General features: G+C 61.8%; 47 protein-coding genes and 1 tRNA gene (2 of these 48 running past the window's edge). 31 read left to right on the top strand and 17 right to left on the bottom strand.

The genetic code is table 11. The annotated features are described in order from the left end of the window. From pip to ACEK02_RS04965, 4 genes are all read left to right on the top strand, one after another. Positions 1-713: the 3' portion of a prolyl aminopeptidase gene (gene pip / locus ACEK02_RS04980; RefSeq protein WP_371420684.1), read on the top strand. The gene continues 274 nt to the left of window position 1, outside the view; 713 of the gene's 987 nt are visible here — the last part of the coding sequence; its start codon lies off the left edge, out of view; the stop codon is at positions 711-713. Positions 714-723: 10 nt separating this feature from the next. Beyond that, on the top strand, positions 724-1,392 hold the full coding sequence (locus tag ACEK02_RS04975; protein WP_371420683.1) for a hypothetical protein: 669 nt from the start codon (positions 724-726) through the stop codon (positions 1,390-1,392). A 315-nt stretch (positions 1,393-1,707) separates the two neighbouring features. Further along, a complete protein-coding gene (locus ACEK02_RS04970; protein ID WP_371420682.1) occupies positions 1,708-2,361 on the top strand; it encodes a hypothetical protein in 654 nt (217 codons plus the stop codon). 30 nt (positions 2,362-2,391) lie between these two features. Further along, positions 2,392-2,844, top strand: a complete 453-nt coding sequence (locus ACEK02_RS04965; RefSeq protein WP_371420681.1) for a hypothetical protein — start codon at positions 2,392-2,394, stop codon at positions 2,842-2,844. A 40-nt stretch (positions 2,845-2,884) separates the two neighbouring features. Here ACEK02_RS04965 and ACEK02_RS04960 read toward each other — a convergent pair whose 3' ends face one another. Continuing rightward, positions 2,885-3,157, bottom strand: a complete 273-nt coding sequence (locus ACEK02_RS04960) for a hypothetical protein (protein WP_371420680.1) — start codon at positions 3,155-3,157, stop codon at positions 2,885-2,887. Positions 3,158-3,361: 204 nt separating this feature from the next. On the opposite strand from ACEK02_RS04960, the gene ACEK02_RS04955 reads away from it, so the two are divergent. The 6 genes from ACEK02_RS04955 to ACEK02_RS04930 all read left to right on the top strand — a co-directional run bounded on the left by ACEK02_RS04955 (position 3,362) and on the right by ACEK02_RS04930 (position 10,940). Then, positions 3,362-6,214 (top strand): bifunctional transaldolase/phosoglucose isomerase, encoded by a 2,853-nt coding sequence (locus ACEK02_RS04955; protein ID WP_371420679.1) that lies wholly within the window; start codon positions 3,362-3,364, stop codon positions 6,212-6,214. 64 nt (positions 6,215-6,278) lie between these two features. Next, positions 6,279-7,307, top strand: a complete 1,029-nt coding sequence (gene gnd / locus ACEK02_RS04950) for a phosphogluconate dehydrogenase (NAD(+)-dependent, decarboxylating) (protein WP_371420678.1) — start codon at positions 6,279-6,281, stop codon at positions 7,305-7,307. A 5-nt stretch (positions 7,308-7,312) separates the two neighbouring features. Continuing rightward, a complete protein-coding gene (zwf, locus tag ACEK02_RS04945) occupies positions 7,313-8,836 on the top strand; it encodes a glucose-6-phosphate dehydrogenase (RefSeq protein ID WP_371420677.1) in 1,524 nt (507 codons plus the stop codon). Between the two features lie 4 nt (positions 8,837-8,840). Then, on the top strand, positions 8,841-9,581 hold the full coding sequence (gene pgl / locus ACEK02_RS04940; RefSeq protein WP_371420676.1) for a 6-phosphogluconolactonase: 741 nt from the start codon (positions 8,841-8,843) through the stop codon (positions 9,579-9,581). Next, the gene (locus ACEK02_RS04935) at positions 9,574-10,116 is read left to right on the top strand and encodes a gluconokinase (RefSeq protein WP_371420675.1); all 543 of its coding nucleotides are present in this window, start codon (positions 9,574-9,576) and stop codon (positions 10,114-10,116) included. The genes pgl and ACEK02_RS04935 overlap by 8 nt, the downstream gene beginning before the upstream one ends. 11 nt (positions 10,117-10,127) lie before the next feature. Further along, complete coding sequence (locus tag ACEK02_RS04930; protein ID WP_371420674.1) at positions 10,128-10,940, top strand: HAD family hydrolase; 813 nt, start codon at positions 10,128-10,130, stop codon at positions 10,938-10,940. 175 nt (positions 10,941-11,115) lie between these two features. Here the strand turns inward: ACEK02_RS04930 and ACEK02_RS04925 are convergent, their stop codons facing one another. Beyond that, on the bottom strand, positions 11,116-12,918 hold the full coding sequence (locus tag ACEK02_RS04925; protein WP_371420673.1) for a glycoside hydrolase family 15 protein: 1,803 nt from the start codon (positions 12,916-12,918) through the stop codon (positions 11,116-11,118). Positions 12,919-12,937: 19 nt separating this feature from the next. After that, entirely contained in the window at positions 12,938-14,890 is a 1,953-nt protein-coding gene (gene malQ, locus ACEK02_RS04920) for a 4-alpha-glucanotransferase (protein WP_371420672.1), read from the bottom strand. A gap of 203 nt (positions 14,891-15,093) precedes the next feature. On the opposite strand from malQ, the gene ACEK02_RS04915 reads away from it, so the two are divergent. The 6 genes from ACEK02_RS04915 to treY are packed head-to-tail and all read left to right on the top strand — an operon-like array spanning position 15,094 to position 29,140. Then, positions 15,094-17,046 carry an alpha-1,4-glucan--maltose-1-phosphate maltosyltransferase gene (locus ACEK02_RS04915; RefSeq protein ID WP_371420671.1) on the top strand — a complete coding sequence of 651 codons (1,953 nt, stop codon included), beginning with the start codon at positions 15,094-15,096 and terminating at the stop codon, positions 17,044-17,046. Positions 17,047-17,056: 10 nt separating this feature from the next. Beyond that, positions 17,057-20,356: a maltose alpha-D-glucosyltransferase gene (treS, locus tag ACEK02_RS04910; RefSeq protein WP_371420670.1), complete on the top strand. Its 3,300-nt coding sequence runs from the start codon at positions 17,057-17,059 to the stop codon at positions 20,354-20,356. Positions 20,357-20,361: 5 nt separating this feature from the next. After that, positions 20,362-22,503, top strand: coding sequence for a 1,4-alpha-glucan branching protein GlgB (gene glgB, locus ACEK02_RS04905; protein WP_371420698.1), 2,142 nt, complete (start codon positions 20,362-20,364; stop codon positions 22,501-22,503). A 3-nt stretch (positions 22,504-22,506) separates the two neighbouring features. Beyond that, complete coding sequence (gene glgX, locus ACEK02_RS04900) at positions 22,507-24,585, top strand: glycogen debranching protein GlgX (RefSeq protein WP_371420669.1); 2,079 nt, start codon at positions 22,507-22,509, stop codon at positions 24,583-24,585. Next, positions 24,582-26,348: a malto-oligosyltrehalose trehalohydrolase gene (treZ, locus tag ACEK02_RS04895; protein ID WP_371420668.1), complete on the top strand. Its 1,767-nt coding sequence runs from the start codon at positions 24,582-24,584 to the stop codon at positions 26,346-26,348. Before glgX ends, treZ begins: the two co-directional genes overlap by 4 nt. Further along, on the top strand, positions 26,348-29,140 hold the full coding sequence (gene treY, locus ACEK02_RS04890; RefSeq protein WP_371420667.1) for a malto-oligosyltrehalose synthase: 2,793 nt from the start codon (positions 26,348-26,350) through the stop codon (positions 29,138-29,140). Before treZ ends, treY begins: the two co-directional genes overlap by 1 nt. A 232-nt stretch (positions 29,141-29,372) precedes the next feature. On the opposite strand, the gene ACEK02_RS04885 is transcribed toward treY, so the two are convergent. Further along, positions 29,373-29,684 carry a polyhydroxyalkanoic acid system family protein gene (locus ACEK02_RS04885; protein ID WP_371420666.1) on the bottom strand — a complete coding sequence of 104 codons (312 nt, stop codon included), beginning with the start codon at positions 29,682-29,684 and terminating at the stop codon, positions 29,373-29,375. Between the two features lie 154 nt (positions 29,685-29,838). On the opposite strand from ACEK02_RS04885, the gene ACEK02_RS04880 reads away from it, so the two are divergent. Continuing rightward, positions 29,839-30,003 carry a DUF3309 family protein gene (locus tag ACEK02_RS04880; RefSeq protein ID WP_081422059.1) on the top strand — a complete coding sequence of 55 codons (165 nt, stop codon included), beginning with the start codon at positions 29,839-29,841 and terminating at the stop codon, positions 30,001-30,003. 144 nt (positions 30,004-30,147) lie between these two features. On the opposite strand, the gene ligD is transcribed toward ACEK02_RS04880, so the two are convergent. After that, a complete protein-coding gene (gene ligD / locus ACEK02_RS04875; RefSeq protein ID WP_371420665.1) occupies positions 30,148-32,850 on the bottom strand; it encodes a DNA ligase D in 2,703 nt (900 codons plus the stop codon). A gap of 143 nt (positions 32,851-32,993) precedes the next feature. On the opposite strand from ligD, the gene ACEK02_RS04870 reads away from it, so the two are divergent. Together ACEK02_RS04870 and ACEK02_RS04865 are read left to right on the top strand one after the other, a co-directional pair. Further along, on the top strand, positions 32,994-33,878 hold the full coding sequence (locus tag ACEK02_RS04870) for a Ku protein (protein WP_371420664.1): 885 nt from the start codon (positions 32,994-32,996) through the stop codon (positions 33,876-33,878). Positions 33,879-33,882: 4 nt separating this feature from the next. Further along, positions 33,883-34,137, top strand: coding sequence for a hypothetical protein (locus ACEK02_RS04865; RefSeq protein ID WP_371420663.1), 255 nt, complete (start codon positions 33,883-33,885; stop codon positions 34,135-34,137). A gap of 30 nt (positions 34,138-34,167) precedes the next feature. On the opposite strand, the gene ACEK02_RS04860 is transcribed toward ACEK02_RS04865, so the two are convergent. Next, a complete protein-coding gene (locus ACEK02_RS04860) occupies positions 34,168-34,458 on the bottom strand; it encodes a DUF6496 domain-containing protein (RefSeq protein ID WP_371420662.1) in 291 nt (96 codons plus the stop codon). A gap of 184 nt (positions 34,459-34,642) precedes the next feature. On the opposite strand from ACEK02_RS04860, the gene ACEK02_RS04855 reads away from it, so the two are divergent. Continuing rightward, positions 34,643-34,912 (top strand): hypothetical protein, encoded by a 270-nt coding sequence (locus tag ACEK02_RS04855; RefSeq protein WP_371420661.1) that lies wholly within the window; start codon positions 34,643-34,645, stop codon positions 34,910-34,912. Between the two features lie 10 nt (positions 34,913-34,922). Beyond that, on the top strand, positions 34,923-35,897 hold the full coding sequence (gene dapA / locus ACEK02_RS04850) for a 4-hydroxy-tetrahydrodipicolinate synthase (protein ID WP_371420660.1): 975 nt from the start codon (positions 34,923-34,925) through the stop codon (positions 35,895-35,897). Here dapA and ACEK02_RS04845 read toward each other — a convergent pair. From ACEK02_RS04845 to ACEK02_RS04825, 5 genes are all read right to left on the bottom strand, one after another. Next, positions 35,894-36,082 (bottom strand): hypothetical protein, encoded by a 189-nt coding sequence (locus ACEK02_RS04845; protein WP_371420659.1) that lies wholly within the window; start codon positions 36,080-36,082, stop codon positions 35,894-35,896. The two genes, dapA and ACEK02_RS04845, sit on opposite strands and share 4 nt — an antisense overlap. Next, positions 36,079-36,375, bottom strand: coding sequence for a hypothetical protein (locus ACEK02_RS04840; RefSeq protein WP_371420658.1), 297 nt, complete (start codon positions 36,373-36,375; stop codon positions 36,079-36,081). Before ACEK02_RS04840 ends, ACEK02_RS04845 begins: the two co-directional genes overlap by 4 nt. Positions 36,376-36,649: 274 nt before the next feature. After that, complete coding sequence (locus ACEK02_RS04835; protein ID WP_371420657.1) at positions 36,650-36,913, bottom strand: hypothetical protein; 264 nt, start codon at positions 36,911-36,913, stop codon at positions 36,650-36,652. Positions 36,914-36,999: 86 nt separating this feature from the next. After that, positions 37,000-38,655, bottom strand: a complete 1,656-nt coding sequence (locus ACEK02_RS04830) for an OFA family MFS transporter (protein ID WP_371420656.1) — start codon at positions 38,653-38,655, stop codon at positions 37,000-37,002. 197 nt (positions 38,656-38,852) lie between these two features. Further along, complete coding sequence (locus tag ACEK02_RS04825) at positions 38,853-39,101, bottom strand: sulfurtransferase TusA family protein (RefSeq protein WP_371420655.1); 249 nt, start codon at positions 39,099-39,101, stop codon at positions 38,853-38,855. A gap of 70 nt (positions 39,102-39,171) precedes the next feature. On the opposite strand from ACEK02_RS04825, the gene mobA reads away from it, so the two are divergent. Further along, positions 39,172-39,801 carry a molybdenum cofactor guanylyltransferase MobA gene (gene mobA, locus ACEK02_RS04820; RefSeq protein WP_371420654.1) on the top strand — a complete coding sequence of 210 codons (630 nt, stop codon included), beginning with the start codon at positions 39,172-39,174 and terminating at the stop codon, positions 39,799-39,801. Positions 39,802-39,873: 72 nt separating this feature from the next. Here the strand turns inward: mobA and ACEK02_RS04815 are convergent, their stop codons facing one another. Then, the gene (locus ACEK02_RS04815) at positions 39,874-42,534 is read right to left on the bottom strand and encodes an autotransporter domain-containing protein (RefSeq protein ID WP_371420653.1); all 2,661 of its coding nucleotides are present in this window, start codon (positions 42,532-42,534) and stop codon (positions 39,874-39,876) included. 197 nt (positions 42,535-42,731) lie between these two features. Beyond that, complete coding sequence (locus tag ACEK02_RS04810) at positions 42,732-43,748, bottom strand: helix-turn-helix transcriptional regulator (RefSeq protein ID WP_371420652.1); 1,017 nt, start codon at positions 43,746-43,748, stop codon at positions 42,732-42,734. 375 nt (positions 43,749-44,123) lie between these two features. Here ACEK02_RS04810 and ACEK02_RS04805 point away from each other — a divergent pair, with 375 nt between their 5' ends. Beyond that, entirely contained in the window at positions 44,124-45,332 is a 1,209-nt protein-coding gene (locus ACEK02_RS04805) for an ABC transporter substrate-binding protein (protein ID WP_371420697.1), read from the top strand. Between the two features lie 57 nt (positions 45,333-45,389). On the opposite strand, the gene ACEK02_RS04800 is transcribed toward ACEK02_RS04805, so the two are convergent. After that, positions 45,390-46,370 carry a TAXI family TRAP transporter solute-binding subunit gene (locus ACEK02_RS04800; protein WP_371420651.1) on the bottom strand — a complete coding sequence of 327 codons (981 nt, stop codon included), beginning with the start codon at positions 46,368-46,370 and terminating at the stop codon, positions 45,390-45,392. A 149-nt stretch (positions 46,371-46,519) separates the two neighbouring features. Here ACEK02_RS04800 and ACEK02_RS04795 point away from each other — a divergent pair, with 149 nt between their 5' ends. The 3 genes from ACEK02_RS04795 (at position 46,520) to ACEK02_RS04785 (ending at position 48,554) form a co-directional block, all read left to right on the top strand. Beyond that, a complete protein-coding gene (locus ACEK02_RS04795) occupies positions 46,520-47,497 on the top strand; it encodes a Bug family tripartite tricarboxylate transporter substrate binding protein (protein WP_371420650.1) in 978 nt (325 codons plus the stop codon). A gap of 362 nt (positions 47,498-47,859) precedes the next feature. After that, positions 47,860-47,935, top strand: a tRNA-Ile gene (locus ACEK02_RS04790). Positions 47,936-48,092: 157 nt separating this feature from the next. Next, positions 48,093-48,554: a hypothetical protein gene (locus ACEK02_RS04785; RefSeq protein ID WP_371420649.1), complete on the top strand. Its 462-nt coding sequence runs from the start codon at positions 48,093-48,095 to the stop codon at positions 48,552-48,554. Between the two features lie 221 nt (positions 48,555-48,775). Here the strand turns inward: ACEK02_RS04785 and ACEK02_RS04780 are convergent, their stop codons facing one another. Then, entirely contained in the window at positions 48,776-49,633 is an 858-nt protein-coding gene (locus tag ACEK02_RS04780) for a hypothetical protein (RefSeq protein WP_371420648.1), read from the bottom strand. 29 nt (positions 49,634-49,662) lie between these two features. Next, on the bottom strand, positions 49,663-50,124 hold the full coding sequence (locus ACEK02_RS04775; protein WP_371420647.1) for a hypothetical protein: 462 nt from the start codon (positions 50,122-50,124) through the stop codon (positions 49,663-49,665). Positions 50,125-50,370: 246 nt separating this feature from the next. Here ACEK02_RS04775 and ACEK02_RS04770 point away from each other — a divergent pair, with 246 nt between their 5' ends. From ACEK02_RS04770 to ACEK02_RS04755, 4 genes are all read left to right on the top strand, one after another. After that, a complete protein-coding gene (locus tag ACEK02_RS04770) occupies positions 50,371-51,174 on the top strand; it encodes a hypothetical protein (protein ID WP_371420646.1) in 804 nt (267 codons plus the stop codon). Between the two features lie 14 nt (positions 51,175-51,188). Continuing rightward, positions 51,189-52,355 carry an N-acetylmuramidase domain-containing protein gene (locus tag ACEK02_RS04765; protein WP_371420645.1) on the top strand — a complete coding sequence of 389 codons (1,167 nt, stop codon included), beginning with the start codon at positions 51,189-51,191 and terminating at the stop codon, positions 52,353-52,355. A gap of 670 nt (positions 52,356-53,025) precedes the next feature. After that, positions 53,026-53,433 carry a DUF4864 domain-containing protein gene (locus ACEK02_RS04760; protein ID WP_371420644.1) on the top strand — a complete coding sequence of 136 codons (408 nt, stop codon included), beginning with the start codon at positions 53,026-53,028 and terminating at the stop codon, positions 53,431-53,433. Positions 53,434-53,588: 155 nt separating this feature from the next. Next, entirely contained in the window at positions 53,589-53,981 is a 393-nt protein-coding gene (locus tag ACEK02_RS04755) for a hypothetical protein (RefSeq protein ID WP_371420643.1), read from the top strand. Here the strand turns inward: ACEK02_RS04755 and ACEK02_RS04750 are convergent. Beyond that, positions 53,978-55,198 (bottom strand): MFS transporter, encoded by a 1,221-nt coding sequence (locus ACEK02_RS04750; RefSeq protein WP_371420696.1) that lies wholly within the window; start codon positions 55,196-55,198, stop codon positions 53,978-53,980. The two genes, ACEK02_RS04755 and ACEK02_RS04750, sit on opposite strands and share 4 nt — an antisense overlap. A 241-nt stretch (positions 55,199-55,439) precedes the next feature. Here ACEK02_RS04750 and flhA point away from each other — a divergent pair, with 241 nt between their 5' ends. Further along, positions 55,440-57,671: the 5' portion of a flagellar biosynthesis protein FlhA gene (flhA, locus tag ACEK02_RS04745; protein ID WP_371420642.1), read on the top strand. The gene runs 6 nt beyond the window's last position; 2,232 of the gene's 2,238 nt are visible here — the first part of the coding sequence; it begins with the start codon at positions 55,440-55,442; its stop codon lies beyond the right edge, outside the window.

Genomic DNA, 57,671 nt, shown 5'->3' with positions numbered 1-57,671 from the left:
ATACGCTGCCGCATCTGATCGCGGATATGGAAACGATCCGCACCAAATTCGGCTTCGACAAATGGCTCGTGGTCGGCGGCTCCTGGGGTGCGACGCTGGCCCTCGCCTATGCGCAGGCGCATCCCGAACGCGTAACAGGGATCGTGCTGCGCGCGACGTTCCTCGGCACGCGGGAAGAATTGCACGATGTCTTCAATGTCATGCTGCCGCGGCATTATCCCGGCCTTCATGGAGATTTTCTGAGCGTCCTCTCCGAAGCCGAGCGCGCCGATCCGCTGCCGAATTTCTATCGCCGCATTCTCGATGCCGATCCGGCCGTGCATGTCCCGGCGATCCGCGCCTGGGGCGGCACCGAAGCCATCCTGTCGGAAATCGCGCCGAAGCGCACGCGGCTCGACCATGCGGAACTCGGCAACACAACGCGACCGATGCCGGCAACGCCGGCGATGGAAGCGCATTACTTCCAGCATGATTGCTTCATGCGGCCGCATCAGCTCATGGAAGACGCCGGCAAACTCACCGGCATTCCCGGGGTCATCATTCAGGGCCGTTACGACTTCCTGTGCCCGCCCGCGACATCGCACGCCCTGGCCGAACGCTGGACGGATGCGCAAGTGCGCATCGTTGAAAGCGCCGGACACAGCCTGTATGACCCCGGCATGCGCGATGCGGTGATGAAGGCCGCCGCCGACGTCGCGTCGAAACTGAAATAGGACTTCTGGAATGCCGATCAAAGGCACGGGAATGCTGATGACGTCGATGGATATCGACGCGAGCCACGAGCGGGAATTCAACGCGTGGTACGACCGCGAGCATCTCGCCGAGCGCGTCGCCATCAAAGGCTTCGTCGAAGCACGCCGCTATGTCGCCGTCGATGCCAGGCCGAAATATCTCGGGCTGTATTCGACCGCGACATTCGACGTGCTGGACAGCGACGCCTATCGCACGGCACTGGCCAATCAAACAAAATGGTCGCGGACCAATATCGGCCGTTTCCAGAACATGCTGCGCTCGGTCGCGCGGATCACTGTCAGCCGCGGTCAGGGCCGCGGCGCGGCGCTCGGGCTGGTGCGCATCCGGCCCCCCGTCGAAGGCGCTGACAAACTGCGCAGCGCCATCGAAGCACAGCTCGATCCCGGCGATATCAACGGCATCATCTCGATGCATCTGATGGAGAGCGATCCCCGCCTGTCGAAACCGCTCACCGACGATCCCGCCGCGCCCAATCCGGCAGCGCGCGACTGGTATGTCATGATCGACGGCACCGATGTGGATGCGGTGGCCGCGACCATGAAGGGGCGTTTCACTGCGGCCATCACAGCGTCTTCGGCGGAGCTGATCTCCGAGGGGACCTACCGGCTGATGTGGGATCTGGCAAAAAGCGATCTTTGAATTCATGAACCCACGTTGCCTTCTTAACCTCTCCCCGCATGCGGGGAGAGGTCGAGCGGCGAAGCGCAGCGAGCCGGTCGGGTGAGGGGCATGGCACGTAGACGCCACGCATTCCTCATTTCGGATCGGAGTCTCCATCGACCCGCGCCTGCATGATATTCTGAAAGACCGGTGCCCTGCCCCTCGCCTCACCCTCTCCCCGCAAGTGCGGGGCGAGGGAGTGCATCGACCGTGCCCAGCGTCGATTGAACGCATCCCGCGCCTCACGCGACCAAGGTGAAATGGCCCGTTCGGGCCTCACCTCTTGAGACGTCCATGACCCGCATCCTGTCCATCCCCGCTTTTGCCGCTGCGCTTCTGGTTTCGGCCGTCGCCGGCGGCACCGCCCGTGCAGAGGACGAGCCAAGGAAGGCGTCGGTTGCACAGGCCGAGGCTTTCGACGCCACGCTGGTTGGCAGCACGGCCGGCAAGGCGAAGACCTTTGCCTGTTTTATCAGGCGCTACGACGCCGAGCATCTCGCTGCCCACCCGAAGCAGACGGTCAGTGCCATGAAGCTCCTGGTCACGGTGGACACGCCGTCGAAAGAGCAGACCTACAATCACGAATTCAGGCTCGGCGTGAAATTTCGCCACCGCAAAGGCGACTTCCAATCCGCCGGATCTTGCAGTCATGCGATCGTCGAAGATGCCGGCGATGAAGTCCGGCTCTCCTGCCCCATCGATTGCGAAGGCGGCGGCATCGAGATCGGCATCGCGGCAGGCCGCAAGCCGCAGGACAAGGCTGCGGCGATGGTTCGGCTGGAAGCCGTGCGTATCTGGGATAACGACAGCAAGGCCGAAGAGGAAACTGCCGACTATCTCAAGGCCGGCGACGACGACAAGGCGTTTCGCCTCGAGCGCACGAGCCTGAAGGATTGCGGATCCCTGGTCAGCGATGACGACGAACGCATTGCGATGCTCGGCAAGTAAGCTGCGGACGCAACAGGACAGGAGCCAGCCATGAATCGACGCAGCCTGTTGTGGACCGCCCTGTCGTCGATCGGCGCGGGATTATTGGCATCGCGAGCGAATGCCGTGACGGCCGACGAGAAGCCGCCCGCCAGGCTCAAGGTCGTCTACCATCTCGCCGATGCCGACAGGGTGAATTTCGCCCTCGGCAATATCCAGAACCACTTCGATGGCGTCGGTGGCCCCGACAACGTCACCATCGCGCTGGTGGTGCTCGGCCCGGCGCTACGCGCTTTTACCCTGACCCAGGCCAATCCTGATATGACCAGCCGGGTGGCCAGGTTCTCGAAGGCCGGCCTGCAGATGGCCGCCTGCGCCAACACCATGAAGGCGCAGGACATGACGCTTGCCGGTCTGCAGCCGGGCTTCACCATTGCCGACAGAGGCGGCGTGGTCAAAATCGCAGAGCTGCAGTCGAAAGGGTATCTCTATATTCGACCGTAGGCCGGACGAAGCGCAGCGCGATCCGGGCAGGAAAGCATGATCAGAAACCGGGGCGAAGGACCGACAACAGGTATTCCAGCGCATCGGATTGGGTCGGAAAGTGGCGGATGCCGGACTCAAGGCCCCGCTCGCTGTAAAACACGACCCATTGCGTCTCGCGCGTCTCCAGCACGTGACACTCGTCGCGTCGATGATCCAGATCGAATGATCGCGGATCGATCTTCCGCGTTCGGATGGCCTCCAAAAACTCATCTCTTGTCATTGGTTGCTCTTCGGACATGCGCTCCGGCAATGCCTCGCCAGCGGCTACCACCCATAAATCCGACGCACAAAATTTACACAATCGTCATTTCACGCACCGTTCCGGCCAAACACGGAATTGCGATCCGGCACCCGCAGCCAAAATGGAACCGTTCGGCTTGCCACGCGTAGGGGTTTGGGGCGATCATTGGAACCGGGCCGCGGCACGTTCACGCGGCGATCGGCCTTTTGATAATTGTGAACAGAACAAGGCATCATGAATCCCGTCAAAGCACTCGAATCCCATGGTCAGGCCGTCTGGCTGGACTTCCTCGCCCGCGGCTTCGTCGCCAAGGGCGACCTCAAGAAGCTGATCGACACCGACGCCGTGAAGGGCGTGACGTCGAACCCGGCGATCTTCGAGAAGGCGATCGGAAGTTCGGACGAATATGATGCCCCGATTGCCGAGGCCCTGAAGTCCGGCGACAAGTCGCCTGCCGACCTGTTCGAGCACATTGCCGTCGAGGACATCCAGCATGCCGCCGATGTGCTGAAGCCGGTTTACGACAAGATGAAGGGTGACGACGGCTTCGTCAGCCTGGAAGTCTCGCCCTATCTCGCCAATGACACCAAGGGCACCGTGAACGAGGCCCAGCGTCTTTGGAAGAGCGTCAAGCGCCCGAACCTGATGGTGAAGGTGCCGGCGACGCCGGAAGGCCTGCCGGCCATCGAACAACTGATCGGCGAAGGCATCAGCATCAATGTCACCCTGCTGTTCGCGCAGAAGACCTATGTCGAGGTGGCCGACGCCTATCTCAAGGGTCTCGAAAAATATGTTGCCGGCGGCGGCGATCCCTCCCATGTGGCGAGCGTTGCCTCGTTCTTCGTCAGCCGCATCGATGCGCAGGTGGACAAGCAGCTCGACGACAAGATCGCCAAGGCCAACGATCCCTCCGAAAAGGCGCGGCTCAAGGACCTGAAGGGCAAGGTGGCTATCGCCAATGCCAAACTCGCCTATCAGGAATATCTCAAACTGTTCGCCGGCCCGCGCTGGGAGAAGCTCAAGGCCAAAGGCGCCAAGCCGCAGCGCCTGCTCTGGGCCTCCACCGGCGTGAAGAGCAAGGACTATCGCGACACGCTCTATGTAGAGGAGCTGATCGGCAAGAACACCGTCAACACCGTGCCGCCCGCCACATTGGACGCCTTCCGCGACCACGGCGAAGTGCGCGACAGTCTCGAAGAGAATGTCGAGGATGCGAAGAAGGTGCTGGCCGATCTCGCCAGGACCGGCATTTCGCTGGATGCGATCACGACCCATCTCGTCGAGGACGGCGTCAAGCTGTTCGCCGATGCCGCCGACAAGCTCTATGGCGCGGTGGCGCACAAGCGCGCGACATCGCTCGGCGGCAGCATCGGTACGCAGCAGCTGGCGCTCGGCGACGGCATCACGAAGAAGGTCGCAACCTCGACCGAAGAGTGGCGCAGTCAGGCGAAGATCCGCCGGCTCTGGCACAAGGACAAATCGGTCTGGACCGGCGCCGACGAAGACAAGTGGCTGGGCTGGTTGAACAGCGCCTTCGACGAGAAGGCGAAGCTCGCCGACTACAACGACTTCGCCACATGGGTGAAGGCACAGGGCTTCACCGATGCGGTGGTGCTCGGCATGGGCGGCTCCAGCCTCGGGCCTGAAGTGCTGGCGCAGACTTTCGCCAGGGTCGCGGGCTTCCCGAAACTGCATGTGCTGGATTCCACCGATCCTGCGCAGGTACGTGCCATGGGCGCGGCGGTGACCATCGCCAAGACGCTGTTCATCGTCTCCAGCAAGTCCGGTGGCACCACCGAGCCGAATGTGATGAAGAACTACTTCTTCGACGAGGTGACCAAGGCGGTCGGCGCCGACAAGGCCGGCGGCCATTTCGTCGCCGTGACCGATCCCGGCTCGTCGCTGGAGAAGGTCGCCAAGACACAGAAATTCGCGCGCATCTTCCACGGCGACCCGACCATCGGCGGACGCTATTCGGTGCTGTCGCCGTTCGGCCTCGTGCCGGCGGCCGCTGCAGGCGTCGATCTCGCCAAGCTGCTCGATCTCACGCTGTCGATGGTGCGCTCCTGCGGTCCCGACGTGCCGCCCGCCGAGAATCCCGGCGTGCAGCTCGGCCTTGCCATGGGCAATGCCGGCCTCGATGGCCGCGACAAGGTGACGATTCTCTCGTCGAAGAAGATCGCCGATTTCGGCGCATGGGCCGAACAGCTCATCGCTGAATCCACCGGCAAGGACGGCAAGGGCCTGATCCCCATCGACGGCGAGACGCTGGGTGAGCCCTCCGTCTACGGCACCGATCGTTTCTTCATCGACCTGCGCACCTCCGGCGAGGACGACAAGGCCCATGACGACAAACTCGCGGCGCTGGAGAAAGCGGGTCATCCCGTCGCGCGCATCGTGATGGCGTCGATCGATCATCTCGGCCAGGAATTCTTCCGGTTCGAGATGGCCACGGCTGTCGCGGGCTCGGTGCTCGGTATCAACCCCTTCAACCAGCCGGACGTGGAAGCTGCCAAGATCAAGACGCGGGAGCTGACGGAGTCCTTTGAAAAGACCGGCGCGCTGCCGCCGGAGACGCCGGTGGTGTCATCGAAGGAAGCCGATCTCTATACCGACGACAGCAATGCCGAACTGCTGAAGAAGGCCGGCGCCGATGGCGATCTGACATCGTGGCTGAAAGCGCATTTCCGCCGCGTGACCCCCGGCGACTATGTGGCCCTGCTGGCCTATGTCGAGCGCGATCCCGCGCATATCGACACGCTGCAGCAGATGCGGATGGCCGTGCGCGACAGGAAGAAGGTCGCGACCACAGCCGAATTCGGCCCGCGCTTCCTGCATTCAACCGGCCAGGCCTATAAAGGCGGACCCGATACCGGCGTCTTCCTGCAGATCACGGCGGACGATGCCAAGGATCTCGCCATCCCTGATTACCGGGCGTCATTCGGTGTCATCAAGGCTGCACAGGCGCGTGGTGACTTCGGCGTACTCACGGATCGCAATCGCCGCGCTTTGCGCGTCCATCTCAAGGGCGACCTCAAGGCCGGTCTCGCGATGCTCGACAAGGCGATGACTGCCGCATTGAACTAGACGACGACTCGCATGGCCCGGACATTGCTTCGGGTCATGCGTAATCAATAAAGGACATCGCACAATGCAGCTTGGCATGATCGGCCTTGGCCGAATGGGTGGAAATATTGTCCGCCGCCTGATGAAGAACGGTCACACCGCCGTCGTCTATGACAAGGACGCCAAGGCCGTCAGCAGCCTCGCCTCCGAAGGCGCCACCGGCGGATCCTCCCTGGAAGACTTCGTCAAGAAGCTCGACAGGCCCCGCGCGGTCTGGGTGATGCTGCCCGCCGGCAAGATCACCGAAACCACCATCGACGCGCTGACCAGACTGCTGGAGCCCGGCGATACCGTCATCGATGGCGGCAACACCTTCTGGCAGGACGACGTCCGCCGCGGCCGGGCGCTGAAGGAAAAGGGCCTGTATTACGTTGATGTCGGCACGTCCGGCGGCGTCTGGGGCCTTGAGCGCGGCTATTGCATGATGATCGGCGGCGACAAGGAAGTGGTCGACCGGCTCGATCCGATCTTCAAGACGCTGGCGCCGGGGATCGGCGACATCCCGCGCACACCGGGCCGCGACAACAGCGATCCCCGCGTCGAGAATGGCTATATCCATGCCGGCCCGGTCGGCGCCGGCCATTTCGTCAAGATGGTCCATAACGGCATCGAATACGGATTGATGCAGGCCTATGCTGAAGGCTTCGACATCATGAAGAACGCCAATATCGAGGCGCTGCCCGAGGCGCATCGCTTCGATCTCAATCTGCCCGATATCGCCGAAGTCTGGCGCCGCGGCAGCGTGATCCCGTCATGGCTGCTCGACCTCACCTCCTCGGCACTCGCCAGGAACGAGACCCTCGATACTTACTCCGGCTTCGTGGAGGATTCCGGCGAGGGCCGCTGGACGGTGAATGCCGCCATCGACGAGGCCGTGCCCGCCGAGGTTCTGACTGCTGCGCTGTTTGCGCGGTTTCGCTCCCGCAAGGAGCACACATTTGCAGAGAAGATTCTATCCGCGATGCGCGCCGGTTTCGGCGGCCACAAAGAGCCCGATCAGCATCCGGATCCAAAACGGCAGGACGCGCCTGATATCATCAAACCAAAGGCGTAGCCCGCATGACCGACACACCAGCTCAAAGCCTTGCCAAATCCAAGAAGCCGGATCCTTGCGCATTCGTGATCTTCGGCGTCACCGGCGATCTCGCGCACCGGCTGGTCATCGCGGCGCTGTATAACCTGCAGGCGGCCGATCTGCTGCCGGAGAAATTCTGCGTCGTCGGCATCGCCCGCAAGGACATGACCGGCGCCGAGCTGCGCGAGGACCTGATGAAGGGCCTCAAGCAATATGCGACGCGCCCCGTCGACGACGCCATCGCGCAGAAGCTGCTCAATTGCGTCACCTGCATCGAGGCCGATCCGGGCGAGCCGGAATCCTTCGATCGCATGCGGGACCAGCTCGACAAACTGGAGGAAGCGCGCGGCACCGGGGGCAATCGCCTGTTCTATCTCGCAACGCCGCCTTCGGCCTTCGCGCCGATCGCGCGCCAGCTCGGCCGCACCGGCATGTTGAAGGAAAATGGCTGTTGGCGTCGCCTCGTGGTCGAGAAGCCGTTCGGCACCGACCTTGAATCAGCAAAGAAGCTGAACAAGGAACTGCTCAGCCTGATGAACGAGCAGCAGATCTACCGGATCGATCACTATCTCGGCAAGGAGACGGTGCAGAACATCCTGGTGCTGCGCTTTGCCAATGGCATGTTCGAGCCGATCTGGAATCGCAACCATATCGATCACGTGCAGATCACCGTGGACGAGAAGATTGGCGTCGGTCATCGCGGCTCGTTCTACGATGCGACCGGCGCGCTGCGCGACATGGTGCCGAACCATCTGTTCCAGCTGCTGTCGCTGGTCGCCATGGAGCCGCCCGCGCGTTTCGAGGCCAACGCGGTACGCTCCGAGAAGGCTGAAGTTCTCGCTGCCGTCACCACCCAGACCGAAGAGGAAGCGCTGAAGAATTCGGTGCGCGCGCAATATGTCGCCGGCCATGTCGGCGATACCGATATCGGCGACTATCTGAAGACCAAAGACGTCAAGGAAGGCAGTACCACCGAAACCTATGCAGCGATGAAGCTGTCGATCGACAACTGGCGGTGGGCCGGCGTTCCCTTTTATCTGCGCACCGGCAAGGCGCTCGGCATCAAGCGCACCGAAGTGGCGATCAAGTTCAAGCAGGCGCCATTCGCGATGTTCCGCGATATGTCGGTGGAAAGCCTCGCGGAGAATTTCCTCGTCATCGCCGTGGAGCCGAACGAAGGCATCTCGCTGAAGTTCAACACCAAGGTGCCCGGCCCTGCCGTGAAGATCGACGGCGTCGAAATGAAGTTCCGCTACAAGGACTACTTCCAGGCCGCGCCGGCGACGGGCTATGAGACGCTGATCTATGACTGCATGATCGGCGACAACATCCTGTTCCAGCGCGCCGACAGCGTGGAGGCCGGCTGGCGAGCCGTGCAGCCATTCCTCGATGCCTGGAAAAAGGCCGGCAAGGATGGGCTGAAGACCTACAAGGCCGGCAGCGAAGGACCCGACGAAGCCAACGACCTGCTCAAGCGCGACGGTCGTAGCTGGCGCGTGCTGAGCTGACGCCATGGCAGCGCCCAATCGTCATATCGTCGTGGTCGAAGATGCGCTGGCGCTCGCAGAAGCCGCGGCCGAGCGACTGATCGAGCGCATCGAGGCCAATCCCGGCCGCATCGCCATCTGCATGACCGGCGGCTCGAGCCCCAAGCGGCTCTATGAGCTGCTCGCCACCGAGCCTTACCGAAGCGAGATCCCCTGGGATCGCGTGCACTGGTTCATCGGCGACGACCGCTTCGTGCCGTCAAGCGATCCGCTCAACAATATGAGCATGGCGCGAACTGCGTTTCTGGATGCATGCGCGCCGCTTGCGAATGTGCACCCGATCAAGACCGATACGGCGAGCCCGGATGAGGCTGCTGCGCTTTATGCACGCGAGCTGCAGTCTTTCTATGGTGCCGACACATTTGATACCGCAAGGCCGCTATTCGATCTGGTGCTGCTCGGCGTCGGCCCCGACGGCCATGTGGCCTCGCTGTTTCCCGGCTATCCCGCCATCGAAGTCAAGGATCGCTGGGTGGTCGGGGTGCCCGAAGCCCATGTGAAGCCGTTCGTGCCGCGCGTCAGCCTGACGCTGCCGGCACTGGCCTCATGCCGCGAGATGCTGTTCCTGATGAGCGGCGAGGACAAGCGCGCGATCCTGACGCGCATACTGAAAGCCGAGGACCTGCCGGCCAACCGTGCGCGGTCGGACGGCGAAACCGTGTGGCTGTGCGACAAGGCCGCCCTGCCGGACGACACGCGTGGCTGACACCGCCCCCAACAATGTGGCACCCAAGACCCTGACACCCAAGGCTCTGGTCGTGATGGGCGTGTCGAGCTCGGGCAAGAGTTCGATCGGAAAGGCCCTGGCCGATCGTCTCGGTTGGCGTTTCGCTGATGGCGATGATTTTCATCCGCCGGCGAATGTCGAGAAGCAGCGCGCGGGTCAGCCCCTCACCGACGAGGACCGCTGGCCCTGGCTGCAGAGCATCGCCGACGAGATCGACCACGTCACTGCCGATGGCGGCAGACTGGTCGTCGCCTGTTCCGCGCTCAAGCGCGTCTATCGCGATCTGCTGCTACACGGCCGGCATGATATTCGCATCGTCTATCTCGACGGCGCCAGGGAGCTGATTGCCAAGCGCATGGCGGCGCGGAAGAACCATTTCATGCCGCCGTCGCTGCTCGACAGCCAGTTCAGGACGCTGGAGATTCCCGGTCCCGATGAACGTCCGATCACGGTGTCCATCGACGACAACATCGATGGCATCGTGGACGTCATCACAAAGCAACTACCGGCCTGAAGGATCAGACCATGACCAAGATCGCTCTCGTGGTGTCCGATGTCGATGGCACGCTCGTCACGCACGATAAACGCCTTACCGACACGGCCAAGGCGGCCGTGAAGAAACTCGAAGACGCCGGCATCGGCTTCACCATCACGTCGAGCCGCCCGCCCGTCGGCATGCGCTTCCTGGTGAAACCACTGGGGATCACGCTGCCCATCGGCCCGTTCAACGGCAGCTCCATGGTGGACGGCGACCTCAAGCCGATCGTGCAGCACCTGATCCCGGAAGCCGCCACCAAACGCGCCATCGAAATACTGGAAGACTACGGCGTCGATATCTGGATTTTCACCAATGACGAATGGGTGATCAAGCGCGACGACGGCAAATATGTGCCGCATGAGCGCGACACCATCCAGCATGAGGCCGTGACGGTGGATGACTTCTCGCCCTATCTCGCCAGGGCCTGCAAGATCGTCGGCGCGAGCGCCGACTTCCCGCTGCTGGAACGCTGCGAGGGCGCGATGCAGAAGGCGCTGGGCGATACGGCTGTCGCCGTGCGCTCGCAGAACTATTATCTCGATATCACGCCACCCAACCAGAACAAGGGCACCTTCGTGCAGGCCATGGCGCAGCGCCTCGGCATCTCCCTTGAGGCCATCGCCACCATCGGCGACATGCGCAACGACCTGCCGATGTTCAAGGTGTCAGGCATGTCGGTCGCGATGGGCAATGCGAGCGACGATGTGAAATCGCAGGCGACGGATGTGACGACGTCCAACGAGGAGGAAGGGTTTGCGGGCGCGGTGGAGATGATCTTGAAGCGGAATGCGGGCGGATAAGGCGAAGGTTGCACCTCTCCCTCGCCCCGCTTGCGGGGAGAGGGTGGCGCGGACGAAGTCCGCGTCGGGTGAGAGGCGGCCAGAGCGTCTCTCTGAATCCCCCTCACCCGGATCACTCGCTGACGCTCGCGATCCGACCTCTCCCCGCAAGCGGGGCGAGGTAAGAAAAGAGCCTCTATTTCGACCGCTCCATCGCCGGCCTGCCCTGCGGACGCTTCGCGCCATCGATATTCTGCGCCGCCGCGATCAGCGCGATATGTGTCAGTGCCTGCGGGAAGTTGCCCGTCTGGCGTTTCACCAGCGGGTCGTATTCTTCCGCCAGCAGCCCGACATCGTTGGCAACGGACACCACGCGTTCGAACAGCTCTTCCGCCTTGGCGAGCTCGCCCATCATGATATAGGCCTCGGCCAGCCACAGGCTGCAGGCAAGGAAGGCGCCTTCGATCGGCTGGATCTCGTCAGTGACTTCGCGCGGATCGTGGCGCAGCACAAAGCCGTCGCGCATCATGTGTTTCTCGATGGCCGCAATGGTGCCTTTAACCCGCGGATCGGTCGCCGGCAGAAAGCCCACCAGCGGCAATAGAAGAACGCTGGCATCGAGCACATCCGAGCCATAGGATTCGACGAAGGTGTTTTCGCGGGGGTCATAGCCCTTCTCGCAGACATCGTGATGGATTTCGTCGCGCAGCTTGCGCCATGCCTCGACCGGCCCCTTAAGTCCGAATTTCTCGGCGCTCTTGATGGCGCGATCGAACGCTACCCAGCACATGATCTTGGAGAACACATAGTGCTTGCCGTTGCCACGGCGCTCCCAGATGCCGTGATCCGGCCGCTGCCACACCGCTGTGAGGTGCTCGAGGATTTCGCGTTCGACCGCCCAGGGTTCGCCCTCAAGCTCGAGTTTGGCGACGCGGGTCTGGTAGAATGAATCGATCAGCTCGCCATAGACGTCGAGCTGCAGCTGCGCATGGGCGGCATTGCCGATGCGCACGGGCAGCGCACCGCCATAGCCCGGCAGCCAGTCGGCCTCCCATTCCAGCAGGCGACGCTGACCCATGATGCCATACATGATCTGCATTTCGGCGGGCGAGCCGGCAACGGCGCGCAGCAGCCAGTTGTGCCAGTCGCGCGCTTCTTCGGTGTAGCCGCTGTTCATCAGCACCAGCAATGTGAAGGTCGCGTCGCGCACCCAGCAGAAGCGATAGTCCCAATTCCGGGCGCCGCCGAGCTTTTCCGGCAGCGACGTGGTGGGCGCCGCGACGATGCCGCCGGATGGCGCATAGGTCAGGGCCTTCAGCGTGATCAGCGAGCGCATCACGAGATCGCGGTGCTTGCCTTTATAGGTGCAGCGCCCGCTCCACTCCGACCAGAACTCGATTGTATCTCTCAGGGCATGGTCGGGATTGATCGGCGCCGGCAGTTTGAGATGCGAAGGACCATAGGTGAACACGAAGGGGATGCTGTCGCCGGGTTTGACCTCGAACTCGGCAACCGTGGTCATGTTCTCGCCACGGGTCTCCACGGGCGAACGCAGCACGGTCATGTCGGGCCCGCAGATCGCGAGCAGCGCGCCGTCTTCTGCACGTCTGACCCATGGAATGTTGTTGCCGAAGCCGAAGCGGATGATCAATTCCATCCGCATCTTCACGGTGCCCTGCTCGCCGCGAACAATGCGCACGATGTCGGACGCGGCACCGCGTGGCGGCATGAAGTCGATCAGTGTGACCGCACCGTCGGCCGTCTCCAGACGCGTTTCCAGGATCAGCGTATCGCCCTGATAGCGGCGCTCACATCTGGTAATCTCGGCGGCGGGCTTGATCAGCCAGCGGCCATGTTCCTTGGTGCCGAGGATAGCTGCAAAACACGCATCGGAATCGAAGGCCGGCCAGCATAACCAGTCGATGGAGCCATCGCGGTTGACGAGGGCGGCGGTCTCACAATCGCCGATCAGGGCGTAATCTTCGATGTTGCTGAACAATGACTTTCTGCCCGATCAATCAATGAGGAAGTAACTGGCTCCGGTCGGCTGTGGCGTGCTTCAGCGCCGCGAGATCGATGGCCTCGGTCATCTTGTCGACCGCGACCGGAAGCCGCTGTCGCCAGTTGGGATGCTCGTTGATGGTGCCGGGAATATTCGGCTGATCGATCACACCCAACAGGTCTTCCAACGCGATGGCCAGCAAACGGGTCCGCGTACGCGCGAGAAAGTGAGCAACGGCGTAGAAATCCTCGGTCTCGATGCCCTGATGTCGCAGGGCCTCGCCGAGCATCTGCAGCGCATAGCGGCGGGCATCGTCGCTTTCGCCGGGATCGATGCCGAGCGCGCGCTTGAGCTGCAGGTCGTGCATGCTGCGCCAGCCGGCATAGGTCGGCAGATCGTGGGTGTTGAACGTCACCAGTGCATTCGGCGCGTAATAATCGACGCCCCTGAACGCATAGCGTTCGTCGCGCTCGAACATCATGACCAGATATGACCAGATGCCCCAGGATGCGAGATGATCGCGGAAGCCGTCCGGCACGGTACCGAGATCCTCGCCGATCACCACGCAGCGATTGGCCACGCTTTCCTGCGCTGTCACGGCCAGCAGTGCTTCCAGCGGCATCTTCACATAGGCGCCGTTGTCGGCGTCATAACCATGCGGCACGACATAAAGGCGGTTGAGGCCGAGCACGTGATCAAGCCTGACAGCGCCGGCATAGCGCATCGAGGCGCGCAGCATGTCCTTGAACGGTGCGAAGCCCTGCACCTCGAGTCCCGCGGCATTGAAGCCGGCGAGCCCCCAGTTCTGTCCGGCGGGCTGCAGCGCATCGGGCGGCGCGCCGACGGAGAGATGACGTGAGATCGCGATCTGTTCGTTCCAGGCATCGAAGCCGCCAGCCTGCACACCGACGGCGACGTCGAGATAGAGGCCGACGGGCATGCCGAGCCTGGTGGTCAGATCGAAACAGGCCTTGAGCTGCAGGTCGGCATTCCACTGCACATATTCGATATAGGCGACGTCCTTGCCGTCCGGTCCGGCGCGAAAGGCGGCGCAGGTCGCATCATCCGGGAGCAGCCATTCCGGCGGCCAGTCCCACCATGCGGTCTGCTGCTGATGCCGAAGCACCTCGAAACAGGCGAAGCGCGTCAGCAGCGGCGCACGCTCGGCGCGGAAGGCGGCGAAGGCCTTCTGACGTTCTGAATCTGGGTCCGCATCAAACGCCTCGAAGGCCGCACGCATCGCCTTCGACTTGGCAGCCGCGATGTCCGCGTAGTCGACGAATTGGCTCGCACGCAGCTTGGCCAGCATATCGCCGCTGTCATTGGCCGCGTATTCGGGCAGCGCCTCCACGTCGATATAAAGCGGATTGAGAAACAGCCGGCTGTTCGGGGAATACGGGCTGCATTCGGCCGGCCGGTCGTCGAACAGCGCATGCAGCGGATTGAGCCCGACGCCGCCGGCGCCGATACTGGCGGCCAGTCTGATTACGTTCTGCAGATCGGTGAAGTCGCCGATGCCCCAGTTGCGCTCGGTGCGCACACCATAGAGCTGCACGGCGAGAATCCAGGAGCGTTCAAATTCACCGGGAAATGCCCTGGATGGTGCCACGATGAACGGCACTTCGTCAGGGAATTTCCTGGCGTCGATCAGCCTGAGCCTGTGCACGCCGACCGGCAAATCGTGCGGCCAGATAATCTCGCGCCCCTCCGTCGTTCCCTCGGCGATAACCTTAACCCCGTCGAGGATTTTCCAGATCAGGGGGAACGTGGCAGCCTCGTTGAGGACCGTGCGGGCGCCCTCTCCGGCCCGGACCACGACCGGACTTTCCACAAACCTGTGCGGCGTGCGCACCGGCATGGCGTCCAGAATGATCTTCAGCGCCGCTTCGCTGGTCGTATGCCATTGGCCCTGACCGTCGTGAAAGCCGGTCTGGATTCCGAGTTCGGCAGCTTTGGTGAAAAGGTCCATTCGGCACGCCGTTTGCAGAGCAACAATCGAGAGTTGCTGGGAAATTCATGAATTTGCGGAAGAGGATAGCCGTTCTCAACGCGTCGATCTAAGCTCGGTTCCCGAGGGAACCAAACGCCTGTCACGGGGCTTTGTATATGATCGCACCGTCTCTTTTCCATTCATTCGAACAGGGGACGACACCTCATGTTGATGGCATCACCGTGAACAGAACTTCCCAAGTCGTGGACACCGCTGGTATTGGTGGGGCTTTCCATATCGAAAATATCTATCCGATCATCGATGCCGGCCGTTTCCCGGTCAAACGCATCGTGGGCGAACCTGTGGCCGTCTATGCGGACCTGTACCGCGATGGTCACGAGATCATTGCCGCGGCCGTTGTCTGGCGCCGCGAGCAGGACCGCGAGTGGAATCGGGTCCCCATGACGCTGGAGGCCAATGACCGCTGGGGCGGCACCTTCACACCCGATGGCATCGGCCGCTATGTCTATGCCATCGAGGCCTGGACCGACGAATTCGCCACCTGGCGCCACGGCTTCGAACTGAAGCTGCAGGCGGGCCAGGATGTCACGCTGGATGCGCTGGAAGGCGCCGGCCTGATGACCAAGGCGCAGAACGGCGGGCCCGAGGCTTCGGCGCTGATCGTCAAGCAATGCGAGAATTTTCTGCAGACCGGCGACAATGAGCCGCTGCTGTCGCCGGAACTGCGCGCCGCCATGAGCGAAGCCCAGTTGCGCCCGGACCTGACGCGCTCACCCCTACTGCCGCTGATGATCGACCGTGAGCGCGCCCGCAACGGCGCATGGTACGAGATGGTACCGCGCAGCCAGAGCACGGTGCCCGGCCAGCACGGCACGTTCCGCGATTGTATCGCCCGCCTGCCTGACGTGCAGGCCATGGGCTTCGACGTGCTGTATTTCACGCCCATCCACCCCATCGGCAAGACCAACCGCAAGGGCAAGAACAATTCGCTGACCTCCGAACCCGGCGATGTCGGCAGCCCCTATGCTATCGGCGGCGAGGAAGGCGGCCATGACGCGATCCATCCTGAACTCGGCACCATGGAGGATTTCCACGCGCTGATCGCTGCGTGCAAGGAGCACGGTTTGGAAGTGGCGATCGACGTGGCCGTGCAATGCTCGCCGGATCACCCCTGGGTCAAGGAGCATCCCGACTGGTTCAAGCGCCGGCCCGACGGCTCGATGAAATATGCCGAGAACCCGCCAAAGAAATACCAGGACATCCATAATCCCGACTTCGACTGTGAAGATGCGGGATCGCTGTGGAATGCGCTGCGCGACATGCTGCTGTTCTGGTGCGATCAGGGCGTGAGGATCTTTCGCATCGACAATCCGCACACCAAGCCGCTGCGATTCTGGGAATGGGTGATCCACGAGGTGCAGATCAGGCATCCGGACGCGCTGTTTCTGGCGGAGGCCTTCACACGGCCGAAGCTGATGAAGGGCCTGGCCAAGCTCGGCTTCTCGCAGTCCTACACTTACTTTACGTGGCGCACCGCAAAGTGGGAGATCGAGCAATATCTCAACGAACTGTGCGGCTATCCCGAGCGCGAGTTCTATCGCCCCAACTTCTTCGTCAACACGCCGGACATCCTGCCCTATCACCTGCAATCCGGCGAAGCCTGGATGTTCAAGGCCCGCGTGGCGCTGGCGGCCGCGCTGTCCTCGACCTATGGCATCTATAACGGCTTCGAACTGCTCGAACACGAGGCCATTCCGGGCAAGGAGGAATATCTGAACTCGGAGAAATACGAGATCAGGACCCGCGACTGGAATGCGCCGGGTAATATCAAGCCCTATATCACTGCACTGAACCATGCGCGCCGCGCCAACCCGGCGCTGCAGCAGACCTCGAACCTGCGTTTCATGCGGGTGGAGAACGACAATATCATCGGCTTCGTCAAGGAGTCGGTGGATGGCACCAACACCGTTGCCGGCGCCATCGCCCTGTCGCGCGACCCTTACGAATTCTGGCTGCCGATCGACACGCAAGTCACAGTCGATGGTGAAAGGCGCAACGTCGCCGCCGTCGAAAACATCATTACCGGCGAGCGCCATGGCGTCGAATGGGGCGGCATCCGCCTGCGTCTCGATCCCCAGCGCGACCCTGCCATCTTCTTCCGTTGCCTCGCCTGAAAGCGTTGACATGAACGTAATGACCGACATCGACGCCAAAGCGAAACAGCGTGCTGAAGAGATCGACAAGCTCTGGTACAAAGACGCGATCATCTACCAGCTGCACGTGAAGACCTTTGCCGACAGCAACAATGACGGCATCGGCGATTTCGCGGGCCTGACCGAAAAGCTGGATTACCTGCAGGATCTCGGCGTCACCACCCTGTGGCTGATGCCGTTCTATCCGTCGCCCGGGCGCGACGACGGCTACGACATCGCCGATTACGGCACCATCCATCCCGACTTCGGCACGATGAAGGACTTCAAGCGCTTCATCCACGAAGCCAAGCGGCGCGGCCTGCGCGTCATCACTGAGCTCGTCATCAATCACACCTCGGACCAGCATGACTGGTTCAAGCGCGCACGCCGCAGCCCGGCAGGCTCATCCGCGCGCGACTGGTATGTCTGGAGCGATACCGACCAGAAATATCAGGGCACCCGGATCATCTTCACCGACACCGAGAAGTCCAACTGGACCTGGGATCCAGAAGCCAAGGCTTATTACTGGCATCGCTTCTTCTCGCATCAGCCGGATTTGAATTTCGACAATCCGCGCGTCGTCTCCGCCGTGGTGCAGGTGATGAAACGCTGGCTCGATGCCGGCGTCGATGGCTTCCGCCTGGACGCGATCCCCTATCTCGTCGAGCGCGACGGCACCAATAACGAGAACCTGCCGGAGACCCACAAGGTCATCAAGCATCTGCGCGCCGAGCTCGACGCCTATGCGCCCGGCAAATTGTTGCTGGCCGAGGCCAATCAATGGCCGGAGGACGTGCAGGAGTATTTCGGCAACAGTGACGAATGCCAGATGGCCTATCACTTCCCGCTGATGCCGCGCATCTATATGGCGCTGGCGCAAGAAGACCGTTTCCCGATCACCGACATCATGCGGCAGACGCCGGATATCCCACCTGACTGCCAGTGGGCCATGTTTCTGCGCAATCACGATGAACTGACGCTGGAAATGGTCACCGACGTCGAGCGCGACTATCTGTGGTCGACCTATGCCAACGATCCACGTGCGCGCATCAATGTCGGCATTCGCCGCCGCCTGGCGCCCTTGATGGACAACGACCGCCGCAAGATCGAGCTACTGGATTCGCTGTTGCTGTCGTTCCCCGGCACGCCGATCATCTATTACGGCGACGAGATCGGCATGGGCGACAATATCTATCTCGGCGACCGCAACGGCGTGCGCACCCCGATGCAATGGGCGCCCGACCGCAATGGCGGCTTCTCGCGCGCCGATCCCGCGCGGCTCTATGCACCGCCGATCATGGACCCGATCTACGGCTACGAGTCCGTGAACGTGGAAGCACAGTCACGCAGCCTGTCGTCGCTGCTGTCGGCGACCAAACGCCTCATTGCCGTCAGGAAATCGACGCTCGCTTTCGGCCGCGGCACCATGACCTTCATCCGCCCCGACAACCGCTCCGTTCTCGCTTATGTGCGCCAATTCGGCGACGAAGCGATCCTCTGCGTCGCCAACCTGTCGCGCGCCGCGCAGGCCACCGAACTCGATCTGTCGCCGTGGAAGGAACGCGTGCCGCTCGAAATGCTCGGCCGCACCAAATTCCCGCCGATCGGCGAACTGCCTTACATGATCACGCTGGCGCCTTACGGCTTCTACTGGTTCCAGCTACAGCTCCGCGATGTCTCCGAACATTCGCAGCCGCCGGTGGTGCCGGAATTCGAAACGCTGGTGGTGCCGCTCGGCTCGACCTGGATGACTCTCGCCCGTACGCGTGGTGTGTTCGAGCGCGACGTGCTGCCCTCCTTCCTGGCGCGCAGCCGCTGGTATCCGGAGCGACAGCCCAAGGCGATCCAGCCCTTGCTCACCGGCGCGATCCCGTTCTGCGAGATCGGCGACAACCGTCCATGGCTGGTGTTCTTCGAAACGAGCCAGCGCAACGTCACGACGCGCTATCTGCTGCCCATGCAGATCGAATGGACGCGCTTCGACCGCGAGCGCTACAATCCGAAAGCCTTTGCCGCCGTCCGTCAGGGCGCGCGCGAAGGTACACTGCTCGACGTCGCCACCGACCACATCTTCATCTCGCTGCTGCTGCACAATCTGCGTATTTCTCTGACGGTTGAGGAAGAAGGCAAGCGCCTAGAATTCCGGCCGACGGCGAAGCTTGCCAAAAAACCCGCTGCTTCTCTCGAGAATATCCGGGCGGTGGAAACCGAGCAGTCCAACAGCACCGCTCTGGTCGATAAAGACTATGTCGTGAAGATCTATCGCAAGCTGCAGGCCGGCATCAATCCGGAGATCGAGGTCAGCCGTTTCCTGACTGACATCGCGGGCTTCACCAACACGCCGGCTTTGCTCGGCAGTGTCGAGCTGGTCGAGGGCGATCAGCGCACAGCCGTCGCCATCGTGCATGCCTTCGTGCAGAATCAGGGCGATGCCTGGACAGTGACATCGGCCTATCTCGACCGTTTCGCCGATGAGCAGCGCCTGCTGGCCGTCGATGACCACGCCCCGCACAGCGAAGAGCAGGTTCCTTACCTGCTCTATATGTCGCAAACCGGACGCCGCGTCGCCGAGATGCAGATGGCGCTGGCCAGCCACGACGACATCCCGGATTTCAAACCGGAGCGAACATCGCCCGATGATATCAAGCTGTGGATCAATGAAATCGTCTCGCGCGCCGAGCCGGTGTTCAGCGCGCTGGCACAGCGTCGTAACAACGTGCGTGACACCGATCGCGCCCTGATCGATCAGGTTCTGGCGCTGCGCAACGGCCTGCGCGAACGGCTGGCTGCGCTACTGCCCGAGGGGACCGACGGACTGAAGATCCGTCATCACGGCGACTTCCATCTCGGCCAGATGCTGATCGTCAAGGACGACATTTTCATCATCGACTTCGAAGGTGAACCACGCCGGTCGATCGACGAACGCCGCCGCAAGGCGCCGGCCGCGCGCGACATCGCCGGGCTCATCCGCTCGATCGATTATTCGGCCACTGCGGCGCTCGAACGGGCGCTCAGGGTTACGCCCGATGACACCGGCAAGCTTGCCGCCGCGCTGGATGCCTGGCGGGAACGCGCCACATCGTCCTTCGTCGATGCCTATCGCGAGACCATGACCGACAAGCGGTTGTGGCCCGCCGATCAGAATGCTGCGGCAAGCATGCTGAATTTCTTTCTCATCGAGAAGGCGCTCTACGAAATCGAATACGAACTCGCGCATCGGCCAGACTGGCTGCGGGTGCCCCTGGCCGGCATCCTCCGCATCCTGCACCAGCACTCTGAGGAGGTCGTGTGACCAATATGACCAATCTACCCGCGGAGGCTTACGCGATCGTCGAAGGTCGCCATTCGGATCCGTTTCACTATCTCGGCCCTCACAAGGAGGACGACCGGATCATTGTGCGCGCCTTCCTGCCTGAAGCCGTGAATGTCGATGCCATTGACGATCATGGTGCCACCACGGCGCTGGAGCGTGTCCATGATGCCGGCCTGTTTATCGGCGCACTGGCCAATGGCTCGACCAAATATCAATTGCGGGCGCGCTATGGCGACAAGTCCGTCGATCTCGACGATCCCTATCGCTTTCCGCCGATCCTGAGCGAGTTCGATCTCTACCTGCTCGGCGAAGGCACGCACCAGCGGCTCTATGACAAGCTCGGCGCCCACCCCATGGTGCTCGAAGGCGTCAGCGGCGTCGGCTTTGTCGTGCTCGCACCGAATGCGAAGCGCGTCAGCGTGGTCGGCGACTTCAATTTCTGGGACGCGCGGCGCCACCCGATGCGCGTGCGCGGTCCAGGCTACTGGGAATTGTTCGTGCCCGGTGCCGTCCCCGGAGATCACTACAAGTTCGACATCATCGGTCCACATGGCCAGCTGACGCAGAAGTCCGATCCGATGGCGTTCGCGGCGGAACTGCGCCCCTCGACGGCCTCGATCGTGCTCGATGAAACCAGGATTCCGCATCCGCGTCCTGCACCGGCCGATATCAACGCGCTCAACAAGCCGATGTCGATCTATGAGGTCCATCTCGGCTCATGGCGCCGCAAGGGCGACAATGAATGGCTGACTTACCGTGACCTCGCGGAGACGCTGCCGCGTTACGCCCGCGATCTCGGCTTCACCCATGTGGAATTCCTGCCCGTCAACGAGCATCCGTTCGACGGCTCCTGGGGCTATCAGCCGACCGGCATGTTTGCGCCGACCAGCCGCTTCGGCACGCCGGCAGAATTCGCATTGCTGATCGACGCCTGCCACGCCGAAGGGCTCGGCGTGCTGCTCGACTGGGTGCCCGGCCACTTCCCTGATGACCCGCATGGACTCGGCAACTTCGATGGCACGGCGCTCTACGAACATGCCAACCCGCTGCAGGGCCGGCACATGGACTGGGGCACGCTGATCTATAATTACGGCCGCACGGAAGTCGTAAACTTCCTGGTGTCGAACGCGCTGTTCTGGCTGGAGCGCTACAACATCGATGGTCTGCGCGTCGATGCTGTCGCCTCGATGCTGTATCTCGATTACAGCCGCGAGGCCGGAGCCTGGATTCCAAACAAATATGGCGGCCGCGAGAACATCGAAGCCATCAGCTTCCTGCGCCGCTTCAATACCGAAGTGTTCGCCAAATTTCCGCACGCCACCACGGCTGCGGAGGAATCCACCGCCTGGCCGCAGGTGTCACGCCCGGTCGAATTCGGCGGCCTCGGTTTCGGCTACAAGTGGAATATGGGCTGGATGCACGACACGCTGAACTATATCAGCAAGGATCCCATCTATCGCAAATACCAGCACGGCGACATCCTGTTCGGCCTGCAATATGCGTTCTCGGAAAATTTCGTGCTGCCGCTGTCCCATGACGAGGTGGTGCACGGCAAGCGCTCGATCCTCGGCCGCATGCCCGGCGACGACTGGCAGCGCTTCGCCAATCTGCGCGCCTATTATTCCTTCATGTTCGGACATCCCGGCAAGAAGCTGATGTTCATGGGCTGCGAGTTCGCCCAGGAGCGCGAATGGAATCACGATCATTCTCTGGACTGGCACCTGCTGGAGCAGGACAGGCATGCCGGCATCCATTCGCTGATCCGCGATCTCAACGAGCTGTATCGCAACCAGCCGGCACTGCATGAGCTCGACTGCGATCCCGCAGGATTCGAGTGGATGATCACCGACGACGCCGGCAACAACGTCTTCGCCTGGCTGCGCAAGGGCGCCAATCCGCGCACGCAATGTCTCGTGGTGGTGAACTTTTCGCCGAACGTCTATCACAATTATCGCGTCCGTGTGCCGTTTACCGGCACTTGGCGCGAGGTGCTGAATTCCGACGCCGCGCATTACGGCGGCAGCAATGTCGGCAATTCAGGCAGAGTGATTGCAACCGGGCTCGTGCCCGAACTCAGTCTGACCATTCCACCGCTGGCCGCTATCTTTCTCGTACCGGAACTCTAGAGCATGAGATTATCAGCCGGCACGCCCTCCCGCCTCGGCGCAAGCTGGGACGGACGGGGGACAAACTTTGCCTTGTTCTCCGCGAACGCCAGTAAGGTCGAACTGTGCCTGTTCGACAGCCAGGGACGCCGCGAGCTCGAGCGCGTCGAACTGCCGGAATATAACGAGCACGTCTTTCACGGCTATCTCAACGACGTCTCGCCGGGCCAGCTCTATGGTTATCGCGTGCACGGCCCCTATGAGCCGGAGCACGGACACCGCTTCAACGCGCATAAGCTGCTGCTCGACCCCTATGCCAAGAAACTGGCAGGGCGTCTCGTCTGGAGCGACGCGCATTTCGGCTATCGCACCGGCTCATCCCGCGAGGACCTGTCCTTCGACCGCCGCGACAATGCGCGCGGCATGCCGAAGGCTGTGGTGGTCGACGAGACCTTCAACTGGGGGCGCAAGGAAGCGCGCCCGAGCGTGCCCTGGGAAGATACGATCATCTATGAGGCCCATGTGAAGGGCCTGACGCAGACCCGCAAGGATGTACCGCCAGGGCTACGCGGCACCTATCGCGGCCTCTCGTCGCCGTCGATGATCGATCATCTCAAACGGCTCGGCGTCACCACCATCGAGCTGCTGCCCGTGCACAGCTTTGTCGATGACCGCCGGCTGGTGGAAATGAAGCTGGTGAATTACTGGGGCTACAACACCCTCTCCTTCTTCGCCCCGGAAGCGCGCTACGGCGCCGACAATCCGCTCGATGCGTTCCGCACCACGGTGGCGCGTCTGCACGATGCCGGCATCGAGGTGATGCTCGACGTGGTCTATAACCACACCGCCGAGGGCAACCATCTCGGTCCCACGTTGTCCTATCGCGGCATCGACAACGCATCCTATTACTGGCTGATGCCGGACAATCCGCGCTTCTATGACGACTTCACCGGTTGCGGCAGTTCGGTGAACCTTACGCATCCGCGCGTGTTGCAGATGGTAATGGATTCACTGCGCTACTGGGTGGAGGTGTGTCACGTGGATGGTTTCCGCTTCGACCTTGCGACCACCCTGGCGCGCGGGCCAAACGGCTTCGATCGCAATAGCGGCTTCCTCACCGCGATCCGGCAGGATCCTGTTCTCGCGAACGTCAAGATGGTCGCGGAACCTTGGGATCTCGGCATGGGCGGCTACCAGGTCGGCGCGTTTCCGTCGCAGTGGTCGGAATGGAACGACAAATATCGCAGCGCCATGCGCCGCTACTGGAGCGGCGAGGGCTCGCTGATCGGCGAGGTCTCCAGCCGCATGACCGGCTCCTCCGACGTGTTCAACCATGACGGCCGCAAGCAGCGCGCCGGCATCAACCACGTCACCGTGCATGACGGTTTTCCGCTGGCCGATCTGTTTGCCTATAACGAGAAGCACAACGAGGCCAATGGCGAGGACAATCGCGACGGATCGTCGGATAACCTCAGCAACAACTTCGGCGTCGAAGGCCCGACCGACGATCCCGAACTGCTGGCACTTCGCCGGCAGCTGCGCAAAAACCAGCTTGCCTGTCTTTTCCTAGCACAGGGCGTGCCACTGCTGCTGGCCGGCGACGAGGTCGGCAATACCCAGGGCGGCAACAACAACGCCTATTGCCAGGACAACGAGATCGGCTGGGTGACCTGGGACAACCTCGGCGATAAGGACGAGGACCTCACCGCCTTCATCGGCCATATGGCGCAACTGCGACAGCGCTTTCCCCAGATCACCGCGCAGCGCTGGCTCGATGGCCGCCGCGCCGATGGCACCTATGGCGTGCTGTGGCTGACGCCCTCGGCCGAGGAGATGACGGAAGCGGACTGGGCATTTCCCGACGGTCGATTTCTTTCTTATGTGCTCAGCGCCTCGGGCGAGAACACCAACCCCATCTTTATCGTGCTGAATGCGGCGCCCGAAGGCATTGCCTTCAAGCTGCCGAAGATGACGGAATACAAGAATTGGCGGCAGGTGCTGAACACCGCCGATGACAACCTCTCCATCGCCATCCTGCCACCGGGCGCCGACATCGACGCGCCTCCGCGCTCGGTGCTGGCTTTTGCGGGGACGCCGGCATGAATGGGCATTCGTTCGGGCCGCGGTTGACTGCGAAAGGTGCGATCTTCCGATTGTGGGCACCGGCCGCGCAGCGCGTCGATGTGATGCTCGGCGATCAATCCCATCCCTTGAAGCCCGGCGAAGACGGCTGGTTCGCGGCAGAGATCGCGGGCGTGACAGCCGGCGCGACCTATCGTTTCAGAATCGACGGAAAGACCGACGTCCCTGACCCCGGCTCACGCTTTCAGCCGGGCGACATCTCCGGCCCTTCCGAAGTGATCGACCACAGGACTTATTCGTGGCGCGCGACCGACTGGCGCGGCCGGGCCTGGGAAGAGACCGTACTGATTGAGACCCATGTCGGCACCTACACGCCGGAGGGCACCTATCGTGCTATGATCGACAAGCTCGATCATCTGGTCGCGACCGGCATCACCGCGTTCGAGCTGATGCCGGTGGCGGATTTCGCCGGCAAGCGTAACTGGGGCTATGACGGCGTGCTGTGGTATGCGCCGGACGCGATGTTCGGCCGTCCCGACGATCTCAAGGCGCTGATCGACGAGGCCCATCTGCGCGGCCTGATGGTGTTCCTCGATGTCGTCTACAATCACTTCGGGCCGGAGGGGAATTATCTCGGCCTCTATGCGCCGAATTTCTTCGGCGGTGCCGATACGCCGTGGGGATCGGCGATCAACTATCACCTGCCGCAGGTGCGGGCCTACGCGATCGAGAATGCCGTGGCGTGGCTACGCGATTATCGCTTCGACGGGCTGCGGCTCGATGCGGTGCATGCGATCCCCGAACAGGGCGAGATCCCGATGCTGCACGAGCTGAGCCGCGAGGTCGGCAAGCTGGCCGCCGACACCGGCCGGCTGATCCATCTCGTGCTCGAGAACGACGACAACCGCGCCACGCTGCTGGACCCCGTCACCAACCCGGCGCGCGGCAAATATCGCGCGCAGTGGAATGACGACTATCACCACGCCTGGCACGTGCTGCTCACCGGCGAGGACAAGGGCTATTACAGCGATTTTGCACCGAAGCCGCTCGATCACATCGTGCGGGCGCTGGGCTCGGGCTTCGCCTATCAGGGCCAGCCTTCGGCGCATCGCGACGGCGCACCGCGCGGCGAACCGAGCCATGAACTCGCGCCCACTGGTTTCGTCAACTTCCTGCAGAACCATGACCAGATCGGCAACCGCGCACTCGGCGACCGTCTCGAGGCCCTGGCCAAGCCTGAAGCGATCGAGGCCGCGCTGGCGATCACGCTGCTGGCGCCGATGGTGCCGATGCTGTTCCAGGGCGAGGAATGGGGCTCGAAGGTGCCCTTCCCATTCTTCTGCGATTTCCAGGGCGATCTCGCCAATGCCGTGCGCAACGGTCGCAGGAAGGAATTCGCCAGCGCCTATGAAAAATACGGCGACGAGATTCCCGATCCGCTGGACGAGCGCTCCTTCCGCTCGGCTTTCATCGATTGGGATCAGCGCGACACTGAGCCGGGCCGGAAGCGGCTGGCTCTGGTGCGTAACCTGCTGGCGCTGCGCAAGCAGCACATCGTGCCGCGTCTTGCCGGTGCGCGCTTCGGCAAGGCCGAGGCGACCGACGAGGGCTTCATCACGGCATTCTGGAAAATGGGCGACGGCAGCAGACTGCATCTCGCGGCCAATCTGTCGGATAAGGCCGTTAACGCAGCACCGCCGAGCACTGGCACAACCATTTGGGGCAACACTACCACCGGCGTGGGGACGCCGTGGTCCGTCGCATGGCGGATCGGAGATAGATAATGGCGCCTGCGATTCCCGTCGCGACCTACCGCATTCAGCTGACCAAGGATTTCGACTTTGATGCCGCCGCGGGCATAGTCCCCTATCTAAAGGCGCTTGGCATCACGCATCTCTACGCGTCGCCATTCATGAAATCGCGCGCCGGCTCGACCCACGGCTATGACGTCGTCGATCACACCAAGCTCAATCCCGAACTTGGCGGCGAAGCCGGCTTCGAGCGCCTGAGTGCCGCGCTGAAGGCGCACGACATCGGCCTGATTCTCGATTTCGTCCCCAATCATGTGGGCGTGCATTTCGCTGACAATCCGTGGTGGCTCGACGTGCTGGAATGGGGCCAGGCCTCGCCGCATGCCGTCTCGTTCGATATCGACTGGGATACCCTGCCCTATCGCGCCCGCGGCGGCGTGCTCTTGCCGATCATCGGCTCCTCCTACGGGCAGGCGCTGGACAATGGCGAGATCGAACTGAAATACGACCCCGGGGAAGGCAGCTTCTCAGCCTGGTATTTCGAACACCGTCTTCCTATCGCGCCGGAGCGCTACAGCGAGATGCTGCGCAGCATCGTCAAGGAGGCAAATGCAGGCGAGACCGCGGCCGGCCGCGCGATCCTGAAGCTGGCGGCCAAGCATACCGGCCTGCGCCATCCCAACCGGCAGGAAGCGCCGGCGTTCAAACGGCAGCTCGCATCCATCGACGGTGCTGCCGAGGTCATTTCCAGAGGCCTCGAGGCTTATCGCGCCGGCGCGGATCGGCCGGCACAGATCCAGGCGCTGCACATGCTGCTGGAGCGCCAGCACTACAAGCTGGGCCAGTGGCGCCTCGCCTCCAGCGAGATCAACTATCGCCGCTTCTTCGACGTCAACACGCTGGCCGGGCTGCGCGTCGAGGACGCCGGCACGTTCGAGGCGGTCCACTCGCTGGTCAAACGACTGATCGCCGAGGACAAGTTGCAGGGTCTGCGACTCGACCATATCGACGGTCTCCGCGATCCCTCGCAATATTTCCAACGATTGCGCCGGCTGATCCGCGAGGCGCATGGCCGCTCGTCCAAGCCGTTCTATATCGTGGTCGAGAAAATCCTCGGCGAAAATGAGAAACTGGTGCCCTTTGCCGGCGTGCACGGCACCACCGGCTATGAATGGCTCAATGTCATCACGCAGGTGCTGGTCGAGGAAAAGGGCCTGGAGCCGCTGGGCGAAACCTGGCGGCAGGTCAGCAATACCTCGCCGAAATTCGATCCACTGCTGATGGAAGCCAAGCGCCGCGTGCTCGATACGCTGCTGCTCAGCGAATTCACGGTGCTGACGCGCCTCCTGGCGCGGATCGCCAACGGACATTATTCGACACGCGACTTCTCCGCCGACACGCTGCGTCAGGCGTTCGAACTCTATGTGTTGCATTTCCCGGTCTATCGCACCTATCTCACCGCCGCCGGCCCGTCCGCCCTCGACCGGCAACTGATCGCCACGACCATCGAGAAGGCGCGCGCCGACTGGTTCGGCACCGACGAAGGCCTGTTCGACTTCCTGCGCGACGCGTTGACGCTTGACCTGCTGAAGCCCGGCCGCCCTGCGCACAGCAAGCCGCGCGTGCGGCGCTTTGCATTGAAGGTGCAGCAATTCACCGGACCGACCATGGCGAAGTCACTCGAAGACACCGCCTTCTATCGCTATCACCGCCTGCTGGCGCTGAATGAAGTCGGCGGCGAGCCGGCGGCGAACGCGATACCTGTCGCCACGTTTCACGAGATGATGGTGACGCGCGCGCGCGAATGGCCGCATGGCATGACCTCGACCGCCACTCACGACACCAAGCGCGGCGAGGATGCGCGCGCGCGCTTGCTGGCTTTGGCCGAAATGCCCGGTGAATGGGCCAGTGCGGTCAGCCGCTGGAAGGTGCTGAATGCGCCGCATCTGGTCGTCTATGGCGAGGCGCGCACGCCCTCCGCAGCGTTTGAGTATATGTTGTATCAGGCGTTGATCGGCGCATGGCCGCTCGACGGACCGGACAGTTCCTTCCTCGAACGGATGCAGGCCTATGCGCTGAAGGCGGCGCGTGAAGGCAAGCAGGAGACGAGCTGGCTCAATCCGAACGAGGCTTACGAGAAAGGCCTGCACACGTTCCTGGAGCGCATTCTCGATCGCGCGCAATCGCCTGACTTCATCGAGGCGCTCGAGACGTTTGCCAAGCGTACGTCGCTCATCGGCGCATTGAATTCGCTCAGCCAGATCACGCTGAAAGCGACCATTCCCGGCATGCCGGACTTCTATCAGGGTACAGAATTCTGGGATTTCTCGCTGGTCGATCCGGACAACCGCCGACCGGTGGATTTCGCCGAACGCACCAAAGTGCTGGAGGGACTGCGGCAGCCGGATTGGGCCGCGCTGGCGCAAAACTGGAATGATGGCCACATCAAGCTCGCCTGGACGCGCGAGCTGTTGAAACGCCGCACCGCAATGGCAGCCGTCTTCACCGATGGCGATTACGAACCGCTTGAAGTCACCGGACCTCAGGCCGCACATATCATCGCCTTTGCGCGGCGGTATCAGCGCGACGCCGCCATCGTCGTGACCCCGCGCGCCTTTTTCGAAGCAACGCAAGGCGGGCGCCATTGGCCGGAGGCGACGGCGTTCGACGCGACCGTGATCGCGCCCGGCTACCTCGTCGAAGGTGCATCGCAGAAGAACGGCGCGAGCGAGCTCTCCGTCACCAAACTCTTCAGGCAGCTTCCGATGGCGATCGTGAAGGCCCATGCCGCGCCGAAACGCATTCGTTCGACGCGTTTGCAATAGCCCACACGACAAGGCCGTCCGGGATCAACGGCCGGACGGCCTGGCGGATGTCGTGCCGACTCGAGAAAGGTCGGTTCCCTTCCTCCGCGTGCTCAAAGCCTTTCATCAAATTATTGGCGAATGGTTTATGGCGGAAGGAACGTGCACTGCACACTCAGGGGCGGCTTCCTATGCTGCTAAGCAAAAGACATTGAAGAACCGCGGGAATTCCTCTTGAGCGCTTCGCAGCGCATCAACTCTTTTTTGTAAGCAGCAGATTTCCGCGCGATCTGATCGCCGCCTGGGCAACTTGCGCGAATCGCTGCAGCAACCACGGCAGCACTACTTCGACCTTGACGTGATCGTCCGCGACATCCACCTGGCCGGACGCAGCCTGCCCCAGGGCGCGGACACGGAAGATCATCCGGTCCCCCTCCCAACGTTCCTCATCTACCGTCAGCGTCGGGACATTCGACGCAGCACGCGTCAAGCCATTCCTGAGACGGCGAGACGCTTCCTCGCGGCCGAGGCTGTGCGGAATGGAGACGATGAGAGGTGCAGACATCACACGATCCTTTGTTAGCTCACCGGTTGTATGCCCGATTTTGTCCGGCGGTAGTCGCAATCAAAGTTTCAACCATGGAACCTTGGGGATGCCTGCGCGTTTTTATCGCATGAAGGCAGCAGGCTTGTCCGTCTGCCAGGCTGAGGAGAAATCCATGTCTATTGGTACTATTATTCTGATCATCCTGATCATCGCCTTGCTTGGCGGCTTCAGCGGTATCGGTGGCGGTCCGTTCTACGGCACCGGCTATTACGGCGGCGGCGGTCTCGGCCTCATCGTGGTGATCCTGCTGATCCTCCTGTTGCTTGGTAAGTTGTAAGAGAAAATATTGATTTCAAGGCGCGCGATCCGGAAGGGTCGCGCGCTTTCGTTTTGTCTCAGGATGGGTAGAGCGCCTTCGCGAGACCCATCTTCTCATGCACGAAGGCGATGGGTTTCGCTGCGCTCTACCTATCCTGAGATGTCAGGCCATCTTTCCAATCGCCGCCTTGATCGACGATGCAACATCATCGTAACCGGCCCACGCCTTGCTCTTCTTCAGAAGCGCCGGCACGCTGCGCACCGTGAACCGCTTTGGATCGAGATCGCTCCGCACCTGCGCCCATGTCAGCGGCATCGACACGGTGGCGCCCTTTCGCGCCCGGGGTGACAGCACAGATACCGCGGTCGCCATGCGGTCGTTGCGCAGATAATCGAGGAAGATCTTTCCGCCCCGTAGCTTCTTCGACATGTTGAGCAGATAGCGCTCGGGGTCATCGCTCGCCATCTGCTGGCACACGGCCTGCGCAAAGGTTTTCGCGGTCTTCCAGTCCACCTTGTCCTTGGCCCCATACAACAGCGGCACGACCACATGCAGGCCCTTGCCGCCGGTGGTCTTGCAGAAGCTCTCCATGCCGAGACCAGACAACCGTTCGCGCATCTCGCGCGCCGCATCCATCACAGCTGCAAACTCCACATCGGGCGCGGGATCGAGGTCGAATACCAGACGTCCAGGCGTATCCGGCGCGCCCGGCGCGCAATTCCACGGGTGCAATTCAAGGCCGCCGATCTGCGCGACGGCTGCGAGGCCCTCGACGCGGTCGATCTGCAGATAGGGCTTGCGGTCGCCCGAGACCTTCACAAGCTCCAGCAGATTGGACGTTCCCGGCATGGCATGGCGCTGGAAGAACTGCTGGCCGTCGATGCCGTCGGGCGCGCGTACAATCGAACAGGGCCGCCCCTTGAGATAGTCCATCATCCAATCGCCGACCGCTTCGAAATAAGTGGCGAGGTCGTGTTTGGTGACGGGCTGGTCGTCGCCTGCATCGGGCCACAGCTCCTTGTCGGGCTTGGAGATGGAGACACCCATGACGACAGCATTCCCCACCGCTGCCCTTGCGGGTGCAGCCTTCTTCGCAGTCGTCTTCGCGGCCTTCTTCGCACCGCGCTTCGGCTTCGGCTCGGCGAGCTCCGTCTTCTTCGGCGTTTCGGCCTCGACCTCGTCCGCGGGTTTGTCCTGCCGCAGCCCCTTGAATGCAGCCTGCCGCACCATGCCCGCGCCGGTGAAACCTGCGAATTCGATCTCGGCCACCAGTTCGGGCTTCAGCCAGTGCACATCGCGGCCGCCGGGTGGTGTTTCCTTGCCGCCAAAGGGGCTGGTCTTTGCCGCCGCTGCTTTCAGCGCTGGCATGATGCGCTTGACCGTGTCCTGGCCGAAGCCGGTGCCGACCACGCCGACATAGGCCAGATGATCGCCCTTGTGGACGCCGACCATCAGCGACCGGAATTTGCCGGCATTGCTCTTCCATCCGCCGATCACGACCTCATGGCCGGCCCGGCATTTGGCCTTGGTCCAGTTTTGCGAACGGCCGGATACATAGGATGCCGAGAGCTTCTTGGAGACAATGCCTTCCAGCGACAGTTTGCAGGCGGATCGCAGGATGGCATCGCCTCCGGTGTCGAAATGATCGACATAGCGGATCAGGCTTTCCTTGCGGCCACGGCGGGCTTTGTCGAGAAGCTCAAGAAGCCGTTCCTTGCGCGCGCTCAACGGCAGCTTGCGCAGATCCTCACCGTCGGCGAACAACAGATCGAATGCAAAGAAGATCAACGTATCGGTCTCGCCATCCGACAGCGCCGCCTGCAGCGCCGCGAAGTCCGGTGCGCCGTGCGCATCGAGGCCGACAATCTCGCCATCGATGATGGCATCCGGGAGGCCGGCGGCTTCGCTGGCGATGGCCTGAAATTTCTCCGTCCAGTCGAGACCCTTACGCGTCTTCAGTGTCGCCTCGCCGTCCGCGACACGAAGCTGCACACGATAGCCGTCGAACTTGATCTCATGCGCCCAGCCATCGGCAGAAGGTGGACGATCGACCGATACACAAAGCTGCGGCGCGACAAATCCGGGCATCTTCGCGACCCTCGCGGCCTTACCTGTGACAGCCTTCTTCGCTGCAATCTTCTTCGTCGCACCTTTGCCGACATCCGCCTTGGTCTTCACGCCTTTCGTCGCACGCGCCTGCGCAGCGCTGCCCTCGCTGGAATCCCACACCGCATCCGGCTTGATCCTCGCGGTCTTGGCAATCATGAAGGGCTTCGGCGCTTTTCCCTTGCCCGACGCAATCTCGCGCATGGTCCGGCCGGAGGCGACCGACATATCGTCATCGAGAATCCTGTTGGCCTTGCCTTCCCTGACGAATTCGTCGCGGTGCTTGATCAGCAACCAGTTGGTGCGTTTGCCGCCATTGCGGTCATGCTTCATGCGCACCAGCACGAAGCCGCCATGCAGCTTCTCGCCATCCAGCGTGAATTTGAGGTCGCCTTTCCTCAAGCCCTTTTCCGGGTCCTCGCTCTCCCAATAGCCGCGATCCCAAAGCTGCACCGTGCCGCCGCCATATTGCCCCTTGGGGATGGTGCCTTCGAAATCGCCGTAATCGAGCGGGTGATCCTCGACCTCGACAGCGAGGCGCTTGTCGGCAGGGTCCATGGACGGACCGCGGGTGACGGCCCAGGACTTGAAAACGCCGTCCATCTCCAGCCGCAGGTCGTAATGCAGCCGGGTGGCATCGTGTTTCTGGATCACGAAACGGCGCCGCTTCGCCGGCGCGACCACGATCTGGCCCGACGGCTCTTTCGTCTGCGCGAAATCGCGCTTCCGGCGGTAGGTCTGAAGCTGCTTGTCGGCCACGCCGTCCCCCACTCAACGCATCGGGCACATGATCCGGCCCGGAACCAAAACCGGCAACTGCCGTTGAAGTTCCTGGAAATCCACGCCAGCGCAATACTTTGCGGCCTGCGTGCTTCATTTGTAGATCGAGTTGGAGAACGAGTATGGCCCCGCCCCGCGCCTATTGGAAAGGCTCTCTCAAGCTGTCGCTCGTCACCTGCCCGGTGGCGCTGTATCCGGCCGCGACGACGGTCGAGAAGACCAAATTCCACATGATCAACCGCGAGACCGGCAACCGGCTGAAGCAGCAGATGGTGGACGCCGAGACCGGCGACGTCGTTGAAAAGGAACAGAAGGGCCGCGGCTACGAGATCAGCAAAGGCGAATATGTGGAGATCGAGAAGGAGGAGCTGGAGGCCGTGCAGATCGAGAGTAACCACACCATCGACATCGACAATTTCGTGCCGCGCGACGAGATCGACCGGCGCTATCTGAACGCCCCCTATTACATCGCACCCGACGGCGACGCCGGCGCCGATGCCTTTGCCGTGATCCGCGACGCCATGAAGGACAAGGACCGCGTGGCACTGGCCCGCATCGTGTTGACCAATCGCGAGCACATCATCGCCATCGAGCCGCTCGGCAAGGGTCTGCTCGGCACCACGCTGCGATTCCCCTATGAGATACGCGACGAGGAGGACTATTTCGACGGCATCAAGAGCCCGAAGATCTCCAAGGACATGATCGACCTCGCAATACATATCCTCGACAGCAAGGCTTCACATTTCGATCCGACCGAGTTCAAGGACGAATATGAAACCGCGCTGAAGACGCTGGTGAAGCGCAAGGCTGCCGGCAAGCCGGTGAAGGTGGTCGAGAAGGAAGACAAGCCGGATAATGTCATCAATCTGATGGATGCGCTAAAGGCGAGCCTCAAGGGTGGCAAAACGCCGAGCAAGCGTGTCTCGGCCACACGGCCGCATGTGGCGCGTAAACGGCCCGCCAAGAAGACCGCGCGGTCATCCGCACGGCACCGCAAGGCAAGTTGACCGCATGAAGCCCGTTGCAATAGCTCTCATTCTGACGGCGACACTTGCCGTGACTGCCGATGCGCAACAACTGCAGACCCGGGAATGCAATGCCTCGAACATCGGCTTCGTCGCCGAGGCCATCGCCAAGATGCCTGACAGCAGCAAGCAGAAGAAAACGGCGTCGGACGAAATCGGTCTTGCCAGCGAAGCAATGGTGGAAGGCAAGGAAGACGAATGCAAGAATCATCTGCTGAAAGCGACACTGCAGACCAAGTGATCTGCAGTGTCGCCTCAAGCCTGAAACCAATCAGCCGTTCTTCTTTCTGGACTTTTTCGCTGCTCTCTTTGCCGTCTTTTTCGCGGCCTTCTTCACGGTTTTCCTGGCCACCTTCTTCGTTGTCTTTTTAGTCGCGGCCTTTTTCTTCGGCGCCTTTGGCACTTTCCGGCCTTCGGCGCGGGCTTCAGACAGGCCAATCGCGATCGCCTGCTTCTTGCTGGTCACCTTCTTGCCCGAGCCGCCGCTTCGCAATGTGCCGGTCTTGCGCTTCTTCATGGCCCGCGCGACCTTCGCGGCCGCCTTCTTGGAATATTTCGCCATTCCATGCTCCCATTATGATCGAAATGTTCAATCGTCGCCGCGAATGATGGTTCCGCAGGAGTGATGTGCGAACCGAAGGACTTATGAAATCCCTATAACGCGGTACCACCGCTCATCTCGTTTTCAAACGGTCCGCCGATCATCTTGCAGACATTCGCTCAAGCGAATGAACTGGAGACTGCAAGTGATCACCATCGAACCTCCCTCGTGTAGCTCATCCCTCATTTTCATCGGCAAGAACCGCCGCGGCCAGTGGGTCGCGCAGGAGCAGAACGGCCTGTTCGGCGGGTTGTTCGTGAGTCGCGCGAATGCCGTGCGCTACGCGCTGTTCGAAAACGGCCATCACCCCGAAACTATCATCGAGACGGCGGGCCTCATCGAGCTCGATATGAGTGCCGTGCCGGTCACGGCAGCAACCTCTGTCGGACTGTTGCAACAACGGCGCGTCGCCTGAGCTTCTCACCATGTCCGCAGTTGCCCTTCGGGCCCATGCCCTCCCGCAAGCTCATGCCTCCCGTCACACCAATGACTGGTTGCATGGCATCATCGCTGACGTGCCGACGCCGTTCGATGCGCATGGCGCACTCGATCTCCTCACTTTCGCGCGGTTATGCGAGCGACAGTTTTGTGCCGGCGCGAGTGCCATCGTGGTCGGAGGAACTATTGGCGAGTCTGACACGCTCACCTCGAACGAGCGCGCCACGCTGATCCGGACTGCCGCCGGCGTCGCCCGAGGGCGCATCCACATCATTGCCGGCGCGGGATCGAACTGTACCAGTCGCGCCATCGAATCGACGCGGCTGGCACGGGCCGCCGGCGCCAATGCCGTCATGTCGGTCGTACCGTATTACAACCGCCCGACGGCAGATGGCATCGCAGCGCATTTCCATGCGATCCTGAAGGCGACATTGCTGCCGGTCATTGTGCATGATGCACCGTCGCGCTGTGCCCGTGCGCTGACCGACGACACGCTCATCGGTCTCGCCGCCTCGCCACGACTGATAGGCCTGCGCGACGACACCGGTGACGCCGGGCGACTGGCGCGATTGCGGCCACTGCTGCCGGCAGGTTTCCGGATGCTGACGGGACAGGACGCCGCAGCCCTGCCCTATCTGCTGCTCGGCGGCGACGGCGTTGTCTCCGCGATGGCCAATATGGCGCCGCAGCTCTGCCGCGGCATGTATTACGCGGCCCGCCAGGGATGCCCGCGCTATGCGACAACCATTTCCGACATGCTGGCACCGCTCGCCGACGTCCTGCCGTCGGATCAGGCAGCAGCAGCGGTGAAATTTGCATTGAGCCTGCGGGGCCTGGGGAATGCTGCCGTGCGCCTGCCGCTGACGGAGCTCACAGAGACCGAGCAGCAGCAGGTCTACGCCGCGATGGAAGCGATATGGGCGCAGCCTGACGACGCGCCGCCCCTGCGCCGCGTGCGCTAGGACTGGGGGCGCGTCCGCTCGCTCTTCTCGCGACATTTCGGGCCGGGTCCGCGCATGTAATGTGCGGCCGGCCGATAGACCGCAGGTCCAATGACAAAACGCCAAAGCCGGGCGAGAATGCCCGGCATGATGGTCGCATAGGAGGCGATGCGCGCGAACAGCGCTGCAGAACGGTCTTTCCTCATGGCACGCTCCGGCGATCCGGAAGCACCGGCGTATCAGTGGCACGGACGCGGACGCGCGCCAGCTCACGCCGCGCGCGGCGCATCTTGTCGGCGACCAGCGCCATGTGAATGGCGGCGAAAAAACCCTTGATGTGGTTACGCGTCAATCGCGCGGCGACGCAGAGCCGCTTCCACTGGATATCACCGGAGTGATAGACGATCGGGGCCTGGTTGCGGCTGATGAGGTAGCTGCGATAAGCGCTATCGGCCGAGAGATCGTGCAGCTGCGTATCGCGATTGTAGAACATCGTCATGGTCGTTGTCCGTCTTCTCAACTCCCTGGCGCATGAGCGCGTCGGGATGGTGGGAAGATGCGGACATCGCCATATGAAATCGAGACGGGCAGCCGCGCCTGTTCATAGGCGCGGCATAAAGATGGAAGCGGCCGCGGTGACCGGGCTCAGCACCCGTCGGATGGGTAGTGCGTCTACGCGAAAACCCTCGCCGCATATGCAAAAGCGATGGGTTTCGCTCCGGCGCTACGCGCCTGCACTCTACCCATCCTGCGTCTCAACTCTTGCTAGCGCCTCAGCTCCTGGCCATACAGTCTTCGATATAAAACCAGCGGTCGTCGCCAGCGAGGCCCTTGACCTTCACGTCCTTGCGGCAGGCCTTGAGCTTGCCCTTGTTGGCGCTCCACTTCGCCTTCATTTCCTTGAGGCTCTGCTTGTTCAGCTTCATCTTGGCGGGTGTGGCAGATGCCGCTGGCGTCGCGGGCGCCTGCGCCGAGGCAACGCCGATTGAAGTTACTACGAACAAGGCGGCCACGAGGCCCGTGGTGATGCGTGTCATCGTTATCCCCGAATGTGCTTGTTTTGAAGATTGATCGTCAGATGTGAAACAGGACCGGAAGCTTGCGCCGCCGGTCCCGCAAAGCCTTACTGGAAGATCTTGACCGCGCTCTGCAATGTGAGCCAGACGCCCCAGCACAACGGGATGCCGACAAAGGCCCAGAAGGCGATGGCGCTGGCGTCGAAACCACCCTTGCCGATGCCATAGGAGCCGCCGCCAGTCGACGCCGCAGCGCCCCTGGCCTGCAGCGCCGCGACTTCGTCGGGCTTCATGAACCAATGCGGCGCCAGCGGCCTCACCAGCATGTTGCAGATCAGGCCGAGCACCAGCATGCCGGCAAGGATGTACATCGTAAAGTCATAGACCTGCGCCCGCGGCACGCCGGCGGCGATCTGGAATTCGCGGATGTAGTTCACCACCACAGGACCGACGATGCCCGCCGTCGCCCAGGCCGTCAGCAACCGGCCGTGGATAGCGCCGACGAACTGGGTGCCGAAGATATCTGCGAGATAGGCCGGGATCGTGGCGAAGCCGCCGCCATACATCGAGAGGATGACGCCGAAGGCCAGCACGAAGAGGACCTTGCTGCCCATCGCCGCCAGCGTCGGCACCAATGCGTAGAGAACGATGCCGAGGATGAAGAACGTATAATACGTGTTCTTGCGACCGAGCTTGTCCGACAGCGACGCCCAGAAGAAGCGGCCAGCGATGTTGAACAGCGACAGCAGACCCGCGAAGCCAGCGGCGATGCCGGCGATGGCGGTCTTTTGCGTGGCCGAGAGCTGGCTGAATGAGACATCGGGCAGGCCGATCAGCTTGCCGGCGAAGATTTCCTGCAGCATTGGCGAGGCCATGCCGATGACGCCGATGCCGGCAGACACGTTCAGACAGAGCACGCCCCAGATCAGCCAGAACTGCCTGGTCTTGTGTGCATTGTCGAGATGCACGTGACCGGTGGTGATCATGGCATTCGCTGTCGCCGGAGCGGTCCAGCCATCAGGCTTCCAGTTCGGCGGCGTGATGCGATAGGAGAACGCGCCGATCATCATGAACACGAAATAGATCACGCCCATGGCGAGGAAGGTCTGCCAGACGCCGACATCGGTCGGGGTCTTGAAATAGTTCATCAAGAGATTGGCCAGCGGCGAGCCGATCATCGCGCCACCGCCGAAGCCCATGATCGCCATGCCCGTCGCCATGCCGCGACGATCTGGGAACCACTTCACCAGCGTCGACACCGGCGAAATGTAGCCGAGACCGAGACCGATACCGCCGATCACACCGGAGCCGATCCACAACAGCCAGAGCTGATGCGTGTAGACGCCGATCGAACCGAGCACGAGACCGCCGCACCAGCACATGGCCGAGACGAAGCCGGCCTTGCGCGGACCGACGCGCTCGAGCCAGCCGCCCCAGATCGCGGCAGAGACGCCGAGCAGCACGAAGAATAGTGTGTACATCCAGCCGAGGCTGGCGACCTTCCAGTTGCAGGTGGTGGTGAAGAGTTCAGTGGCGAGGCTCATGCCGTCGCACACGTCTTTCGACGCAGGTGTCGTGATCGCCTGCGACAGCGGCAGCCAGAACACGCTGAAGCCGTAGGCCATGCCGATACAGAGATGGATACAGAGGGCAGCAGGTGGAACCAGCCACCGGTTGAAGCCGGCGGTCGCAATGATGCGTTCGCGTTCCAGCAATCCTGGCTTGGTGCCAGACAGTATTCCGGCGTTGCCAACACTTGTCATGAAATCCCCCCTGCAGCCGACCCTTCTGAGCCGATCAGCGATTTGAAAAAGTCGCGTCGTCAATTCCCCTGCAGCGCGCAGAAAAGATTCAAGCGCGCGCACTCAATGAGAATGGGCCAGAAGCGACTGCGGGAGTCGATAGTCCAAAGGTATCAGGAGCGAAAATTTCTCAATGATTTCCACTGCATCGCAGCAACTCAATCGCGATTTGCAATCGCAGCATTTCGTTTCTCGATAAAGAAGATCATCACATCGCCGCTGCGTTCAGACGTCTCGATCTGATCACCGCTCTGTTGGATCAGAGCAGGGATGTCGATCACTGCGAGGGGGTCCGTGCAGTGAACTTCAAGCCGATCACCGACCGACAGTGCCTTCATCGCCTTGCGCGTCATCAGCGCCGGCAACGGGCATTTCAATCCTGTCAGGTCGAGCTTGGTGAGGGCCATCGTGGGGTTCCGTTTTGTGCAACTGCGTTATATCCGGCTGACGCCAAATGTCATATGCAGCGCTATGACGATGACGAGCGCATATCCGACCACTTTGGGCGTGCTGCTGGCCGGCGGCCTGGCGCGCCGGATGGGCGGCGGCGACAAGCCGATGCGGACAATCGGCGGCCGCAGCATCCTGGCCCGCGTGATCGCGCGCGTCGCACCGCAATGCGACGGGCTGGTGCTGAACGCCAATGGCGATCCCGCGCGGTTCGCGTCCTTTGCCCTGCCGGTGATCGCCGACGACATTGCGGATTTCCCCGGCCCCGTTGCCGGGATTCTCGCAGGCCTGGAATGGACAGTGGCCAACCGACCGGATGTCACGTGGATGCTCAGCGTCCCGGGCGACTGCCCTTTCCTGCCGCGCGACCTCGTCTCGCGTTTGCATCGGGCCCGCATCGCGGAGAATGCGCAGCTTGCCGTCGCCTCCTCGGCCGGACAATCGCATCCCGTCATAGGATTGTGGGACGTTGCCCTGCGCCATGAGCTACGCGATGCCCTCGTCAACGAGAACATGCGCGCGGTCGGCCGCTGGACGTCCCGCTACAAACTCGCAACCGTCCAATGGCCGGTTGATCCGGTCGACCCGTTCTTCAATGCCAATACGATGGATGACATCGCAGAGGCCGAGCGGTTGGCGAAACTGGATGACGGTTAACGGCCCGTCGCCGTTGCGACGCTGCATTCAAGAGACGCATCATCCGCACCGCATCTCCTGAGATGGGCGTTCTTAGAATCTCACAGCGAAATTCCCGCGCAAGGTCTGGTCGGTGACACCCGAACCGAACTGACCGCCATAGGTGACACCAAGCGTGGCGTTCGGCGTGACATTGATGTCAAAGCCAAGATCCGCGACAGCGGCGTTTGCAGCGATAGGCACACCGGCAACGGTGAAAGGTGATCCACCGGCAAAGGCCATGATCGAGGTTGGCGTCACGTCACCGAAGGCGTGGCGCCAGCCGAGCATGCCACGCGTTGCCGCGGTCATTCCGTTGCCGAGATCAAAGCTGGTCGACGCCCGAAGCCCCAGCGTGGTGAAGGTGACGCCGGTGTTGTCGCTCCGGCTGGTAAGCGCTGCAACTCCTCCGCCTCTTTCTGTAAATCCATCGGTTGCCAGATTGACATAAGCGAGGTTCGCGAAGGGCTCGAAAGCCAGATGGCCGAGCGGCGTCCGCCCTGCCCCGATGCGATAGCCGAACTCGCCGAAGGCTTGCGTCGTACTCGCGCTGTAGTCACCCCTCAGCATCTCGGCAACGCCCGGAAATCCGACCGAGCGATTGATCGACAGATCATGTCGCGTGTAGGCAAGACCGGAGCGGAAAGCGAGATCGCCCCACTGCGTGCCGCCATAAAGACCGCCATGGTAGTTGTCGCTGGAGCCGGACGAACCGCGATCGGCCAGGCGGAACGTCGAGCGGCTATAGCCGCCGATAGCACCGACGCGCCATCCATCGATGAACGGCGAATCGGCGCCGACCATGAAGCCACCGATGTCCCGTTTGACGGTTGCGGCGTTTCCGTCGCCGCTCCATTGGCCCCAGGAGCCGAAGCCGCGGCCCCACATCGCGACGCCATCGGTTGTGGCTGGCGCAAGCACCGGACGGCCGTTGACATAGGTCGTGACAGGCGTAGCCGCGGCGCCAACGCCGTCGAAGGCCGCGCGCAGCCGGTCGATCGCGGCTTCGCGGACAAAGCGACTGTCCTCGATCATCACGCCCTTGGCCGACGCATGCACCTCGCCGGACAACTGGTCGAAGGCCGAGCGGGCCTGCGCCGCATCGAGCTGCACCAGTGCGCCCACTAATGGACTGCCAACCGGCAGATTATCTGCTCCTCCACCAGCCGCGATCTGATTGCGGGTCGATCCGACCGAGGCGAAGGTGACGTTGCTGCGGCTGACGCCAAGATAGACGTTGGTTGCATCGTAGGTCAGGCCGTAGGCCAGGAACGGCGTCGCCGTCGCTCCGCTGGCGCTGGCGAAAGTGCCATTGATGCCGGCGGCTGCCGTCAGGATCGTAAACTGGCTCCCGAGAGGCGCGGCACCGGAGGCGACGATTGTGCCACCGCTCAGCGTCGCACTTCCTGTCGCAGCAATTTTATCCGACTGCCCGGCTGCGTTGGTCTCCACCTGATAGATTGATCCCGCTGCAAACGTCACATTGCCGTTGACGTTCAACGTACCGATCGAATTGCCAGGGCCGACAATGCCGCCGCCATTAGCAACGATGCCACCCACGGTGCCGATACCGCCCAGGATGCCGCCGCCCGACACCGTCACCACCGAATTGGCGAGCGAGCCGTTCACGGCCAGCCGCCCACCGGTCACGCTGGTCGCGCCGGAGAATCCGCCCGAATCGCCAGTAAGTATAGTCGTGCCGGCAAGCTGGTTGATCGATCCCGGCCCACCGATATCCGGGGCAAAAGTATAGCCGGTGCTCGTATGATTGAAATTGATCGTGCCGGTCCCGCTGCCGAAAAAGACCGACGCACTATCGAGCGTGCCCGGCGCCGCCGCCGCCGCTCCGGTGCCGCCGCCGATATTGAGCGTACCCACCGAGCCTGCTTGAAAGCCAAGAAGCACATTGCCGCTGACCGATACGACACCGCCATTTGCAATCGTGAGCGTGCCGTTTCCCATTTGACCGATAGCGAGGCTATTATTGACGATCAAATGCGAGCCCGGACCTGTGACCGTTACGGTGCCGACCGAGCCCGCATGTTGCCCTATGTAGTTTGCCCATGTGGTACCGATGACAGTGCCGCCATTCGACACCGTCAGCGTGCCGGTGCCGCTATTGCCAACGACGATATCGCTGCCGGTCACGGTCGATCCAGCACCATCGACGGTCACTGCACCGACCGCACCGGAACTATCCCCGACAGAGAACTCCCAGGCGCTGGTGTTGACGACACCGCCGTTCAGGACCGTCAGCGCGCCAGCACCGTGATAACCGACCGCCATGCCTTCGGCGTTCCAGACCGAGCCCGCGCCGGTGACGGTCACCGCACCGGTCGAGCCAGGTTGGTTGCCGATCAATCCCAGGCTGCTGATCAGGCTACCACCGTTGAAGATATTCAGTACGCCGTTACTGGAAAAGCCAATCCAGATCTCGCCATTGAGCAATGCGGCGCCACCGTTGATGTCTGCCGGCGTCGTCGTATTCATCGTCACGGAGTCGGAAGCCGTCGGGACCGTACCTGAACTCCAGTTTCCGGCCGTAAACCAGTCGGACGATATGCTCCCGTTCCAGCCAAGTGTCGCTGCATCAGCGGATGTCCACGACACGACACCGATCAGCGCCGCGCATCCGGCCGTCAGTGCCAGATGGCTGGCATTCGCCAGGTATCGCCGGGGTCTCTCGATGGTGCTGGTCGTCGAACGTCGAGACATATATTCCCTCTTGCGAACCGGTAGCCGTGCACCAGACGTCGCATTGCTGCGCGGCGGTGTCTTGGGCTGGAATGCAGAGGAATTGTCCTGGAGAGAGATGCGTTGCTTTCCCGAACGGTGTGCCCATCAAGCAACGCTTGATCGGTTAACAGCGCCAATCGTCATTGCGCGCATGCAACTGCGTGATCGCGCAGTGACTATCGCGCACCGCTCGGCGTGCATCCGAAGCGGCGGCGGAAACAGCGATTGAAATAGGCGATATCGCTGAAGCCGCAGATCATGGCGATCTCGCTGACGCGCATTGCACTGCTGTGCCGGTCCTGCAGCATTTGATAGCTTTTCTGGAGACGCAATTCGAGCACGCGTTCGGAAAAGCTGACACCGGTTTCCTGCAGGAGATCGTGAACATAGCGCGGCGACAGCTTGAGCTCGCGCGCCACACCCTGCGCTGAAATTCCGGGATTTGCATAATTGTCCGCGATGCTGGCCAGAACCGCTTGCAGCCTGGCAGCACGGAGGCCGCGAAGGCCTGCAAGTTCGGCCATCTCGCCCTTCGCCCCGGTCGCAAGTCCAATCAGATCGAGCAATGTCGTCTCTGCATGCGTGAGGAGAGACGGATTCGTGAGGACGGGTCCGGACTCGAGAAGCTGGCAATAACGTTTCAGGAGCGTGAGCGCCTCATTGTCGTTCCCGATTTTCAGCGCCAGCCTGTTGTCGATATGCGGAAAGGCCTGGGTCAGAACCTTGCGCGGGACGACCACGTTCATCCAGACATTCTCGTCGGCGCCAAACATTGTCAGTGGCTCGGAGGCTGTGACCAGAGCCGCCTCCCCCCGGCCGACCGAATAGTGGCGACCGACCTGCCCACCAGCCAGCTCAGTCCCGGCCTTGTTGATCAGCAGGAGATAACTATCATTGCCATCGTCGGCGATATTACGCGCCTTCCGCGTCGCCTGCTTGATCGTTCCGGCCATCTGACCGAGGACCAGCGGTCCGATACTCGTGGCCTCGATCACAGCTTCAAAAGGCAGTTTATCGGACACCGCGTATTCGACCGACCAGATCTCCGCAACGTGAATATCCTGCCAAAGGTCGAACTTGGCCTTTTCGCCGAGATGAAGCGACAAGTCCCTGGACGAAAACGCAGTCTTTTGCACGGGCGGCCTTTCGGTATTCAGGATTTGGGATGATCGCGCCGGCGTCTTGCCGGACATCTTCCATCTTCCCCGTCAGCAGGACTGAGGTGTTGGTCTGGTGCCTCTGGCAAGGCGCTCGCATGTGTCGTTTTGAGATCGCATGTCGTTCGACCCAGGCGGAGAGAGTCTGCATGCCGACCTGATCGAAAGGTGAGCGCGTAATTCTGCGTGGCCAGAGCGCGCGAGAACTAGCATACAACTATCATACAACTATAATGTGTCAAAGCGTCGCGATGGGCTCTGCTCGCAGCCATATCAAGCATTGGATTTAATGTGCTATCGTACTTGTTGCACCCTCACGCTTGCTGCATGATCTGCCCAAAGCTGGGACGTGCATGTCACGCGTCACACAGTTAAAGAACCAGGGAGGCAATATTCGTGCGCTTGAAAAGACTGACCGTCACACAACTTTCACTCGCCGGTGCTTTGACGCTTGCGCTGTTGGCCACATCCGCGCACGCGCAGATCTCCGACGATGTCGTCAAGATTGGCGTGCTCACCGACATGAACGGTCCGGCCTCGACGCCCTCCGGCCAAGGCTCTGTGGTCGCCGCTCAGATGGCTGTCGATGATTTCGGCGGCACCGTGCTCGGCAAGCCGATCAGCATCATCATCGGCGATCATCAGCTCAAGCCCGATATCGGCGCCAGCCTCGCGCGGCGCTGGTACGATGTCGATCAGGTAGATATCATCGTCGACGTGCCGGTCTCTGCCGTTGGTCTTGCCGTGCAGAATGTCGCCAATGACAGGAAGCGGCTGTTCATCACCCATTCGACCGGCGCTGCGGACTTTCACGGCAAGTTCTGTTCGCCCTATACGATGCAATGGGTGTTCGACACCCGTGCGCTCGCCGTCGGCACCGCACAGGAAGTGGTGAAGCGCGGCGGCGACTCATGGTTCTTCATCACCGACGACTTCGCTTTCGGCCATGCGCTGGAACGCGATGCTGCGGCTGTCGTCACCAAGACCGGCGGCAAGGTGATCGGCTCGGTGCGCCCGCCGTTCGGCGCATCGGACCTCTCGTCCTTCGTGCTGCAGGCGCAGGCCTCCAAGGCCAAGATCATCGGCATCGCCGGCGGCCCGCCGAACAATATCAACGAGATCAAGACCGCCGGCGAATTCGGCGTGTTCAGGGGCGGGCAGCAGATGGCGGCGCTGCTGGCGCTGATCACCGACGTCGACTCGCTGGGGCTGCAGACCGCGCAGGGCCTGCTGCTCACCACCGCTTTCTACTGGGACATGGACGACAAGACCCGCTCCTGGTCGAAGCGCTTCTTCGAGAAGACCAAGCGCATGCCCACCATGTGGCAGGCCGGCGTCTATTCCTCGACCATGGCCTATCTGAACGCCATCAAGGAAGCCGGCACCGACGAGCCGCTAAAGGTTGCCGCCAAGATGCGCGAGAAGCCGATTGAGGATTTCTTCGCGCGCAACGGCAAACTGCGCGAGGATGGCTTGATGGTGCATGACCTGATGCTGGTACAGGTCAAGTCCCCCGAAGAGTCCAAGTATCCGTGGGACTACTACAAGATCCTCGCGAAGATTTCCGGCGAGGACGCATTCGGGCCGCCCGATCCGGCTTGTGTGTTGGGGAAGAAGTGAAGGGTGAGTGGCGACTAGCGAATGGCCGCCTCCATTCGCTACGCGCCATTCCGCTCCCTACTTCACCACCCCGATCTCCCTGAAATACTTCAGCACCCCGGGATGGATCAGCGCCACATCAGGCGCTGACGCCACGGTGTTGCTAGCCGTCGTCTCCTTCGCCTGCGCGAGCCGCGCGCCAAGCGCGGCCTCGGCGCCGTGCAGCGTCTTCGCAAGCCGATAGGCGACATCATCCGGCAGCGTTTCCCGCGCGAGGATGTAACTCCATGAGCCCACCGACGCGATGGGAACCGGCTGGTTCGGATAGCTGTTCGCGCCCACCAGCATCGGCTTGAGGAAGGCGTGCTTGGCACGGATCTGCGCGATCTCCGCCGCATCAGGCGCAATGAAGCGCGCGCCGCCCGGGCTCTCGCTCATGGCCTTGAAACCGGGCCAGCCCAGTCCCGCGCCCCACAATGCGGCAACGCGGCCGTCCTGCACCATGGCCGGGCCATCGCCGGCGCGATCGAGATAGACCGACTGGAAGTCCTTGTCCTGATCGAGACCAAGCCCGTCCAGCACATAGCGGGACAGGATCACGAGGCCGGAGCCCTTCGCGCCGAAGGCGATCGGCTTGCCGACGAGATCGCGGATCGTCCTGTAGGGACTGTCGGCGCGCACCACGAACATGCCGGGATTGGAATAGAGCGCGGTGATGATCTTCAGCTTCGTGGGGACCCGCCCGATGCCCTTGAAGGCTTCATAAGCGGGCTCGCCGGCCACCAGCGCGAGATCGAGCTGGCCGGCCTCCAGCAGCGGAATGTTTTCGGTCGAGCCCTTGGTATTGCGCGTCACGAGCGCCAGCGACGGATCGGCCTTGTTCATGACCTCGGCAAAGGCGTCGCCATAGAGCGGAAAGCCCCCGCCGGGCGTCGCCGTGCCGAGACTCAAGTTGAAACCGGGATTTGGCGTGGTGGTCGACATCGGCTTGGCTCCTTCCTGCGCAACGGCCGTTGTGACCACCAGAAGTGCTGCGCAAAGAAGCGGCATCATTTTCATGTGGCATCCTGACGTCGTTCGCCCTGCATTCGTTGAGCCATGCTTGTAGGCAAAATCCGAATTCTGTGAAAGCATGGAGGTAACGGGTAGCAAGCCCGATCGAACGATGGCGCGTATCACCGCCGCGATTTTCATGTCTGGGAGGGATTATGATCGCTTTTCTGCGTGCTGCTGTTCTGTGTCTTGTTGGCTTCGCCGGTCTTGCCACGACAACCCTCCCCGCCTCGGCTGCCGGCTATCCGGACCGGCCGGTGCGCTGGCTGATTGGCTTCGCGGCCGGCGGCCCCGTCGATATCGTGGCGCGCATCATGGCGCAGTGGCTATCGGATCATTTCGGCCAGCAATTCGTCGTCGAGAACCGCGCAGGCTCCGGCGGCAATCTCGCCGCCGCTGCGGCCGTCACCTCGGCGCCGGATGGCTATACGCTGCTGTTCGTGGCGCCGAACAACGCGATCTCCACTTCGCTCTACAAGAAGCTGCCCTATGACTTCATCCGCGATACCGTTCCGGTCGCCAGCATCATGCAGCTCACCAATATGCTGGTGGTATCAAACGGCATGCCGGTAAAAACCGTCCAGGAGTTCATTGACTACTGCAAGGCCAATCCCGGCAAGATTTCATATGCTTCGTCGGGCAACGGCACCTCGGTGCATATGTCGGCCGAATTGTTCAAGGCGATGACCAAGTGCGACATGATCCACGTGCCCTATCGCGGCTCGGCGATCGCCTTTCCCGACATCATCTCCAACAAGGTCCAGTTGATCTTCGACAACCTGCCTACCGCGCTCGAACAGTCGCGCGGCGGCACCGTCCGTGCACTCGGCGTCACTTCTCCGCAGCGCTGGCCGATCGTGCCGGACGTCCCGGCCATCGCCGAGACGGTGCCCGGCTTCGAGTCGGTCGGCTTCTACGGCATCTCCGCGCCCAAGGGCACGCCGCCGGACGTGATTGCCACCCTCAACAAGGCCGTGGGCGAAGCGCTCAAGGATCCCAAGCTGATCGCGCGGCTCGCCGAGACCGGCGGCGTGCCGAAGCCAATGACGCCTGAGGAATTCGGCAAGCTCATAGCCACCGAGACCGAGAAATGGCGCAAGGTGGTGGAATTCGCCGGCGTCTCGGTCGACTGAGCTGGACGCTCACCGCGACCATGGCGGGCAGCAGCTGAGAGCTGCTGACCGCCCCGGCGACCGGATAGGCAAATCCAGCAGCGCCGGGAAGCCCGGGAAGAACAGCGCGACGAGGATGATCGAGAGCTTCCTGGCGAAGGCCGGGATATCGCAAGGCCGAGGCTGCCGGCAATCAGGGCAATGATCGGACAGATGCCAGCCCAGCGAAACACCCGCGCCTCCATGCGTTGACATTGCGCGGGCCAGCGTCACCGCCGGGCCGAAGTTCCGGCCCTCCGGACCACGGCATTGCCCGCAGGCGACGGCCGATATAAGGAATGCCTGCACCGCCGTCCCCCGCTCCCGTGCGCCGGACGCCGGCGGGGCCTGTAGCTCAATGGTTAGAGCCGACCGCTCATAACGGTCTGGTTGCAGGTTCGAGTCCTGCCGGGCCCACCAGTTGCACCTGCGTTGTGCGCGGAAGGTCGGCGGAGTGTGTCGCGGCTCCGAATATTGCCCGCTTTCGGCCTCCAACATTGACCCCAGTGAGGCAGAAAATTCCAAAATAGGTTTCGACACTTACGGCGCACTAGGCGGGGCCAACCTTGGGCCCCGATTGGGGATCAAGAGCCACGCCGATCCACAGATTCACCCTTTTCTTGACGGCCACGGCCGCGTAACCCGCCTGTTCTCACAAGCGCTCTTGCATGAGCTCGATGTCGGATCTGAGCTCTGGTCAGTCTCGCGAGGTCTAACGCGCAGCGTCGACACCTACAAGGCGATGCTGCAGGCGGCCGACGAACCACGCCGCGGGGATCTCGACGGCCGGGGCAACCTGACGATGGCGGGCTCACCGATTTCTGCAGATACTTCCTTCGACCTGCATCGACCAGTTGGACTTCGTGGAAAAGCTTATGGAGCCGTCCGAGCTGCTGCGCCGCATGGGGATCTGGGCATAGGAAGAAACTGCCACAAAAGGCTCCAGAAGGGATCATGGCAGATTCTGCGTATGGCAGTCTTGGATGGCGAGTTCGCCCGCGGCGACGCCGTGGATTTCACCGGCTACGCAACCCGCTAGGGGCGCACTGTACTTAATGACCTCATCGGCCAAGGCTCTGATCTCTCCTACCAGCCGAAGCAACGTCAGGCTGGGCTTCCCGACTGAGGTGGTTGATCGCTGGTTTCCGTGCCTCTACCAACAGGCACCATCTTAGACGAGCGTTATGGCTGCTGCCGCGTTCTCTGTTCGCGTCTCGGAGTGAATTTTTCGACGACATCAACGAGAGACAAGCGCGTGCGTCACCGCCAACGCCATGGCAGGATATCGAACAGGCTGCCCAGCGAGGTGAAGCCAGAAATGACGTTCTCGCACTGACTCCCTGACCTCAGATTGAGCATGTATTCACCAGCCATATCCGGCTGGTTCGACGTGCCGGACACCCGTATGAATGCACAATCGTAGCCACCCGCATTGAACGTAAAACCCGGTAGCGTTCCAGCCGATCCGCCAGCGACGACAGCACGTGATTTGAAACTTACCAAGTAGTTCTGGGCCTTCAGGCTAATTTGCTTTCGAGCGACCGCTTCTAGCAATTCCGCTTTTGTGGAAAACGTCGAGCGATAGCTCCAGCTCTGGAAGCTTAGTGGGGGAGATGTCTCCGTCGCAACCCCATCACTCCAGGTACGCCCGACATCGTCCCTGTAACGGCTGTCAAATTCCGGCTGGCCACCCTGCAGGCCACTATCGAATTCGCTGTGGGGCACGAGGTGGTTTGAGCTGTACTGAATTCCGCTCCGATCCTTTACCCAATTGCCTGCGTTTCGGAAAAGATACTGCTGCTGTGGATCGTTTCCTCCGATCTTCACCAGGGCGACATGAATCGAGGCGAAAGTCGGCTGCGAGTCGACCGCACCATTGTGATTTATGGCGAATTTCAGCATCCCCGACGTGTCGGTAAGATTGATGCAGCGCCCTCTTGGCAGGACAAAGTAATGGCTGCCGCGGACAAAGCCAACGGTCCCGAATGGCTCGCCTGCAAACTCGCTTTCCCTGTCATTGTGTTCCCAGCTTCCGCAAGTCGATCCAAACGCGCTGCTATTCATGGAAATGAAGAAATGGGTCATTACCGCCGCAAAACAGCACGCTAAGCGCATCATCGTCCATCCGCTTTCCATGTTGGCAGCTGCTAATGTCCTGGCGCTACCGGGGGCGGCGGCGCTGGGGGCACGACCGGGGGCACAGGAGCCGGAGGTGCTGGCGGTTGCGCCGCCTGCGGCTTCGTTAAAAAAGGCACGGCAAATTGGAAAACCAGCACAACTGCTGCGAAAGTCGAAATGTTCGACTTGAATGACAATGTGCGGTGAAACGTATCCTGCAAGACCTTGTCAGCTTCATCCGGCACCAGCAGAAGAAACCACGCGAGATAGCTGACAATCATCAGCGCGATCTGCGGCATAGAGTCGATTTTCAAGACGCGCCGCGCATACGTCGGAAGAAGCACCACCAACCCTATTCCAATAAAAATCAGGCTGTTCGCATTGTCAGACAGGAACGTCTTTAACAATATGACCAGACTGATGAACTCGCCCGGGACTGTTTTCGCGATCGTCTCAACGGGATTGTCGTTGGGCTTCTGTTGTTGGTCCAAAATGACCCTCCATACGCGGCAACGGATAGTAGCTATTATATGCACCGATCGCGAAGCGCTAACATATGCCCGTTGTCATCGGCTGTAGATGAAATCGTAACAAGAAGCGGCAAATGCAGTTGAGTTGATAGTAACATCGCCCGACTGCCGTCAAGATATCGGCAAACTTTGATCAATGGCAACTCAATTTTTGGTTGCGTCGCGGATAGAGTGCCGCTCTAATCGGCGCGGGCTTGGGGAGTAGCTGTGAAAGACCTTTGCGTAATCGCATGCTTTGTCATGCTTGCAGGCTGCGCCACCGCGCCGGTCGAGGAGACCAAGGCCTTTGGGTCTGCCGTGGCGGCGGTAACGTCCGCAGCGGACTCCATCCTGGACGATTTCAACACGGCAGAACGAAATCGCTTTTATCGTCAGAGAGGTAGGAGCTTTCGTCTCAAGACAGCTGATGAAGCTTATTACTACTCTACGATCGCTGAGGCCCCTGCGACCCGCCAGTTTCGACGTGCGATGTCTGTGGTCCGGGACTATTCTGAACTGCTGAGAATCCTCGTCGACGGCACAAACGTACAGGCTGTGCATGTAAAGGCGCAGGCTCTCGCAGATACTGTCAGCTCGATAGTTGCAGATCCGAGGGTAAAGTTGGTCGTTGGAGCGTTGCTGCCACTGATCGATCAGCTTTCGGCCGTGGCCAGCATAGAGGAGGCTAAGCGTCTAGCCGTCGCGGGCGATGGCCCCATGAGGGAGCTGCTCGTCTCACTCCGGTCTGCTGCACCGGTCATCCTTGACGAGTTTCTCAGTGACATTCAGGAAAACAGCGCAACGCCGCAGCTAGATATCAACAAACGCGCAACTGAGCGGCGTGTGGCAATTTCTAACTACATTGTCCTGCTTGATCGTCTAGGTGAAACGTTCTCCTCGCTGATCCGAGCATTCGAGCATCCCACAAATCCGGTATCGCTCGCAACTCTGGTGCGAGCAAGCAGCCTCTTGGAAGCTGATGTGATTGCTTCCCGTAAGGCTTTGGCAGCGCTACGTGGCAGTTCAACATAAATCGGGACCCGGACATGGCTGACGATCCAATCGACCAGATTGATGATGCAATGGCGGCGCTTCGCGCAAAGATCCAGGGGCCCCCCCCGCCGCCCGACAAGGCCAACTTAGAAGCCGCGTACTCCCAACTGGGTTCTCGAAGGGACGAGTATGTTGGCAACGCGATAACTGCGGCCATGGTTGCAGTTGGCAAGGCTGCGGCCGCGTTGCAAGCTGTCGTGGAATCCGCGAACACCGACCCAATCGAGATATTCCAGGCAAAATTTGCTAAAGCAGCGGACAAGCTTCAGATCGCGCTGCCGGATCCACCCGATGCACACCTGGTAAGCAACAAGCCGCTCGGACACAATCTGGCGGCAGCACCATCTTTCATGAATTCAGGCCTCGCGACTCCCCTTACAAAGGCGGGCTTGCAGAACGCTTGTCAACAGCTCGGTGTGAAGGCTGCCGAAGTCTGGGCAATCGTTTTCACAGAGACAGATCCTCCGTACTGCGGATTCTGGGCAGACGGGCGGCCTCAGATTCTTTTTGAGCGGCATATTTTTCACAGATTGACAGCAGGAAAGTACAGCGCCTCGAATCCCGATATCAGTAATGCAGAATCCGGCAATTACGGTGCTTCAGGAAAACACCAGTACGACCGGCTTGCTCAGGCCATGGCTCTTGATGAATCCGCCGCTCTGCAAAGCGCGAGCTGGGGCATTAGCCAGACACTTGGAACAAATTATCGCCGCGTAGGATTCTCATCGCCCCAGGAGATGGTTAAAGCAATGTTTCTTTCTGAAGACGAGCAACTTCTTGCCGGCGTAAGGGGGATACAGTCGTCCAACATCGCAGTGGCTCTGCAGACACACGATTGGAAGGGGTTTGCGTCGGTCTATAATGGATCCGGTTACTGGAGGAATAACTATGATGATCACTTGCGAAGTTGGTATGAAAAGCTCTCATCCGGTGCCAGTCCAGATTTGGACGTTCGCGCCGCGCAGGTCTATTTGATGTATCTGGGTCTCGATCCAAGCACTATCGACGGTGTATGGGGAAAGCGAACCCAGTCCGCGGTCAATATCTTTCGGGGAAAACAAGGCCTTGCGCCGGTCGATTCTTTGGACGACCAGACTTTGTCCTGCATTGCCAGTGAAGCGTCGAAGGCTATTGGTTTCCGAGCAGATTTAACCGTATAAGCTTCGATAGAGGAGCTCCTCGCACCGGCCGGATAATCGAACACGACACGCTGACGCGCCCACCGTGGTGCCGAAAGCCCGAACCCGCGCTTCAACGCGCATGATTTGCCCCGAGCCCGCGAGGGCGTGGTACTCGACCTACGTCCGATGATTCTAGCCTGTTGAGGGCAAGGTACTGCCGCGCCATCGTCAAGACCGGCTCAATCGCCACCGACGTAGAAGCTCGCCGCCTCATCCAGAGTCTCACGACCGAGCGCATGACTAGCAACGTCTTACCCGCCACGGAACGGGCAGAGGGAGTGGCCTTCGTAGCCATCGAGATGTTGGCCGAACATCGTGCTACTCGAAAGTTTGACGCCTTTCAACGTGGCACCCGACAGCGACGTGCGATCACTGCGCGCACATCACGTCCAAGGTCTGATCGATCAGCGAACTGCGCGACGATCACAAGTGAAGCTTCGCATCATCGAAAAGGCCCTGTGAAAAATACGTCACGGATCACTGAGAATGAAGCTGCCGCGGCGAGCAATTAAAGCAGCGCAAGCAACTATTGTGACACCGTACTAAGACTGGACATTTTGGCGTGGCAGCCACACTGCCTGCCACGGCGTGGAAACTGCTTCGCCGGTCGGCCGTAGCTGGATCATTCGCTCCTCGCAAAGGTGACCGCATGCGCCAGCTTCTGATGTTCATTGTCGTCCTGATCGGCCTCGCCGTTCCCGCCTCCGCGGCAGACGATGTCGCGGCCGCGCGCGCGATCATCAGCGCACAGGCCGATGCGTTTGCCCGCGACGACGGCGCCAAGGCCTATGGTTTCGCCGCCCCCGCCATCCAGGACATGTTCACCGATCCCGAGAGCTTCATGAACATGGTGCGCAATGCCTATGCACCGATCTATCGCCATCGCAGTTTCGAATTCACCGAGAGCGACACATCCGGCGGCACCATCGAGCAGAAGGCCCGCATCGTCGATGCCGATGGCGTGCCGTGGGATGCGCTCTACACGCTGGAGCCGCAGCCGGATGGCAGTTTGAAAATCAGCGGCTGCATGCTGTTGAAGGTCGGCGAGGGCGTGTAGCAGGCCACAGCGGCATTCACATTCGCACCGCACATCATCTATAACAGGTCCTGCACTTCTCTCGTCCTGCGGTTGCTTCCGGGGTGAATTTGTTGCGGTATCTGTCCCTCAGCGCACTGTGTCCTATTGTCCTGGGCAGCCTGCTGGTATGCGGGATGCCGACACTGTCGATGGCCGACGCGCGCCGCCTGTCCCTGATGCCCGATCCGCGCGGCGAGTTCATCCGGCTCTGCGCACCGTTCATGGTCTCGCGCTATGCGCATCCCGAGGCGATCTGCGACTGCGTGCGGAACGCGCTGATCGGCGAGATAGGCGATCGCGACATTCTCGATGCCATCCTGTACGGCGTCACCGAGCGCGGCGTGCCCACGCTGAGCGAGAACTGGCTATCGCCCGAAAAACGAAGCTTGATCCCACGGACCATGACGGCAATTGCCGAGCCGACGCTGGATTGCATGTTCGGCGACGGCCCGGCCAAACGCGCCCTCGAAAACGTGCCGATCGATGGATTTCCGGCGATGCCGCCGGTGCAGGATCTGACGCCTTAGGCGACCGACGTTGCCGACTGGAAAGCCAGCCGACGGCGCGCGCGCAGCATCAGCGCGGTGATGATGGTGACGTTGAGCGCATTCCAGGCGAGCCCGTTCATGAACGCTGCCGCATAGGAGCCCGTGGCGTCGAAGATCACGCCGGACATCCAGCCGCCAAGCGACATGCCGCCTACCGTACCCAGGATAACGATGCCGACCCGGGTCGCGGCCTGGGACGCCGGCATCGCCTCGCGGATGATGATGGCATAGGCCGGCACCAGACCGCCCTGGAACAGGCCGAACATCGCCGAGATGATGTAGAGCGAGGCCAGACTGTCGAAGAACAAATAGAACAGCAGAGCGAATCCCTGCAGCAACGAGCCGAGCAGCAGGGTGCGAATGCCACCGATACGATCGGCCAGAAAACCCGAACCGACACGGCTGACAATCCCGCAGGCCAGCATCAGCGACAGCATTTCGGCGCCGCGCGTCACGCCGTAGCCGAGATCCCCGCAATAGGCGACGATATGGACCTGCGGCATCGCCATGGCAACGCAGCAGCCGATGCCGGCCACGAAGAGAAGCGTCGTCAGCGTGTTGTTGCTGAGCTGGAGATCCACCTTGGGCGGCGGCGCATTGACGTGACTCCGTCGTGTGACCGTGCCCATCTGCGCGCGCAGAACCGCGAGCATCAGGAGCATCAGGACGGTTGTGACGACCCCGACACCGATATGCGTCAAGCGCCAGCCAAAAGTCAGAATGCCCCAACTGACAATGGGCGGCCAGAGCGTGCCGCCGATATAGCTGCCGGTCGCAGCGACGGTGACCGCGATGCCGCGCCGGCGCTCGAACCAGTGCGACGCCTCCGCCATCAGCGGCCCGAAGGTCGCCGACGATCCTGCCCCGATCACTACATGCAGAAGATTGAACTGCCAGAGTGCCGTGGACTGCGACGCAACGAGATAGCCGATACCCATCAGGACGGCAGCGAGCGCAATGGTGGCCACGATGCCGAACCAGTCGGTGAGCTTGCCGGCGACCACGCCGCCGAGACCGAAGCCGACCATGGTCAGGGTAAAGGCCAGCGACGCCGCGCCGCGGCTGGCCGCGAAGTCGGCCTGCACGGCCGGGAGCGCCACCACCACCGACCACATGCCAACCGACCCGAGCGAGCCGATGACCAGGGCAAGCGACAGCCTGATCCAGGCCTGACGGGAGTCGGGCAGGAACGGCATCGAATCTGAGGTGGGGGTCGCGACGGTCACGGCGGCAACATCCTCGGCGCGTCCCCACAGGTCAAGGGACATGCCGAAGGATTAGGCATGCAGAAGCAGTGCAACAGGGGCGGGCCGCGAAACCGGGCCCGGGTTGTGGCAAAGCCGCGCCAGTAACGCCTCGTTAACCCTTTGCTAACCATACACACGGCAAAAATTGCCGAGTGGAGTCGCGTCTCGTCAGCCGACCGGGGGAATGCCCGTGGATGCCAGTGCGGTGCCTCACTTGCGGATCGGCGGCCCTTCGGCCGCCGCGCAAACGTTCGGCAGTCGCGAGCGACATTCGCGCGGGGAAGCGGCATCGATGACGGATTTGATCGCGGGTCAGGGTCTCGGAGCGCCGCAGAGCGGCGGCTTCAACTTCACCGACCTTCGCACCATGGTGATGCGCGGCGACCTGGCGCTGGCATTCGGCGTTCTGACCATCCTGGTCGTGCTGATCATGCCGCTGCCGGCCATCGTGCTGGATCTGTTTCTGGCGATCTCGATCACCATGTCGGTGCTGATCCTGATGACGGCGCTGTTCATCCAGACGCCGCTGGAATTCTCGTCGTTCCCGACCGTCCTGCTGATCTCGACCATGCTGCGGCTGTCGCTGAACATGGCCTCGACCCGGCTGATCCTGTCCCACGGCCACGAAGGCACTGCCGCTGCCGGTCACGTCATCGAGGCGTTCGGCAATTTCGTGATGGGTGGCAATTTCGTCATCGGCATCATCGTGTTCGCCATCCTGGTGATCGTGAACTTCGTCGTCATCACCAAGGGTTCGGGCCGTATCGCCGAAGTCGCCGCGCGCTTCCAGCTCGACTCGATGCCCGGCAAGCAGATGGCGATCGACGCCGATCTCTCCGCCGGCCTGATCGACGAAGCCACCGCCAAGGCCCGCCGCAAGGACCTCGAAGACGAAAGCGGCTTCTTCGGCGCCATGGACGGTGCCTCGAAATTCGTCCGCGGCGACGCCATCGCCGGCCTGCTCGTCGTGTTCATCAACATCATCGGCGGCATCATCATCGGCGTCGCCCAGCAGGGCCTTTCCTTCGCCGAAGCCGGCCGCACCTATACGCTGCTGACCGTCGGCGACGGTCTGGTGACGCAGGTGCCGGCACTGATCGTTTCGACCGCCGCTGGCCTGCTGGTGTCGAAAGCCGGTATCAGCGGCGCGGCCGACAAGGCGCTCATCAAGCAATTTTCCGGCTATCCGCAGGCGCTGGGCATGTCGGCCGGCGTCATGCTGACACTGGCGATGCTGCCGGGCATTCCGATGCTGCCGTTCCTCGCACTCGGCGGCGGTGCCGCCTATCTCGCGATCAACGCCAACAAGCGCAACAAGGTCGCCCGCGCCGAAGTCGCGCATCAGGCTGCAGCGCCCGCCGCTGCCGCAGCAGCACAGGCCGCCGCCGCGGACGAGCCGATCTCCGCATCGCTCAAGATCGATGACCTCAAGATAGAACTCGGCTACGCGCTACTGCCGCTGGTCAACGGGCCGGACGGCACCGATCGCCTCACCGAGCAGATCAAGGCGCTGCGCAAGTCGCTCGCCGTCGAGATGGGTTTCGTAATGCCGTCGGTCCGAATCCTCGACAACGTGCAGCTCGAAGCCAACACCTACATCATCAAGATCAAGGAAGTGGACGCCGGTACCGGCCGCATCTGGCCGAACCAGTTCATGGTCATGGATCCCGGCGGCAACCAGGTCAATGTGCCGGGCATTCACACGACAGAGCCGACCTTCGGCCTGCCCGCCACCTGGGTCGATGCCGGCCTGAAGGAAGAAGCCTCGCTGAAGGGCTACACCGTGGTCGATGCCGCCACGGTATTGTCGACGCATCTGACAGAACTGCTGAAGGGCAATATGTCGGACCTGTTGTCTTATGGCGAGGTGCAGAAGCTGCTGAAGGACCTGCCAAAGGAACAAGGCGAGCTGGTCAAGGATATCGTCCCGTCGCTCATCACCGTGTCGGGCATCCAGCGCGTGCTGCAATTGCTGCTCACCGAACGTATTTCGGTGCGCGATCTCTCGACTATCCTCGAAGGCATTGCCGACGCCCTCGCCTTCTCGCGCAACCCGTCGACCATCGTCGAGCATGTACGTGCGCGCCTCGCGCGACAGATCTGCGCGCAGAACACCTCCTACAACGGCTACCTGCCGCTCATCGCACTGTCGGCGCAGTGGGAACAGGCCTTCGCGGAATCGATCATCGGCACCGGCGAGGAGCGCAGCCTTGCGATGCAGCCGTCGAAGCTGTCGGAATTCATGAGCACCGTACGCGATCGCTTCGAACAGGCCGCGCGCGAAGGCGAAGCGCCGGTGCTGGTTACCTCGGCATCGATCCGGCCGTTCGTGCGCTCGCTGGTGGAACGGTTCCGCTCGCAAACCACCGTGCTGTCGCAGGCGGAAATCCACCCCCGCGCCCGCCTGAAGACAGTCGGCAGC

It is taken from the genome of Tardiphaga sp. (assembly GCF_041424195.1).
GTDB lineage: Bacteria > Pseudomonadota > Alphaproteobacteria > Rhizobiales > Xanthobacteraceae > Tardiphaga.
This window is presented reverse-complemented; position numbering and strand designations above follow the sequence as displayed.

Coding starts and splice junctions, on each gene's coding strand:
- ACEK02_RS04885 (WP_371420666.1), bottom strand. CDS start 29,684: ATGTCTGCACCTCTCATCGTCTCCATTCCGCACAGCCTCGGCCGCGAG.
- glgX (WP_371420669.1), top strand. CDS start 22,507: ATGAGATTATCAGCCGGCACGCCCTCCCGCCTCGGCGCAAGCTGGGAC.
- ACEK02_RS04755 (WP_371420643.1), top strand. CDS start 53,589: ATGCCGACACTGTCGATGGCCGACGCGCGCCGCCTGTCCCTGATGCCC.
- ACEK02_RS04835 (WP_371420657.1), bottom strand. CDS start 36,913: ATGACACGCATCACCACGGGCCTCGTGGCCGCCTTGTTCGTAGTAACT.
- ACEK02_RS04880 (WP_081422059.1), top strand. CDS start 29,839: ATGTCTATTGGTACTATTATTCTGATCATCCTGATCATCGCCTTGCTT.
- gnd (WP_371420678.1), top strand. CDS start 6,279: ATGCAGCTTGGCATGATCGGCCTTGGCCGAATGGGTGGAAATATTGTC.
- dapA (WP_371420660.1), top strand. CDS start 34,923: ATGTCCGCAGTTGCCCTTCGGGCCCATGCCCTCCCGCAAGCTCATGCC.
- ACEK02_RS04865 (WP_371420663.1), top strand. CDS start 33,883: ATGAAGCCCGTTGCAATAGCTCTCATTCTGACGGCGACACTTGCCGTG.
- zwf (WP_371420677.1), top strand. CDS start 7,313: ATGACCGACACACCAGCTCAAAGCCTTGCCAAATCCAAGAAGCCGGAT.
- ACEK02_RS04830 (WP_371420656.1), bottom strand. CDS start 38,655: ATGACAAGTGTTGGCAACGCCGGAATACTGTCTGGCACCAAGCCAGGA.
- treZ (WP_371420668.1), top strand. CDS start 24,582: ATGAATGGGCATTCGTTCGGGCCGCGGTTGACTGCGAAAGGTGCGATC.
- ACEK02_RS04795 (WP_371420650.1), top strand. CDS start 46,520: ATGATCGCTTTTCTGCGTGCTGCTGTTCTGTGTCTTGTTGGCTTCGCC.
- ACEK02_RS04870 (WP_371420664.1), top strand. CDS start 32,994: ATGGCCCCGCCCCGCGCCTATTGGAAAGGCTCTCTCAAGCTGTCGCTC.
- malQ (WP_371420672.1), bottom strand. CDS start 14,890: ATGGACCTTTTCACCAAAGCTGCCGAACTCGGAATCCAGACCGGCTTT.
- treY (WP_371420667.1), top strand. CDS start 26,348: ATGGCGCCTGCGATTCCCGTCGCGACCTACCGCATTCAGCTGACCAAG.
- ACEK02_RS04765 (WP_371420645.1), top strand. CDS start 51,189: ATGGCTGACGATCCAATCGACCAGATTGATGATGCAATGGCGGCGCTT.
- ACEK02_RS04760 (WP_371420644.1), top strand. CDS start 53,026: ATGCGCCAGCTTCTGATGTTCATTGTCGTCCTGATCGGCCTCGCCGTT.
- ACEK02_RS04965 (WP_371420681.1), top strand. CDS start 2,392: ATGAATCGACGCAGCCTGTTGTGGACCGCCCTGTCGTCGATCGGCGCG.
- ACEK02_RS04780 (WP_371420648.1), bottom strand. CDS start 49,633: ATGATGCGCTTAGCGTGCTGTTTTGCGGCGGTAATGACCCATTTCTTC.
- ACEK02_RS04825 (WP_371420655.1), bottom strand. CDS start 39,101: ATGGCCCTCACCAAGCTCGACCTGACAGGATTGAAATGCCCGTTGCCG.
- glgB (WP_371420698.1), top strand. CDS start 20,362: ATGACCAATCTACCCGCGGAGGCTTACGCGATCGTCGAAGGTCGCCAT.
- ACEK02_RS04815 (WP_371420653.1), bottom strand. CDS start 42,534: ATGTCTCGACGTTCGACGACCAGCACCATCGAGAGACCCCGGCGATAC.
- ACEK02_RS04955 (WP_371420679.1), top strand. CDS start 3,362: ATGAATCCCGTCAAAGCACTCGAATCCCATGGTCAGGCCGTCTGGCTG.
- ACEK02_RS04810 (WP_371420652.1), bottom strand. CDS start 43,748: ATGTCCGGCAAGACGCCGGCGCGATCATCCCAAATCCTGAATACCGAA.
- ACEK02_RS04840 (WP_371420658.1), bottom strand. CDS start 36,375: ATGACGATGTTCTACAATCGCGATACGCAGCTGCACGATCTCTCGGCC.
- ACEK02_RS04860 (WP_371420662.1), bottom strand. CDS start 34,458: ATGGCGAAATATTCCAAGAAGGCGGCCGCGAAGGTCGCGCGGGCCATG.
- treS (WP_371420670.1), top strand. CDS start 17,057: ATGAACGTAATGACCGACATCGACGCCAAAGCGAAACAGCGTGCTGAA.
- pgl (WP_371420676.1), top strand. CDS start 8,841: ATGGCAGCGCCCAATCGTCATATCGTCGTGGTCGAAGATGCGCTGGCG.
- ACEK02_RS04750 (WP_371420696.1), bottom strand. CDS start 55,198: ATGCCGTTCCTGCCCGACTCCCGTCAGGCCTGGATCAGGCTGTCGCTT.
- ACEK02_RS04930 (WP_371420674.1), top strand. CDS start 10,128: ATGACCAAGATCGCTCTCGTGGTGTCCGATGTCGATGGCACGCTCGTC.
- mobA (WP_371420654.1), top strand. CDS start 39,172: ATGACGAGCGCATATCCGACCACTTTGGGCGTGCTGCTGGCCGGCGGC.
- ACEK02_RS04800 (WP_371420651.1), bottom strand. CDS start 46,370: ATGAAAATGATGCCGCTTCTTTGCGCAGCACTTCTGGTGGTCACAACG.
- ACEK02_RS04970 (WP_371420682.1), top strand. CDS start 1,708: ATGACCCGCATCCTGTCCATCCCCGCTTTTGCCGCTGCGCTTCTGGTT.
- ACEK02_RS04845 (WP_371420659.1), bottom strand. CDS start 36,082: ATGAGGAAAGACCGTTCTGCAGCGCTGTTCGCGCGCATCGCCTCCTAT.
- ACEK02_RS04975 (WP_371420683.1), top strand. CDS start 724: ATGCCGATCAAAGGCACGGGAATGCTGATGACGTCGATGGATATCGAC.